Annotated in this window: 55 protein-coding genes (1 of these 55 only partly in view); 23 read left to right on the plus strand and 32 right to left on the minus strand. The window is 71.0% G+C overall.

The window, feature by feature from the left end:
* Positions 1-215 precede the first annotated feature (215 nt).
* Entirely contained in the window at positions 216-1,658 is a 1,443-nt protein-coding gene (locus tag ACIG47_RS18740) for a family 43 glycosylhydrolase (protein WP_397432542.1), read from the minus strand.
* An 83-nt stretch (positions 1,659-1,741) separates the two neighbouring features.
* Positions 1,742-2,614: a M23 family metallopeptidase gene (locus ACIG47_RS18745; RefSeq protein ID WP_397432543.1), complete on the minus strand. Its 873-nt coding sequence runs from the start codon at positions 2,612-2,614 to the stop codon at positions 1,742-1,744.
* A 225-nt stretch (positions 2,615-2,839) separates the two neighbouring features.
* Here ACIG47_RS18745 and ACIG47_RS18750 point away from each other — a divergent pair, with 225 nt between their 5' ends.
* Positions 2,840-3,301 (plus strand): hypothetical protein, encoded by a 462-nt coding sequence (locus ACIG47_RS18750; RefSeq protein WP_397432544.1) that lies wholly within the window; start codon positions 2,840-2,842, stop codon positions 3,299-3,301.
* A gap of 19 nt (positions 3,302-3,320) precedes the next feature.
* On the opposite strand, the gene ACIG47_RS18755 is transcribed toward ACIG47_RS18750, so the two are convergent.
* A complete protein-coding gene (locus ACIG47_RS18755; protein ID WP_397432545.1) occupies positions 3,321-3,728 on the minus strand; it encodes a hypothetical protein in 408 nt (135 codons plus the stop codon).
* On the opposite strand from ACIG47_RS18755, the gene ACIG47_RS18760 reads away from it, so the two are divergent.
* A complete protein-coding gene (locus ACIG47_RS18760; protein ID WP_397432546.1) occupies positions 3,727-4,035 on the plus strand; it encodes an FAD-dependent oxidoreductase in 309 nt (102 codons plus the stop codon). The genes ACIG47_RS18755 and ACIG47_RS18760 overlap by 2 nt on opposite strands.
* A gap of 43 nt (positions 4,036-4,078) precedes the next feature.
* Positions 4,079-4,765 carry a phosphonatase-like hydrolase gene (locus ACIG47_RS18765; protein WP_397432547.1) on the plus strand — a complete coding sequence of 229 codons (687 nt, stop codon included), beginning with the start codon at positions 4,079-4,081 and terminating at the stop codon, positions 4,763-4,765.
* Between the two features lie 89 nt (positions 4,766-4,854).
* Here ACIG47_RS18765 and ACIG47_RS18770 read toward each other — a convergent pair whose 3' ends face one another.
* The 3 genes from ACIG47_RS18770 to ACIG47_RS18780 all read right to left on the minus strand — a co-directional run bounded on the left by ACIG47_RS18770 (position 4,855) and on the right by ACIG47_RS18780 (position 6,838).
* On the minus strand, positions 4,855-5,343 hold the full coding sequence (locus ACIG47_RS18770; protein WP_397415956.1) for a MarR family winged helix-turn-helix transcriptional regulator: 489 nt from the start codon (positions 5,341-5,343) through the stop codon (positions 4,855-4,857).
* Positions 5,340-5,627 carry an antibiotic biosynthesis monooxygenase family protein gene (locus tag ACIG47_RS18775; RefSeq protein ID WP_397415626.1) on the minus strand — a complete coding sequence of 96 codons (288 nt, stop codon included), beginning with the start codon at positions 5,625-5,627 and terminating at the stop codon, positions 5,340-5,342. The genes ACIG47_RS18770 and ACIG47_RS18775 overlap by 4 nt, the downstream gene beginning before the upstream one ends.
* A 191-nt stretch (positions 5,628-5,818) precedes the next feature.
* Positions 5,819-6,838 carry a LacI family DNA-binding transcriptional regulator gene (locus tag ACIG47_RS18780; protein WP_397432548.1) on the minus strand — a complete coding sequence of 340 codons (1,020 nt, stop codon included), beginning with the start codon at positions 6,836-6,838 and terminating at the stop codon, positions 5,819-5,821.
* A gap of 238 nt (positions 6,839-7,076) precedes the next feature.
* Here ACIG47_RS18780 and ACIG47_RS18785 point away from each other — a divergent pair, with 238 nt between their 5' ends.
* The 4 genes from ACIG47_RS18785 (at position 7,077) to ACIG47_RS18800 (ending at position 11,180) form a co-directional block, all read left to right on the plus strand.
* Entirely contained in the window at positions 7,077-8,036 is a 960-nt protein-coding gene (locus ACIG47_RS18785; protein ID WP_397432550.1) for a carbohydrate ABC transporter permease, read from the plus strand.
* Positions 8,026-8,925 carry a carbohydrate ABC transporter permease gene (locus tag ACIG47_RS18790; protein WP_397432552.1) on the plus strand — a complete coding sequence of 300 codons (900 nt, stop codon included), beginning with the start codon at positions 8,026-8,028 and terminating at the stop codon, positions 8,923-8,925. Before ACIG47_RS18785 ends, ACIG47_RS18790 begins: the two co-directional genes overlap by 11 nt.
* Before the next feature lie 35 nt (positions 8,926-8,960).
* Positions 8,961-10,277 (plus strand): ABC transporter substrate-binding protein, encoded by a 1,317-nt coding sequence (locus ACIG47_RS18795; RefSeq protein WP_397432554.1) that lies wholly within the window; start codon positions 8,961-8,963, stop codon positions 10,275-10,277.
* 75 nt (positions 10,278-10,352) lie between these two features.
* Positions 10,353-11,180 carry a nucleotidyltransferase domain-containing protein gene (locus ACIG47_RS18800; RefSeq protein ID WP_397432555.1) on the plus strand — a complete coding sequence of 276 codons (828 nt, stop codon included), beginning with the start codon at positions 10,353-10,355 and terminating at the stop codon, positions 11,178-11,180.
* A gap of 24 nt (positions 11,181-11,204) precedes the next feature.
* Here the strand turns inward: ACIG47_RS18800 and ACIG47_RS18805 are convergent, their stop codons facing one another.
* The 6 genes from ACIG47_RS18805 to ACIG47_RS18830 form a co-directional block, all read right to left on the minus strand.
* Complete coding sequence (locus tag ACIG47_RS18805; protein WP_397432556.1) at positions 11,205-12,728, minus strand: alpha-N-arabinofuranosidase; 1,524 nt, start codon at positions 12,726-12,728, stop codon at positions 11,205-11,207.
* A gap of 115 nt (positions 12,729-12,843) precedes the next feature.
* Complete coding sequence (locus ACIG47_RS18810; protein WP_397432557.1) at positions 12,844-14,922, minus strand: TIM-barrel domain-containing protein; 2,079 nt, start codon at positions 14,920-14,922, stop codon at positions 12,844-12,846.
* Positions 14,919-15,593, minus strand: a complete 675-nt coding sequence (locus ACIG47_RS18815; RefSeq protein WP_397432558.1) for a YesL family protein — start codon at positions 15,591-15,593, stop codon at positions 14,919-14,921. Before ACIG47_RS18815 ends, ACIG47_RS18810 begins: the two co-directional genes overlap by 4 nt.
* Complete coding sequence (locus ACIG47_RS18820) at positions 15,590-16,498, minus strand: carbohydrate ABC transporter permease (RefSeq protein ID WP_397432559.1); 909 nt, start codon at positions 16,496-16,498, stop codon at positions 15,590-15,592. The genes ACIG47_RS18815 and ACIG47_RS18820 overlap by 4 nt, the downstream gene beginning before the upstream one ends.
* Before the next feature lie 5 nt (positions 16,499-16,503).
* Complete coding sequence (locus ACIG47_RS18825) at positions 16,504-17,478, minus strand: ABC transporter permease (RefSeq protein ID WP_397432560.1); 975 nt, start codon at positions 17,476-17,478, stop codon at positions 16,504-16,506.
* The gene (locus tag ACIG47_RS18830; protein WP_397415650.1) at positions 17,475-19,070 is read right to left on the minus strand and encodes an extracellular solute-binding protein; all 1,596 of its coding nucleotides are present in this window, start codon (positions 19,068-19,070) and stop codon (positions 17,475-17,477) included. The genes ACIG47_RS18825 and ACIG47_RS18830 overlap by 4 nt, the downstream gene beginning before the upstream one ends.
* A 227-nt stretch (positions 19,071-19,297) precedes the next feature.
* Here ACIG47_RS18830 and ACIG47_RS18835 point away from each other — a divergent pair, with 227 nt between their 5' ends.
* Positions 19,298-21,589 (plus strand): alpha-L-arabinofuranosidase C-terminal domain-containing protein, encoded by a 2,292-nt coding sequence (locus tag ACIG47_RS18835; RefSeq protein ID WP_397432562.1) that lies wholly within the window; start codon positions 19,298-19,300, stop codon positions 21,587-21,589.
* A gap of 4 nt (positions 21,590-21,593) precedes the next feature.
* On the opposite strand, the gene ACIG47_RS18840 is transcribed toward ACIG47_RS18835, so the two are convergent.
* The 3 genes from ACIG47_RS18840 to ACIG47_RS18850 form a co-directional block, all read right to left on the minus strand.
* Positions 21,594-22,595, minus strand: coding sequence for a LacI family DNA-binding transcriptional regulator (locus ACIG47_RS18840; protein WP_397432563.1), 1,002 nt, complete (start codon positions 22,593-22,595; stop codon positions 21,594-21,596).
* Positions 22,592-23,602, minus strand: coding sequence for a LacI family DNA-binding transcriptional regulator (locus ACIG47_RS18845; protein WP_397432564.1), 1,011 nt, complete (start codon positions 23,600-23,602; stop codon positions 22,592-22,594). Before ACIG47_RS18845 ends, ACIG47_RS18840 begins: the two co-directional genes overlap by 4 nt.
* Before the next feature lie 96 nt (positions 23,603-23,698).
* Positions 23,699-24,589 carry an NmrA/HSCARG family protein gene (locus ACIG47_RS18850; protein ID WP_397432565.1) on the minus strand — a complete coding sequence of 297 codons (891 nt, stop codon included), beginning with the start codon at positions 24,587-24,589 and terminating at the stop codon, positions 23,699-23,701.
* 86 nt (positions 24,590-24,675) lie between these two features.
* Here ACIG47_RS18850 and ACIG47_RS18855 point away from each other — a divergent pair, with 86 nt between their 5' ends.
* Together ACIG47_RS18855 and ACIG47_RS18860 are read left to right on the plus strand one after the other, a co-directional pair.
* The gene (locus ACIG47_RS18855) at positions 24,676-25,215 is read left to right on the plus strand and encodes a TetR/AcrR family transcriptional regulator (RefSeq protein WP_397432566.1); all 540 of its coding nucleotides are present in this window, start codon (positions 24,676-24,678) and stop codon (positions 25,213-25,215) included.
* A 363-nt stretch (positions 25,216-25,578) separates the two neighbouring features.
* A complete protein-coding gene (locus tag ACIG47_RS18860; RefSeq protein WP_397432568.1) occupies positions 25,579-26,274 on the plus strand; it encodes an SRPBCC family protein in 696 nt (231 codons plus the stop codon).
* 336 nt (positions 26,275-26,610) lie between these two features.
* On the opposite strand, the gene ACIG47_RS18865 is transcribed toward ACIG47_RS18860, so the two are convergent.
* On the minus strand, positions 26,611-27,435 hold the full coding sequence (locus ACIG47_RS18865; protein ID WP_397432569.1) for a class I SAM-dependent methyltransferase: 825 nt from the start codon (positions 27,433-27,435) through the stop codon (positions 26,611-26,613).
* A gap of 7 nt (positions 27,436-27,442) precedes the next feature.
* Positions 27,443-27,916, minus strand: a complete 474-nt coding sequence (locus tag ACIG47_RS18870; protein ID WP_397432570.1) for a GbsR/MarR family transcriptional regulator — start codon at positions 27,914-27,916, stop codon at positions 27,443-27,445.
* 129 nt (positions 27,917-28,045) lie between these two features.
* Here ACIG47_RS18870 and ACIG47_RS18875 point away from each other — a divergent pair, with 129 nt between their 5' ends.
* Complete coding sequence (locus ACIG47_RS18875; protein ID WP_397432571.1) at positions 28,046-28,705, plus strand: DUF998 domain-containing protein; 660 nt, start codon at positions 28,046-28,048, stop codon at positions 28,703-28,705.
* The gene (locus tag ACIG47_RS18880) at positions 28,689-29,567 is read left to right on the plus strand and encodes a hypothetical protein (RefSeq protein ID WP_397432573.1); all 879 of its coding nucleotides are present in this window, start codon (positions 28,689-28,691) and stop codon (positions 29,565-29,567) included. The genes ACIG47_RS18875 and ACIG47_RS18880 overlap by 17 nt, the downstream gene beginning before the upstream one ends.
* A gap of 46 nt (positions 29,568-29,613) precedes the next feature.
* Here the strand turns inward: ACIG47_RS18880 and ACIG47_RS18885 are convergent, their stop codons facing one another.
* The gene (locus ACIG47_RS18885) at positions 29,614-30,165 is read right to left on the minus strand and encodes a GNAT family N-acetyltransferase (protein ID WP_397432574.1); all 552 of its coding nucleotides are present in this window, start codon (positions 30,163-30,165) and stop codon (positions 29,614-29,616) included.
* 51 nt (positions 30,166-30,216) lie between these two features.
* On the opposite strand from ACIG47_RS18885, the gene ACIG47_RS18890 reads away from it, so the two are divergent.
* The gene (locus ACIG47_RS18890) at positions 30,217-30,825 is read left to right on the plus strand and encodes a TetR/AcrR family transcriptional regulator (protein WP_397432575.1); all 609 of its coding nucleotides are present in this window, start codon (positions 30,217-30,219) and stop codon (positions 30,823-30,825) included.
* 151 nt (positions 30,826-30,976) lie between these two features.
* Here ACIG47_RS18890 and ACIG47_RS18895 read toward each other — a convergent pair whose 3' ends face one another.
* Complete coding sequence (locus tag ACIG47_RS18895; protein ID WP_397432577.1) at positions 30,977-31,621, minus strand: MarR family winged helix-turn-helix transcriptional regulator; 645 nt, start codon at positions 31,619-31,621, stop codon at positions 30,977-30,979.
* 146 nt (positions 31,622-31,767) lie between these two features.
* On the opposite strand from ACIG47_RS18895, the gene ACIG47_RS18900 reads away from it, so the two are divergent.
* Entirely contained in the window at positions 31,768-32,739 is a 972-nt protein-coding gene (locus ACIG47_RS18900; protein WP_397432578.1) for an aldo/keto reductase, read from the plus strand.
* A gap of 90 nt (positions 32,740-32,829) precedes the next feature.
* A complete protein-coding gene (locus ACIG47_RS18905; protein ID WP_397432579.1) occupies positions 32,830-33,921 on the plus strand; it encodes a Gfo/Idh/MocA family protein in 1,092 nt (363 codons plus the stop codon).
* Between the two features lie 158 nt (positions 33,922-34,079).
* Here the strand turns inward: ACIG47_RS18905 and ACIG47_RS18910 are convergent, their stop codons facing one another.
* Together ACIG47_RS18910 and ACIG47_RS18915 are read right to left on the minus strand one after the other, a co-directional pair.
* The gene (locus tag ACIG47_RS18910; protein WP_397432581.1) at positions 34,080-34,430 is read right to left on the minus strand and encodes a winged helix-turn-helix transcriptional regulator; all 351 of its coding nucleotides are present in this window, start codon (positions 34,428-34,430) and stop codon (positions 34,080-34,082) included.
* A 96-nt stretch (positions 34,431-34,526) separates the two neighbouring features.
* On the minus strand, positions 34,527-35,378 hold the full coding sequence (locus ACIG47_RS18915) for an LLM class F420-dependent oxidoreductase (RefSeq protein WP_397432582.1): 852 nt from the start codon (positions 35,376-35,378) through the stop codon (positions 34,527-34,529).
* A 367-nt stretch (positions 35,379-35,745) separates the two neighbouring features.
* Here ACIG47_RS18915 and ACIG47_RS18920 point away from each other — a divergent pair, with 367 nt between their 5' ends.
* Positions 35,746-36,885, plus strand: coding sequence for a LacI family DNA-binding transcriptional regulator (locus ACIG47_RS18920; protein WP_397432583.1), 1,140 nt, complete (start codon positions 35,746-35,748; stop codon positions 36,883-36,885).
* 126 nt (positions 36,886-37,011) lie between these two features.
* On the opposite strand, the gene ACIG47_RS18925 is transcribed toward ACIG47_RS18920, so the two are convergent.
* From ACIG47_RS18925 to ACIG47_RS18940, 4 genes are all read right to left on the minus strand, one after another.
* The gene (locus ACIG47_RS18925; RefSeq protein WP_397432584.1) at positions 37,012-37,593 is read right to left on the minus strand and encodes a GNAT family N-acetyltransferase; all 582 of its coding nucleotides are present in this window, start codon (positions 37,591-37,593) and stop codon (positions 37,012-37,014) included.
* Between the two features lie 255 nt (positions 37,594-37,848).
* Complete coding sequence (locus ACIG47_RS18930; protein ID WP_397432806.1) at positions 37,849-38,643, minus strand: ABC transporter ATP-binding protein; 795 nt, start codon at positions 38,641-38,643, stop codon at positions 37,849-37,851.
* Positions 38,644-38,693: 50 nt separating this feature from the next.
* On the minus strand, positions 38,694-39,713 hold the full coding sequence (locus ACIG47_RS18935) for a FecCD family ABC transporter permease (protein ID WP_397432585.1): 1,020 nt from the start codon (positions 39,711-39,713) through the stop codon (positions 38,694-38,696).
* Complete coding sequence (locus tag ACIG47_RS18940) at positions 39,710-40,732, minus strand: FecCD family ABC transporter permease (RefSeq protein WP_397432587.1); 1,023 nt, start codon at positions 40,730-40,732, stop codon at positions 39,710-39,712. The genes ACIG47_RS18935 and ACIG47_RS18940 overlap by 4 nt, the downstream gene beginning before the upstream one ends.
* A gap of 89 nt (positions 40,733-40,821) precedes the next feature.
* On the opposite strand from ACIG47_RS18940, the gene ACIG47_RS18945 reads away from it, so the two are divergent.
* Together ACIG47_RS18945 and ACIG47_RS18950 are read left to right on the plus strand one after the other, a co-directional pair.
* Entirely contained in the window at positions 40,822-41,805 is a 984-nt protein-coding gene (locus ACIG47_RS18945; protein ID WP_397432589.1) for an iron-siderophore ABC transporter substrate-binding protein, read from the plus strand.
* The gene (locus tag ACIG47_RS18950) at positions 41,805-42,656 is read left to right on the plus strand and encodes a siderophore-interacting protein (protein WP_397432591.1); all 852 of its coding nucleotides are present in this window, start codon (positions 41,805-41,807) and stop codon (positions 42,654-42,656) included. The genes ACIG47_RS18945 and ACIG47_RS18950 overlap by 1 nt, the downstream gene beginning before the upstream one ends.
* 103 nt (positions 42,657-42,759) lie before the next feature.
* On the opposite strand, the gene ACIG47_RS18955 is transcribed toward ACIG47_RS18950, so the two are convergent.
* From ACIG47_RS18955 to ACIG47_RS18970, 4 genes are all read right to left on the minus strand, one after another.
* Positions 42,760-43,539: an SDR family oxidoreductase gene (locus tag ACIG47_RS18955; RefSeq protein ID WP_397432592.1), complete on the minus strand. Its 780-nt coding sequence runs from the start codon at positions 43,537-43,539 to the stop codon at positions 42,760-42,762.
* 172 nt (positions 43,540-43,711) lie between these two features.
* On the minus strand, positions 43,712-44,308 hold the full coding sequence (locus tag ACIG47_RS18960; protein ID WP_397432593.1) for a TetR/AcrR family transcriptional regulator: 597 nt from the start codon (positions 44,306-44,308) through the stop codon (positions 43,712-43,714).
* A 442-nt stretch (positions 44,309-44,750) separates the two neighbouring features.
* Positions 44,751-45,590, minus strand: a complete 840-nt coding sequence (locus ACIG47_RS18965) for a helix-turn-helix transcriptional regulator (RefSeq protein ID WP_397432808.1) — start codon at positions 45,588-45,590, stop codon at positions 44,751-44,753.
* Between the two features lie 103 nt (positions 45,591-45,693).
* A complete protein-coding gene (locus ACIG47_RS18970) occupies positions 45,694-45,846 on the minus strand; it encodes a hypothetical protein (RefSeq protein ID WP_397432594.1) in 153 nt (50 codons plus the stop codon).
* Positions 45,847-45,970: 124 nt separating this feature from the next.
* Here ACIG47_RS18970 and ACIG47_RS18975 point away from each other — a divergent pair, with 124 nt between their 5' ends.
* Together ACIG47_RS18975 and ACIG47_RS18980 are read left to right on the plus strand one after the other, a co-directional pair.
* Complete coding sequence (locus tag ACIG47_RS18975; protein WP_397432596.1) at positions 45,971-46,165, plus strand: ester cyclase; 195 nt, start codon at positions 45,971-45,973, stop codon at positions 46,163-46,165.
* Positions 46,166-46,286: 121 nt separating this feature from the next.
* Positions 46,287-47,231, plus strand: coding sequence for an SDR family oxidoreductase (locus tag ACIG47_RS18980; RefSeq protein ID WP_397415713.1), 945 nt, complete (start codon positions 46,287-46,289; stop codon positions 47,229-47,231).
* A 66-nt stretch (positions 47,232-47,297) separates the two neighbouring features.
* Here ACIG47_RS18980 and ACIG47_RS18985 read toward each other — a convergent pair whose 3' ends face one another.
* Both ACIG47_RS18985 and ACIG47_RS18990 read right to left on the minus strand, forming a co-directional pair.
* Complete coding sequence (locus ACIG47_RS18985; protein ID WP_397432597.1) at positions 47,298-49,022, minus strand: acetolactate synthase large subunit; 1,725 nt, start codon at positions 49,020-49,022, stop codon at positions 47,298-47,300.
* A gap of 81 nt (positions 49,023-49,103) precedes the next feature.
* Positions 49,104-49,943: a helix-turn-helix transcriptional regulator gene (locus tag ACIG47_RS18990; protein WP_397432598.1), complete on the minus strand. Its 840-nt coding sequence runs from the start codon at positions 49,941-49,943 to the stop codon at positions 49,104-49,106.
* Positions 49,944-50,107: 164 nt separating this feature from the next.
* Between ACIG47_RS18990 and ACIG47_RS18995 the strand changes: the two genes are divergently transcribed.
* Positions 50,108-51,064, plus strand: a complete 957-nt coding sequence (locus ACIG47_RS18995) for an NAD(P)-dependent alcohol dehydrogenase (protein ID WP_397432599.1) — start codon at positions 50,108-50,110, stop codon at positions 51,062-51,064.
* Positions 51,065-51,084: 20 nt separating this feature from the next.
* Here the strand turns inward: ACIG47_RS18995 and ACIG47_RS19000 are convergent, their stop codons facing one another.
* The gene (locus tag ACIG47_RS19000; protein ID WP_397432600.1) at positions 51,085-53,289 is read right to left on the minus strand and encodes an LLM class flavin-dependent oxidoreductase; all 2,205 of its coding nucleotides are present in this window, start codon (positions 53,287-53,289) and stop codon (positions 51,085-51,087) included.
* Positions 53,290-53,353: 64 nt separating this feature from the next.
* Between ACIG47_RS19000 and ACIG47_RS19005 the strand changes: the two genes are divergently transcribed.
* Both ACIG47_RS19005 and ACIG47_RS19010 read left to right on the plus strand, forming a co-directional pair.
* Positions 53,354-53,734 carry a winged helix-turn-helix transcriptional regulator gene (locus tag ACIG47_RS19005; RefSeq protein WP_397432602.1) on the plus strand — a complete coding sequence of 127 codons (381 nt, stop codon included), beginning with the start codon at positions 53,354-53,356 and terminating at the stop codon, positions 53,732-53,734.
* A 164-nt stretch (positions 53,735-53,898) separates the two neighbouring features.
* A protein-coding gene (locus tag ACIG47_RS19010; RefSeq protein WP_397432603.1) for an Atu4866 domain-containing protein crosses the window boundary here: on the plus strand, positions 53,899-54,336 show its 5' portion. 387 nt of this gene lie beyond the right edge of the window; 438 of the gene's 825 nt are visible here — the first part of the coding sequence; its start codon is at positions 53,899-53,901; the stop codon falls past the right edge of the window.

A 54,336-nucleotide genomic window follows, 5' to 3' on the forward strand; every position in this document is an offset into this window, starting at 1 on the left:
TGCCCGGGTAGACGCGCGTCGCGTGGTCGAAAGTGACCGTAGCCATGAGAAAACATCCCTCCACCGGCAGGTACGTGCCGGACGATCCGTTGTGGCCCTCACCGAGCACGGCGAGGGAGCGGGTGCAAGCTCGAAACTCGGCCTTGCAGAGTGCCTCAACACCAGGTGGTAGGTCTTTCATCCAGCTACGGGCCCTACCCCGACGACCGCCGCGCTCAGCCGACGCCGTAGACCTCGATCCGGTCCATGCTGACGACCGAGGCCGTCGACGCAGGGTTGCGCTCGCCCGTCACCCGGACCCGCAGCGTGTGCTCGCCGGGCGACAGCACCGGGCTGAGGTAGTTCAGCTGCTCCCCGACACGGATGCCGCTGTAGAGGTCGACGCGCTGCTCGGCGCCCCCGTCGATCGATATCGCGGCGATGCCGTTGCCGCTGTCCCGAACGCTCAGCAGTGCGACCTGGGTGCCGTTGAACCTGATGGTCGCGGTGGCGTTCGTGGCGCCGCTCCAGTGGTCGTCGCTCCAGAAGCACTGCACGCCGCAACCCGAGCCGGACTGCCAGGAGCCCGCGTACTGGACCTGCCACAGGCCGGTGCCGGTGTCGACGTCGTTGATCGCCCGGGTGGCCGCGCCGGGGTCACCGGACGGCAGGGTCTGGGTCGCGCCGGCGGCCAGGGGACGGCCGAAGTTCGGCGTGCCGTCCGCGTTCCAGGTGAAGCGCTGGACCCGCGTCGTCCGGAACGAGTAGGTGTTGGTGCTGGTGTTCTTGCCGTGGTACGCGATCCAGTCCTCCGTGCCGTCGGGAGACCGGAAGAACGAGTGGTGCCCGGGCCCCCAGACGCCGGTCGCGTCGTTCCGGGAGAAGACCGGCCCGGCGTGCTGCACCCAGTTGCCCGCCACCATCGGGTCGGCGCCGTTCGCGATGCTCTTCATCCACAGCTGGTAGTCCGGCTTGCCGGTGTCGCAGGTGGAGTAGGTGAGGAACGTGCGACCGTTGCGGTAGAGAGGTGTCGGGCCCTCCCGGACCTCGGTGCAGCCGCCGTCCGCGGGGATCGCGACCCTGCCGCCGGTCGTCGTCCAGGGATTGCTCATCCGCGCGATGTAGAGCTGAGCGGGCCCACCCTGGCCGCGGCCCGGGCCGGTCCAGACGAAGTAGTCCTGGCCGTTGTGGGTGATGGGCTCGCCGTCGATCGCGTACTCGCCGAAGTCGGCGATCTTGGCCTTGAACGAGTACGGGCCCATGGGGCTGTTCCCGGCCGACTCCAGCACGTACATCCGGTGGTTGCTGTCCACGCCGTCCGACGCCGTGTAGTAGATGTACCAGCGGTCACCGACATGCCGGAACGCCGGCGCCCACATCTGGGTGTTGCGGGTCGGGTCGGAGTCGCGCCAGACGACCTCCTCCGGAGCTGCCAGCAGAGTGGCGATGCTCGGCGAGCGCCAGATGCTGATGCGATCGCCCCGGGTCGTGGCGGCGTAGTAGGTGCCCTCGTGGAAGATCACCGACGGGTCGGCGCTCGGGTTCACGGGGTTGCGGAAGGTGTTCACCACGGCTGCGGCTCGTACGGGGTCCTCCGGTAGCACGGCGGCACTGCTCGTGAACGGGGTGGCGGCGATCAGCACTGCGACCGCGAGAGCCATCCGACGGAAACGGGACATAGCGGGTCCTCTCACCGTTGAGGTGCCCGAGTATTGCATCGCGGCAAAACCCTGTCCATCACCGCTGCCGTCGACCACCGTCGTCAGAGGCACTCCGAGTCTCGGCTCAGGTTCCTGTCCCCGTAGTAGACCGGGTCCGCGTTGACGAACCTGACCCGCACGTCGTTGCCGTTCAGCCGCTGCTCGTAGTGCAGGTGCGGCCCCGACGAGCCGCCCGTGCTACCCACCCGGCCGATCGGCGTCCGCACCGTGACCGCGTCGCCCACCGACACCGCGAAGCTCTCCAGGTGGGCGTACAGGGTCTGGTAACCACCGTTGTGCGTGATGACGACATACCTGCCGTAGGACACCCCGCCCAGGTCACGCACGGTCGTCACCGTGCCGCCGGCCGACGCGTACACCTGCTGCCCCTCGTCGGGGTTCCGGTTGAAGTCCACGGCGTTGGCCGGGCTGTGCCCGGAGCGGGTGCTCCCGGTCCAGGTCTCGCTGCACGGGAACGGGACCTGGAACGCGCCGGCACAGATCGGGACGACGTCGGTCGTCAGCCATTGCTCGCCCGAGTCCGGCCCGGACCACTGGAAGAACGCCCGCGCCCGGAAGCTGTGCCCGCCGCTGGTGCACGAGTGCGAGCCCGTGTCACCCTCGTCGCGCGTCGCGGCCCACCCGTCGAAGTTGCCGTTCTCCTTGACCGTCACCCACGTGCTCCCGTTGTGCCGCTGCAGCTGGATGCTGTTCACGGCCACGTCGTACGCGCCGTTCTCGTCCTCGATCCCGGCGTGCGCGTAGTACGACGTGCCGACCTGAAGCACCCTGATGCACCGCTTGACCTGCGTCCCGGGGCACTTGTCCCCCAGCGCCTGCGCCGGTACCGCCGTCGACGCCACGACCAGGAAGCTCGCCACCATGGCCAGGACCACCCCGAGGGCCACGCCGACGCGCCGTCTCACCAGTTCCATGCTCGTTCCTCACTCGATGCGGGACATGACAGAGGCGAGCCTGGCGCCGCGTCCTACGGCCGACCTCACCCGGATCTGTGCCGGATGGCTCCGCGGCCCGGCACCCGCACGTAGACCGCGCACAGACCGCGCATAGGCACGATGCCCAGACTCGGCCGGGTCCGGTGCCGCCGGACGGGCCGCACCACGGGGCCGACGACGGACGAGTGATCGAGGACGACGGACATGAACATCAAGAGGACCATCGCCGCGGGGATCGGGCTGGCGCTGGGGTGCACGCTGCTGACCGCTGCCCCGGCGTCCGCGAGCCAGCTCCTGGGGCGGAGCTGCTGGGGCGAGCAGGTGACCCGCTGCGTCGCCGTGTACCGGGACGACAACGGGTGGACGAGCTCGACCGCCACGGTGTCCGACGTCTCCGGTGGCGGCGACTACGAGGTCGCGGCGAACCGCTACGGGCTGCAGGCCTGGGACGGCAGCACGTGGGTGAACTGGACCTCCGTCTACAACCAGTACGACGGCTGGTGGCCCCGCACCGACTACGGCCTCAACCCGCAGGGGATCAACTGCGGCAACGGCGGTGCGGGATTCTGGGTGCGCGCCCGCGCGTACATGACGTGGCGCAACGCCGCCACGAACGAGGTGCTGGGCGGTGCCTGGTACTACTCGGACAGCGTCTGGTGCGGATGAGTCCGGGCCACCGCTGATCTCACGCTCGGGCCGCCCGCGCGGTGGCGGCCACGGCCGGCCACCGCCCGGACCACCGCACCAGGACGACGTCGGCGCGCGCCCCGACGGTCAGCGACCCGCGGTCGGTGGGACCTGCCACGCGCGCGGGCCCGGAGGTGACGAGACCGACCGCACGCGGCAGGTCCGCCAGCCTCTCGTCCACCAGCAGCGCGACGGCGGCCATCATCGTGGCGGGCACGTAGTCGGACGCGAGCGCGTCCACCAGCCCCAGCGCGACCAGCTCGCGCGCCGAGACGTTCGCCGTGTGCGAGCTCCCCCGCACCGCGTTGGGCGCCCCCGCCACCACGGCCAGGCCGTGCTCCCGGGCGGCCCGGGCCGCCACGACGGTCGTGGGGAACTCGGCCGCCGCGTGGGACGTCAACCTCATGCTGACGCCCCAGGCCGACGGCACGCTGATCGTCGGCGACACGCACGTCCGCGCCGTCGACGCGCCCGTGTTCCAGGACGAGGCCGGCAACGCCGTCCTGATGCGTCTCCTGACGGACCTGCTGGGCACCGGCCTCGACGTCGTCGAGCGCTGGCAGGGCACCTACGCGACCGCACCGGGCCGCGAGTTCCTGGTGGCCGAACCCGAACCCGGCGTGCACGTCGCGACCGTGACCACCGGAATCGGCATGACGACCGGCCTGGGCCTGGCCGGCGACGTGCTCGACCGCGCCGGCCTCACCGGCTGACCCCTGAACCAAGCATGGCGCACCACCCGAGAGGAAACGACTCATGATCGCTCTGGCCGCACTGGACATCGCGGGAACCACCGTCGAGGAGGGCGGAGCCGTCTACCGCGCCCTGCACGACGCCGTGCGCGGGCACGGCAGCACCGCAGAGGTCGCCGACGTCGCCCGCTGGATGGGCGCCGACAAGCGCACCGCCATCCGGTCCCTGCTCACGATCGGTCGCACAACCGACGTAGACACCGTCGAGGCGGCGTTCGCCGACTTCGAGCGCCTGCTCCGCACCGCCTACGACGAGACGCCGCCCGTGGCGATGCCCGGGGTGCTGGATGCCTTCGAGGCGCTGCGGGCCCACTGCGCGAAGATCGCCCTGACCACCGGGTTCTCCGCCGAGGTGACCGGACTGCTCCTCGACCGCCTCGGATGGCGTGAGGGCGATACGGTCGACGCCGTCGTGTGCACCGACGACGTGCCCACAGGTCGGCCCGCTCCGTACATGGTGCACCGGGCGATGGAGCGCACCGGCGTGTGGCGAGCGACCGACGTGCTCACCGTGGGTGACACGGTGCTCGACCTCGAGGCAGGCAGCAACGCAGGCGCCGGTCTCGTGATCGGCGTGCTGAGCGGCGGCGTCCCGCGCGCCACGCTCGCCGCAGCACCGCACACCCACCTCATCGACTCCGTCGGCAGCTTGCCGGCCCTGCTGGCTGAGGCGCACTCCGGCGCCGCCTGATCCCGGCGCCGCCCGGCGTCGGTCCGGGCGGCGCCGGGCTGGTCCAGCCGGCGGACGTCACGTCCCGGTGAAGAAGAGCAGCGTGGCACCTACGGCTCGCGGTCCTCCCGCACAGCCTGGACCGCCCGCGCAGCCCGGACCAGGTGGTCCATGAGCGTCGCCAGGCCGTCCTCGCCCAGCTCGTCCGCCACGCGCGCCTCCAGGTCGGCGATGATGTTCCGCGAAGCCTCCAGCTCGGCGAGCCCCCGCTCGGTCGGGGCAAGCAGCTTGGCCCGACCGTCGGAGGGGTCCGGCCGCCGCACCACGTAGCCCGCTGCCTCCAGCTCGTCGGCGATGGTGCCGATGATCTGCTTGGGCTGACCGGACAGCTCCGCATACTCGGACAGGCGCCGCCCCTCGGGCGTGAGGTAGGCCAGCACGGCGCCCTGACGCGGACGCACGTCCGTGTACCCCTCCTCGGCGATCCGGCGGAACATCTCGCCCTGCAGCAGGAGCAGCAGCCGCGTCGTCGCCATCGGCAGGTCGGTCCGCGGCCGGACCTGCCGGCCAGTACCGTCGTCCCGGGCGGCGCGCGTCATGCTTGCCACACCTGCCCCTCCTCACCGGAGACGACGGCGTCGATCGCGGCAAAGAACGTCGCCACGGCCGCAGAGTCCGCGCCACGGCGCCGCGACTCCGCGAAGTCCGCCGAGCTCTCCCACACGATCAGGTCGAGCCACTCGTTCTCCGACACCCGCACCAGGTCGGCGCGGACGAACCCGGGCCGCTCGCTGAACGCCGCCAGCATCGCGGGCCGCGCCTCGCTCAGCGCGGCCGCCTTGTCCGACGCGACCCGCAGTCGCGTCACCTCCATCACCGGCATGACCCCTCCTTGAGATTAGTCAACAATCTTGACCAGTTGAGAATAGTCAAGAATCTTGTCCAATGACAAGGGCTTCCCCGTCAGGGAGCGCGGCGGCTGCGGGACGGCGCCCGGGCCCGCGTCCCGCGGCGAGAGCTCGCGGACCAGGAGGTCCGTGACCGGGACCCGCACCACCACCGCCGGGCGGGTCCCTAGCCCAGCACCGGCGCCGGCCCGGTGGACTCCCGCAGCACCAGCCGGTTCAGCGGCAGCCGCGTGCGCTCGGGTTCCGGCTCGCCGCGGACCAGCGCGATCAGCCGCTCCATGGCCACCCGCCCCTGCTCCTCGCGGTCGACGACCACGCTGGAGAGCGACGGCGTGGCGAACCGGCCCAGCTCGAGGTCGTCCCACCCCACGACGCTCAGCCGCTCCGGCACGCCCCAGCCCCGGTCCAGGGCGGCCCGGACAGCACCGGTCGCCATCGGGTCGTTGGCCGCGACCACCGCGGTGACGGGGCTGGTTCCGGGGAGGGCGCGCACCGCCGCGTACCCGCACTCCGCGGACCAGTCGCCGTCGACGACGCCGTGGGAGACGAGCCCGAGGCGCTCGATCACCTCGGCGTAGACCTGCCGGCGGGCCCGAGCCGACGGCCAGGCGTCCGGCCCCGCGACGTGCAGGAAGTGCCGGTGCCCGAGGTCCGCGAGGTGCTCCACGATCTCGGCGACCACCGAGGCGTCCGCGAGCTCGCCGATGCCGTGCAGCTCGTCGTCGTACTCCCCCACCACCGCGAACGCGGCGCGCGACGGCGTCGCGGGCCGGTCGGTCAGCCCGGGCAGCGAGCTGAGGGAGAGCACTCCCTCGACCTGGCCGGACGTGATCAGCTCCAGTGCCCGGCCCGCACGTTCCCGCGGGCCCCCCTCGACGCTGACGACCTCGATGAGGAAACCCGCGTCGTGGGCCACGACCGCGGCGGCGCTGAGCAGGCGCGTGGGCAGCAGCAACGCGGGGGCGGGCAGCAGCACGGCCAGCCGGCCGGTGCGCCGGGTACGCATGGAGCGGGCCACCAGGTTGGGGCGGTAGCCGAGCTCCTCGATGGCGGCCTCGACGCGCCGGACCGTCTCGGGCTTGAGGCCGCCGTTGTGCCGCAGGTACCGCGAGACGGTCTGGTGGGAGACCTGTGCGAGGCGCGCGACCTGGACGATCGTCGGCCGCCGCCCGGCGTGGTCGGACATTCCGCCATCCTCTCGCTCGGGGCGTCCGGCGAGGCACCGACACCAGCGTTGACAGCATAGTGAACGTTCACTATGTTGACGCCCGGGTGGAAAAGTGAACGATCACTATTTCCCGCCCGCCTGTGCGACGACGCACGACACGATCCGAAGGAGTATCGGTGTCCTCAGCTCCCACCATCCCCCGCGGAGGGTCCGGCGCCGGCAGGCGCGCCCGTCCGGCCAGCACGGAGTGCACGTCGTGAGTGCGATCGGCGAGCTGCGGACCCTGAGCCGCGGCGGCCGGGGCAGTCTGACCGCCGACCAGAAGCAGGCACTGGCCAAGGAACGACGCCGGGACTCGAAGGCCGCCGCGGTCTTCCTGGCGCCCTGGCTCCTGGGCCTGGTCGGCATCACGATCGGCCCGATGGTCGCCTCCCTGTACCTGGCGTTCACGGACTACAACCTGCTGCAGGACCCGAACTTCACCGGGCTGGAGAACATCCAGCGCATGGTCGGCGACGAGCGGCTGGGCAAGTCGCTGGTCGCGACACTCACCTACGTGGTGGTCTCGGTGCCCGTCCAGCTCGCCGTCGCCCTCGGGCTGGCGCTCCTCCTGGACCGCGGCATCCGCGGCCTCGCCCTGTACCGGTCGGTGCTCTACCTGCCCTCCCTGCTCGGGGCGAGCGTCGCCATCGCGGTGCTGTGGCGCCTCGTGTTCGGCGGGGAGGGCCTGGTCAACGCGTTCCTCGGCCTGTTCGGCGTCCAGGGCCCCGCCTGGGTGGCCGAGCCGGACACCGCACTGGGCACCCTGATCGTGCTGCACGTGTGGACCTTCGGCGCGCCGATGGTCATCTTCCTCGCCGGCCTGCGGCAGATCCCCCGGCAGTACTACGACGCGGCGTCGACCGACGGCGCGAACACGTGGCAGCAGCTGCGCAAGATCACGCTGCCGCTGCTGAGCCCGATCATCTTCTTCAACCTGGTGCTCGGGCTGATCGGCAGCTTCCAGTCCTTCACGCAGGCCTTTATCGTCTCCAACGGCAGCGGCGGACCGGCCGACTCGACGCTCTTCTTCTCGCTGTACCTCTACCAGGAAGGCTTCGCCGGCTTCCGCATGGGGTACGCGTCGGCCCTGGCCTGGCTGCTGCTCATCATCATCGGCGCGTTCACTGCCCTGAACTTCTGGGCCTCGAAGTACTGGGTGTTCTATGACGACTGAGACTCTCGCGACCACCGCACCGACCACGGAGCCGGGCCGGCGCTCCCTCGTCATCACGCAGCGCCGACGCCGCCCGCGGATCCTGGCCCACGTGGGTCTGATCCTCGTGGCGATCGTGATGCTGTACCCGCTGCTGTGGATGGTGACCAGCTCGCTGCGCCCGAACGACGAGATCTTCACCAGCCCCGGGCTGCTGATCGACACGTTCGACCTGAGCCACTACCCCGACGGCTGGAACGCGCTGAGCCAACCGTTCGGCAGCTACCTGCTCAACTCGGCACTGGTCGTGCTGGGCTCCGTGGTGGGCAACCTCGTGTCCTGCTCGATGGCCGCCTACGCGTTCGCCCGGCTGCAGTTCCGCGCCAAGACCGTCGCGTTCGCCGCGATGCTCCTGACCATCATGCTGCCGGTGCACGTGCTGATCATCCCGCAGTACGTGATGTTCGCCCAGATCGGCTGGATCAACACCTACCTGCCGCTGATCGTGCCCAAGCTGCTGGCCACCGACGCGTTCTTCGTGTTCCTCATGGTGCAGTTCGTGCGCGGCATCCCCCGCGAGCTCGACGAGGCGGCTCGGATCGACGGCGCCGGGCACGCCCGGATCTTCCTCCAGGTGATCCTGCCGCTCATGGTGCCGGCGCTCGCGACCACCACGATCTTCACGTTCATCTGGACCTGGAACGACTTCTTCTCGCAGCTCATCTTCGTGACCGACCCCGACCTCTACACGGTCCCGGTGGCCCTGCGGCAGTTCATCGACGCCCAGTCGCAGTCCGACTTCGGCGCCCTGTTCGCGATGAGCGTCGTCTCCCTGATCCCGGTGTTCCTGGTGTTCCTGTTCGGGCAGCGCTTCCTGCTGCGTGGCATCGCGACGACGGGCGGCAAGTGATGAGCCCACGACTTTCGACCGGAGGACGAACCACGATGGAACGACGGGCGCGACGGGGCGTGCTGACCGCCTCCGCCCTCGCCCTGAGCCTCGGCGTGGCCGGGTGCGGCATCGCGCCCGACCCCGCCGACGCGGAGCTCAGCGAGGATCCGGTGACCCTGACGATGACCTGGTGGGGCGCGGACGCGCGCCACCAGTCGACCCTCGACGCGATCGAGCTGTTCGAGGAGAAGTACCCGCGGATCACCGTGGAACCCACCTACGCGGACTGGGCCGGGTACTGGGACCGGTTGGCGACCACCGCGGCGGCGGGTGACATGCCCGACGTCATCCAGTTCGACCAGCTCTACCTCTCCTCGTACGCGGGCCGTGGCGCGCTGCTCGATCTCGACGCACTGTCGGAGTTCGTGGACGCGAGCTCGCTGCCCGAGAACGTGCTCGGGTCCGGCCGGGTGGACGGCACCCTGTACGCCGTCCCGATCGGCGTGGCCGGGAACGGGGCGGTGATGAACACGAGCCTGTTCGAGAAGTACGACGTGCCGATCCCCGACACGGACACCTGGACGTGGGACGACTTCGACGCCGCCGCCGAGGCGATCACCGAGGCCTCCGGCGGGGAGGTCCACGGCGTGTCCCCGTTCGGCGCGGACTCCTTCAGCCTGGAGGTCTTCGCCCGCCAGCAGGGCGACACGCTGTTCGACGCCGAGGGCGACGTGGCGATCGATCCCGCGGTCCTCGCCGCCTACTGGCAGCGCCGTCTCGACTGGATCGACTCCGGCGCCTCCCCCTCGGCCGCGGCCCTGAGCGAGAAGCAAGGGGTTCCCCTGGACCAGGGAAACCTGGTGGTGGGCGGGACGGCGATGGAGTTCCAGCCGGGCGGCCTCTTCACGGCGATCGCCGCCGCCGCGCCCGACTTCAACTACGAGATCGTGAACTGGCCCGCCGATCCCGACGCCGAGGAGGGCTACCAGTACCCCAAGCCGTCGATGTACTGGGCCGGCTCGTCCCAGTCGGAGCACCCTGCCGAGGCGGCGCTCCTCATCGACTTCCTCTCCAACGACCCCGAGGTCGCCGAGGCGTTCGGCACGGAGCGCGGGATCCCCGCGAGCGAGGAGTTCCAGGCGGCGGTCGAGCCCTCGCTCGACGAGGCGGGCCGCAAGGCCCTGACGTTCACGGAGCTGGTGACGAAGGAGGCGGGCGACGCCCCGCCCATCACCCCGAACGGCGCCAGCGAGGTCGACACGATGCTGTCCCGCTACAACCAGCAGGTCCAGTTCGGCGAGCTCACGCCGCAGGACGCGGCCGAGCGGTTCATCGAGGAGCTCCAGTCCGCGATCGACGCCACCGGCTGACGTGGTCGACGGCTTGATCCGCGTCTGACCAGGATGTTACGTTGCTCGACTTTGCCTCGACAGGAAAGAAGAGCGATGCCCCTCCCCGATGTGCACGAACGTTTCCTCGACGGTCTTCTCCCCCGCGTTCGATCGGACTCGCGCATCGTCGGCGTCGCTGCCGGCGGATCCGTCGCCAACGGCGTCCCCGACGAGTACTCCGACGTCGACCTGGTGCTCGCGGTCGAGGACGACGCGTTCGACCAGGTGATGCGTGAGCGGCTCGCACTCATCGAGGCATGGTCGCCGCTCGTCGCCGGGTTCACGGGAGAGCACGTCGGGGAACCCCGGTTGATCATCACTCTCATGGGCCCCGAGGCGCTGCACGTCGATTTCAAGTTCGTCCGGTACACGGACTTCACGTCGCGAGTCGACGAGCTTCAGGTGCTGTGGGAGCGAGACGGACGCCTCTCGACCGCGCTCGCAGCGACTTCTCCCTCTCCTCCCCGGCTGGACCTTCAGTGGATCGACGATCGGTTCTGGGTGTGGATTCACTACGGCGCCACAAAGCTGGCCAGGGGCGAGCTGTTCGAGGCCATCGGTTTCATCTCGTATCTCCGGGAGACCGTGTTCGGACCTCTGATCCAGTACCGACACGGAAAGCTGCTCCAGGGAGTGCGGCGCCTGGAGACGACAGACCCCGACGCCGCACGGGCGCTCGAAGCGACCGTGTGCGGACGTGACACCGGCGAGATCGGGCGAGCGCTGCTCGCCTGCGTCGACCTCTACGACCAGTGGACCGACGGCATCGACATCGCCTTCCATCGCAACGACGCCGCAGCGAGGCTCGCGACGCAGTACCTGGACCAGGTCGTCGGCCGGCTCGGCTCAGGGCCTGCTTCGGACTCCCGCGCGGCCGGATGACCGCACGGGAGACAGGGCCCGTGCTCAGGCACGCATGGCGAGCTCGAGGGTCACGTACGAGTGGGCCGGCAGGTCGACCTCCAGCCCGCCGTCGCGCACCCGGACGCCGTCGTGCTCGCGCGGGACGACCGTCTCGGGAGCGGACGCCGTGTTGTGCGCCGCGAGCTCCGGCGAGGTGAGGACCCGGACCCGGTGACCCGTGACGTCCCGGCCCCGGAGGTCGAGCGTCACGGTGTGCGCGCTCTCCGCGTCGAGGTTCGACAGCGAAACCAGTGCGGAGTCTCCCCGGGTGGACGCCGACGACGAGACAAGCGTGAGCGACCGGCCGTCGGCCTCCCGCTCCGGCGCCCCCTTGAGGTGCACGGCCAGCGCGGCGGCGTCGTGATGCCCGCGGTTCATCTCGAAGACGTGGTACGTGGGCGTGAGCACGAGCGCGCCCGACCCGGGGTCCGTGAGGATCATCGCCTGCAGCACGTTCACGGTCTGCGCGATGTTCGCCATGACGACCCGGTCGGCGTGGCGGTGGAAGGCGTCGAGGTGCACGGCGGCCACCAGGGCGTCGCGCAGCGTGTTCTGCTGGTACAGGAACCCCGGGTTCGTGCCCTGCTCGACGTCCCACCAGGTGCCCCACTCGTCCACGACGAGGCCCACCTTCTTGCCCGGGTCGTACCGGTCCATCACCGTGGAGTGCCGCGAGACGAGCTCTTCCATCCAGGACGCGCGGCTCAGGGCGAGATACCACTCGTCGCTGCTGAACTCCGTCGCCCTCCCCTTCTCCGCCCACGTGCCGGTCCGCGTGTAGTAGTGCAGGGACACCGCCTGGAACGGGGTGGCCGGCCGGTCGTCCTGGTCGAGCGGGTCGAAGGACCGCATCAGGGTCTCCGTCCAGGAGTAGTCGTCCTCGTGCGCACCGGCGGCGATCCGGTACACGCGGTTGTCGGCGTGGTCCCGCGTGTACGTGGCGTACTGGCGGGCGAGCGACGCGAACTGCTCGACGCGGAGGTTGCCCCCGCAGCCCCACGCCTCGTTCCCGAGTCCCCAGAACGGCACCTTCCAGGGTTCGTCACGGCCGTTGGCCCGGCGGAGCGTTGCCATGGGCGAGTCGTCCGCCCGCGTCAGGTACTCGATCCAGTCGCTCATCTCGCGCACCGAGCCCGACCCGATGTTGCCGCTGATGTAGGCGTCGGCGCCGAGCAGCTCGCACAGGTCCATGAACTCGTGGGTGCCGAAGGAGTTGTCCTCGACCACGTCGCCCCAGTGCGAGTTGACCATGCGGGGCCGCGCCTCACGCGGCCCGATCCCGTCCTGCCAGTGGTAGTCGTCGGCGAAGCACCCACCGGGCCACCGCAGGTTCGGGATGCCGAGCGCGCGCAGCGCGTCGACGACGTCGCGCCGGATGCCGCGCACGTTCGGGACGTCGGAGTTCTCACCGACCCAGAAGCCGCCGTAGATGCAGCGTCCGAGGTGCTCCGCGAAGTGTCCGTAGACATGGCGGGAGATGGTGGGGCCGGGCAGGTCGAGGTCGATGACGGCGGTGATCGTGGCCATGGGTTCTCCTGGTGGTCGGTGGTCGGTGGTCGCGGCCGGACGGCGGGCAGGGCGGCGGCGCGGGGAGGCGGCGCAGGACAGCGGCGCGGGGAGGCGGCGCGGGGCGGGCGGTTGCTCAGGGCACGAGGTACCCGCGCAGGCCGGACAGGGCGCCGTCGCGCGTGAAGACGGGGACGAGGTGACGCGGGGCGTCCGCCTCGACCCACTGCCCGCCGGCGTGCGTGGCACCCGTGTGCAGGTCGGTCCAGCGCGCCCCCGCGGGCAGGTACACGGCTCGGGACGTCGCCCCGGGCTGGAGGACCGGTGCGACCAGCACGTCCGGGCCGTGCATGAACTGGTCCCCCACCTCCCACGCCTCGGGGTCGTCCGGGAAGTTGTGGAAGAGACCGCGCATCACGGGCTGACCGTCCTCGTGCGCGGCGCGCATGACGTCGCGGGTGTAGTCACGCAGGCGCTCGCGGAGCCGCACGTACCGCGCGAGGATCTCGTAGTTCTCCTGGCCGAAGCTCCACAGCTCGTTCCCCGAGCCGGAGGGCAGGCGGCGGCTGCCGTCCGCCGCCACGACGGGCACCTGCGGGGCCCGGTCCCCGTGCAGGCGCATCACCGGCAGGAACGCCCCCATCTGGAACCACCGGACCAGGAGCTCCTGGAACGCCGGGTCGTCGGTGCGGCCGCCGCCGAACCCGCCGATGTCCGTCGTGAACCACGGGACGCCCGCCGCGCCTACGTGGATGCCCGCGGTGATCTGGCGCCGCATGGCCGTCCACGAGGAGTGGATGTCCCCGGACCACAGGAGCGCACCGTAGCGCTGGCTGCCCGCCCAGGCGCACCGCACCAGGTTGACGATCTCGGACTCCCCATCGCTCTGCTGCCCCTCGAACACGGCGCGGGAGAACGCCTGCGGGTAGATGTTGGTCACCGCGAGCGCCTGCCCGGCGTCGTACCGGTAGGCGCCGAAGTCGTACTGGCCGAACTCCGGCTCGGCCTCGTCGAGCCAGAACGTCCGGATGCCGTGCCGCCCGTACCCGGCGCGGAGCTTGTCCCAGAGGTAGGCGCGGGCCCGGGGGTTGGTCGTGTCGACGAACCGGCTGGGCCCCTCGAACCACATCTGTACGTCGATGCCGCGGTTGGTGGCCACGAGCAGGCCCTGGCGGGACATCTCGTCGAAGTTCTCCGACGTGAGCGCGACCTGGGGCCAGACGCTGACCATGAGCTCCACGCCCAGCTCGCGCAGTTCGTCGACCATCCCGCTCGGGTCGGGCCAGAACTCGTCGTCGAACCGGAAGTCGCCCATGGCGGGCCAGTGGAAGAAGTCGGCCACGATCACGTCCAGCGGCAGGTCGCGGCGCCGGTGCTCGCGGGCGACCTCCAGCAGCTCCTCCTGGGAGGAGTAGCGCAGCTTGCACTGCCAGTAGCCGAGCCCGCGCTCGGGCATCGGCGGGGCGTGGCCGGTGGCGTCGGCGTACGCCCGGGTGATCTGCGCCGGCGTCGTGCCCGCCGTGACCCAGTAGTCGATCTGGGGCGCGGACTCGGCGGACCACTCGGTGCCGTTGCGGCCGAAGGTCGCTCGTCCGACGGCGGGTGTGTGCCAGAGCATGCCGTACCCGGCGCTGGAGATGACGAAGGGGACGCTGGCCTGGGAGTTGCGGTGGGCGAGCTCGAGCGAGCAGCCCTTGAGGTCGATGTGGTCCTGCTGGTACAGGCCCATCCCGACCAGCTTCTCGTCGGCCGGGCTCTCCAGGAAGAGCGCGGTCCGCCAGCCGCCCGCGGGGAGCGCGTCGTACTGGCGGGCGCGCAGGGCGAGCGCGCCGCCGGACTCGCGTTCGGCCAGCAGCTCGCGGCCGTCGGCGTCCTGGAAGCTGACGTGACACCGGAAGCGGCGCTGGCCGCCCTGCCAGTGGTAGTGGTCGTGCGCGGTCAGGACCACCCGCAGACCGCCGTTGACCAGGGTGGCGACGGGGCCGTCGAGCTCGATGCGGGCGTCCTTCGCCTCCGGGGCCGGGAGCAGCGCCCAGTCGGTGTCGACGACCTCCCCCTGCGCCGACCGGACGCGCGCGCTGTCGGCCCCCCAGGGTTCGACGACGAGCGTCTCCCCGCCCCCGCGCCAGGTCAGCCGGGCGCCGTCGACGTGCCACGGGGTGGCGGCGTCCGGCTGCGGTCCGGTGGTCGCGGACGGCGGTGTCGTCGTGCTCATACCGTGCTCTCCTTCGTGAGGTCGTGCGGTGCGGCCGTGCGGCCGTGCGGTGTGGCGGGCGTCGGCAGGATGCCGCTGCGCCGCAGGCAGAACGTGGTCGCGAGCGCGGGCGCGGCCACTCCCAGCACCGGGACCAGACCGGGCACGAGGTAGTAGGCGGCGAGGATCACGCCGCCGGCCGAGGCGGTGCCGAGGGCGATCACCGGACGTGCCAGGACGAGCGTGGCGGCGCGGCGCAGGTGCAGCACGGCCGCCTCGTCGTAGTGCGCGGCCAGCGGCCAGACCTGCGCGGAGACCACCGCGAGAAAGACGGCCGCGAACCACAGCAGGCTCCCGGCGGCGCCGGCGAGGCCGCTGCCCGCGCCGGCGAGCAGCTGACGTTCGACCAGGAGCACCGCCCAGAGCAGGGTCAGCGCGTAGCCGAGCACGTTCGCCGTGCGCAGGTTCGCTCGCCAGGCGGCGTCGAACTCCGCCCGGAGCCCACGCCGCTCCGCGATGTCGTCGCTCATCAGGTCGTGCCGCAGCACCTCGTGCACCGCCGCGGTGGCGGGGAAGACGCCGAGGACGACGCCGCCACGCACCGTGTGCAGCAGCCAGAGCAGGTGCAGCGTCAGCAGGCGCCAGCCCCAGGTGCCGACGTGGGTGTGCAGGGTGACGAGCCGGTCGATCATCCCTTCACCGACCCGATCATGACGCCCTTCTCGAAGTACTTCTGCAGAAAGGGGTACAGCAGGAGCACCGGCAGCGTGGAGACGATGATCACGCCGTACTTGATCTGGTCGGCGAAGTCCTGGCCGTAGGCACCGCCGGAGCCGCCCGCACCGCCGGCCCCGCCGGCGAAGGCCTGGTTGGAGAGCAGGATGTCGCGCAGCACGATCTGCAGCGGCTGCAGCTCGTAGTCACGCACGAAGATCAGGCCCGTGAAGAAGTCGTTCCAGTGCTGCACCAGGTAGTAGAGCGCGATGACGGAGACGATCGCCTTGGACAGCGGGAGGGCGATGTTCAGGAAGTACCGGAAGTAGTCGACCCCGTCGAGGGTGGCGGCCTCGAAGAGCTCCTCCGGCAGCGCGTTCTCGAAGAAGGCTCTCGCGATGATGAGGTTGTACACGTTCAGGGCCGTCGGGAGGATGAACACCAGCCAGTTGTCCAGCAGCCCGATGTCGCGGTACAGCAGGTACTGCGGGATCAGGCCCCCGCTGAAGAACATCGTGAACGCGAAGAACAGCATGAGCACGCGCCGGGGCCGGAACTCGCGACGCGAGAGGGCGAACGCCGCCGGCAGCGTCACGACCATGTTGAGCGCGGTGCCGACCACCGTGTAGACCACGGTGTTGCGATAGCCCGTCCAGATCCGTTCGTCGGCGAAGATCTGCTCGTAGCCGAACAGGCTCACGTTCTGCGGCAGGAAGGTCACCTGGCCGGTGGCGACGAGCCGGGGCTCGCTGATCGAGGCGATCGCCACGAACCAGAGGGGATAGATCGTCGCGAACAGGATCGCGGCGCAGACGACGGCGAGGACCACCGAGAAGGCGATGTCGCCGGGCGTGCGGGCGCGGAGCGCGGACAGTCGTGTCATGTGCCTCACCACAGGCTCGTGTCGGCGAACTTCTTGGCCAGCCAGTTCGTGACGACCAGGAAGAGGAAGTTGATGACCGTGTTGAACAGCCCGATCGCCGTCCCGAGGCTGAACTGGTTGCCGAGGATGCCGATCCGGTAGGTGTAGGTCGCGATGACCTCGCTCACGGGGAGGTTCAGCGCGTTCTGCATCAGCCAGATCTTCTCGAAGCCGGTCGAGAGCACCCCGCCCATCGTGAGGATGAACAGGATGATCATCGTCGGCACGAGCGCCGGGATGTCGACGTGGCGGATCAGGTGCAGGCGGTTCGCCCCGTCGATCCGGGCCGCCTCGTAGAGCTGGGTGTCCACCGAGGCGAGGGCGGCGAGGTAGATGATCGAGTTCCACCCGCAGTGCTGCCACACCTCGGAGATCACGTAGACCGGGACGAAGAGATCCGGGTCGCCCAGGAGGTCGAGGTCGAGCCCGACTCCGCTGAACAGGCGTGTGACGGTGCCGTTCGAGGGGTTCAGGAGCACCTGGATCATGCCGACCACGACGACGACCGAGATGAAGTGCGGCAGGTAGGTCGCCGTCTGCATGAAGCGCTTGCGCGTCGCGTTCACGATCTGGTTGATGATCAGCGCCAGGGCGATCGGCGCCAGGAACCCCACGACGAGGGTCGCGATGCTGATGGTCAGCGTGTTGCGCAGCACCGTGGCGAACATCGGGCTGTCGAAGAAGATCTCGAAGTACTTCAGCCCGACCCACTCGCCCCCGGTCAGGCCCGCCTGGAAGTCGAACTCGCGGAAGGCGAGCTGGATCCCGTACATCGGCACGTACGCGAAGACCACCGTGAAGGCGATCGCCGGCAGCAGCAGCACCCACAGCTGCCAGTAGCGACCCAGGTGCCGCCGGGCGCGCTCGGCCCGGCCCGGCGGCGCGCCCCGGCCGGCGGCCGCGGCTCCCGGCAGGTCCGCCCGTTCTCGGAGCAGGGTCATGACCGGCTCGCCACGTACTCGTCGTAGTAGCGCTGGTAGATCTCGACGTTCTGCGGGAGGCCCGCGGACTCCAGCTGCGCGACGTAGTCGTCCCACTCCTCCTCGACGCCGCCCTCGGTCACCCAGCGCCCGAAGGCCGTCATGGCGAGGTTCATCACGGTGGTGTCGTTCAGGGTGATGGTGCTCTGGTCCTCGGTGGAGATGTTCACGTACTTGAAGGGGTAGATGTCCGTGACCGGGTCCACGGTCGCGAGCGCCTCCCGCAGCGGCTCCGACTGCTCGGTGGCCTCGGCGAGGTCTGCGGGCGGTTCGACGTCGACGTCGTCGCGGATCCAGTGGGGGCCGGCATCGGCCAGCGTCGTGGTCCACTTCCAGGTCGACGGGTCGCTGTTCTCGTCGGCGGGCGGCAGCACCCGGTATCCGTCACCGTCAGGTTCCACGTTCTCGCCCAGGTCACCCCAGAGCACCTGGACCGAGATCTCGGGGTCGTAGAAGGCGTCGATCACGGCGAGCGCACCGTCCCGGTCCGCGGTGCCCGCGGACATCACGACGTGGTTGGGGCTGAAGTTCTCGGTGTCGTAGTTCCAGGTGACCGGCGTCGACTGCCCCGCCTCCGCCTCGAGCGGCGCCATCGACGTGTACTGGTCGGCGAGCCGGGCGCCGAACCGGTCCGACGCCGTCCAGCCCCAGCTGAAGCCGACCTTCGCGACGTCGCCGTCGCCGCGGCCGACGGACTGGAAGGCCGAGTAGTCCTGGGTCATCACCTGCTTGCTCACCAGCCCGGCCGCGTAGGCGCGGTGCGTGAACTCGATGACCTCGCGGTACCGCTCGTCCACGAGGAAGTTGAGGACCTTGCCGTCCTCGACCACGTACCCCTGACCGCCGCCGTAGGTGGTGGCCAGGCCGAGCCCGCTCAGCAGCATGGTGGGCTGGCCGGCCGCGAACCCCGCCGGGTCCACCGGGTTCCAGTCCCAGGGGATCTCGTCGTCCGGGTCGCCGTTGCCGTTCGCGTCCTGCTCCTTGAAGGCGACGAGCACGTCGAAGAGCTCGTCCCAGGTGGTCGGCACGTCGAGGCCGAGGTTGTCCAGCCACTCCTGGTTGATGTACTGCCGCGAGATCGTCTCCGGCCAGTAACGCTTGTAGCTCGGCAGGGCGTAGATCTCGCCCGAGGATCGCGTGGCCATCGCCGCCAGCTCGGCGTGCGAGTCGAGCATTCCCTGCACGTTGGGCAGCGCGTCCATGTCGTCGGAGAGGTCCTCGAACAGGGACGAGTAGGTGGCGAGGTCCGCGTTGGTGACCGCGTTGCCGCCGACGATGAGGTCCGGCACCTCGCCCGCGGCGAGCATCGTGGCCTTCTTCTGGCTCCAGTCGGCCGAGACCTCCTCCCAGCGGATCGTCACGCCGGCCTTCTTCTCGAGGTCCTTCACCCAGGCCATGTCGGCCATCGGGCCGGTCAGCCCGTGCTTGACGACGAGGATGTCGATCGTGCCGTCCGCGGAGCCCTGGTCGTCGCCGCCGCCACCGGTGCAGCCGGCGAGGAGGAGCGCTCCGGTCGCCAGCACGGAGCCGGCCAGGCGTGTTCTGCTCTTCATTGAGTCCTCCGGATGTCGTGCGCGTGCACCACTGGGCCGGTCGGGTCGTCGGTGACCCGCCGTCGTCGTGCCCGAGCGGCACGATGATCGCGAAGATGGTTCAGCGTTGTCAATGGTTGTCGACGAGTTCGTGACAACGCTGTACGTTGGCCTGCGACAACCCGGCGACCGCGCGACGCAGCGCGGAGCCGGGGCCGCCCGAGGCCCCCGAGAGAGGGTGCGAACCGATGACCACCGGCCGGAACGACGTCACGATCCACGTGCAGGAACCCACCGGCACCCGGGTGAGCCCGGACCTCTGGGGCCTGTTCCTGGAGGACATCAACTACGCGCTGGACGGCGGGCTCAACGCCGACCTCGTCCGCAACGGCGACTTCGAGGCGACCGGCGCCGACCGCCCCGGCTGGGGCCCGCTGACCGGCTGGGACCCCGAGGCCGACGCGGACGGCGTCCGGGTGCGCAGCGACCGCCCCGTCTCCGCCGCCAACGCGACCTACGTCCGGATCGGCGCGGGGTCCCGGCTGACCAACCGGGGCTACGACCCCGAGGGCATGCTGGTGCGCGAGGGCGCCTACCGGCTCCGGCTCGCCGTGCGCCGCGCCGCGCCGTCGGCGAGCGCGCACGCGTCCCTGACCACTGCGGACGGCGGCGCGCTCGCCCGGGTCGAGATCCCGGCCGCCGCGGACGCCTGGAGCTGGGTCGAGGTAGACCTGACCTGCACCGCGACCACCCGCGCCGCCCTGAGCATCGACGTCGGCGAGGGCGCCGTCGACGTCGACCTGGTCGAGCTGCGCCCCGTCGACTCCCAGGGCCGCGCCCGCCTGTTCCGCCCCGACCTGGTCGAGACGCTGCGGGCGCTGCGCCCGGCCTTCGTCCGGTTCCCCGGCGGCTGCGTGGCCCACGGCTACGGCCTCGACAACATGTACCACTGGAAGCGCACCATCGGTCCCCGCGAGGACCGCGTGCCCATGCCCAACACCTGGGGCTACCACCAGTCGATGGCGATCGGGTACCACGAGTACTTCCTGCTCTGCGAGGAGCTCGGCGCCACGCCCATGCCGGTCGTGGCGGCGGGCGTGTGCTGCCAGAACGTGCCCGGCGGGCCGCAGGCGATCCCGCAGCAGCGGATGCCCCAGTACGTGCAGGACGTGCTGGACCTGGTCGAGTACGCCAACGGCGGGCCGGAGACGCGCTGGGGCGCCGTCCGGGCGGCGGCGGGTCACCCCGAGCCGTTCGGCCTGCGCTACCTGGGCATCGGCAACGAGGACGTCGTCGACGCGCAGTTCGCCGACCGCTTCGGGCAGCTCTTCGACGCCGTGCGGGAGCGGTGCCCGGACGTCACCGTCATCGGCACGCTCGGGCCCAAGCCCTACGGCCCGGACTACGACGCCGGCTGGGAGCTGGCCCGTCGTCTCGAGGTGCCGATGGTCGACGAGCACAGCTACCGCTCCCCGCGGTGGCTCCTGCAGCACCTGGACCGCTTCGACCACTACGACCGGTCCGGGCCCGCCGTCTACCTCGGCGAGTGGGCCGCCCACTCCTCCACCATGCGCTCGGCCCTCGCCGAGGCGGCCTACATGACCGCCGTCGAGCGCAACTCGGACGTGGTGCGCCTGTCGTCCTACGCGCCGCTGCTCGCCCGGGTCGGCAGCACGCAGTGGCTGCCCGACCTGGTCTACTTCACCGACGACGACGTGCGGCCGAGCCCGAGCTATCACGTGCAGCGGATGATGGCCGAGGTGCGTGGCGTCGAGGTGCTCGGCTGCGCGACCACGGGACACACCGACCGGCCGCAGTCGCCGCCCGCGATGCAGCGGGTCACGCTCCGCTCCCCCGGCTCGACCACCCGGTTCACCGCGATCCGGGTGGGCGGCACGGAACACCCGGACCAGGTGGTGGGAACCGAGGGCACGGCGTCCCTCACCACCGACGGGACCGAGCTCGAGCTCGTGGCCACCCGGACGGAGGGCGAGGAGGGCTTCGTCGTCGGGTTCGGCGGGGCGGACGGCGAGACGGTGCACGAGTTCCAGGTCGGAGGCTGGCGCAACGAGTCCCTGGTCCTCGCCCGGCGCGACGACGGCATCGGCAACGAGGTGGACGGGCCGCACCCGTTCGACGGCGTCCGCACGGAGGTACCGCTGCACGTCCGCGTCACCGTCGAGGGCGCCCGCATCCGGGTGTGGCTGGACGGCGCGCTCGTCCACGACCACGAGGACGACCTGCGCCCCTGGCCCGACCTCGTGGCGGGCGCCACGAGCGGGCCCGACGGCCGCACCCACGTCACGCTCGTCAGCCTCGCCGACGAGGACCGGACCGCGCACCTGGTCGTCGACGGCGTCCGCGGTGCGGCACCGGCCACGGTCACGACGCTGGCGGGCGGCTCCCCCGACGTCGGGCGGCCGTTCGAGGCCAGCCCGGTCGAGCCGGTCGCGACCGTGGCGGAGCTCGCCGACGGCCGGGCGGCGGTCCCGGTCCCGGCCTGGTCGCTGGTCACCGTCCAGGTGGGGCAGGCCACCTGACGCCTCACGACACCGGGTCGGACGACCTCCGGATCATCACCTCGGCGCCCGTGCGCACGGACCGCGCCGGTCCGTCGTACCCGTCGAGCCGCTCGACGAGCATGCGCACGGCCGCCGAGACCATCGCCTCCGGTTCAGGGCTCACCGAGGTCAGCGGCGGGCTGGCGAACTCGCTCTCGTCCGTGTTGTCGAAGCCGGTCACCGCGACGTCCTCGGGGACCCGGCGGCCCAGGAAGCGCAGGGCACGCACGACTCCGATGGCGGTCGCGTCGTTCGCGCACACCGCGGCGTCGAACTCGACGCCGGTCCGCAGCAGCCCGACCATCGCCTCGTAGCCGGACTCGCGGCGGTCCCAGTCCGACCCGACCGCGAACAGCGCCGGGTCGGGCTCGATCCCTCGCTCGGCGAGGGCGTCCACCACTCCGGTGTAGCGCCCGCTCTCGGTGCTCAGCCCGTTCCAGATGATCGCCAGGCGCCGCCGGCCCGTGTCCAGCAGGTGCCGCGTGACCGCAGCGGCCCCCTCGTACTCCCCCATGACCACGCAGTCCAGGGACGAGGTGGCCGGACCGCCCACCTGGACGACCGGGCGGTCAGGAGCCCGCCCGCCGAGCGCCGCCGCCCGGAAGTGGGCCGGGCAGATCATGACGGCGTCGGCATCGCGCGTGGTGGAGCCGATGACGGCCGCCAGCTCCGCGTGGACGTCACCCGCGATGCGCAACGTGGTGGTCAGGCCCTCGTCCTCCAGCGCGAGGATGAGGCGCTCCGCCATCTCGGCGAAGTACGGCTGGAAGAGGTTGGGCACCACCACCGCGATGCGGCCGGTGCGCCCCGACGCGAGGCCCCTGCCCGCGTGGTTCGGCCGGTACCCCGCGGTGGCGGCGGCAGCCCGCACCGCGGCCCGGGTGCTCTCCGAGACGTTCGGCCGGTCCAGCATCACGTTGGAGACCGTCTTCGCGGACACGCCGGCCATCCGCGCGACGTCCTCCAGGGTGGGGCGCCGGTTCATGACATCCCCATGGTCGACTCGCGGCGCACCAGCGTCACGGGCAGCGTGATCTGACGGGGCGCGGCCGGCGACCCGCCCCGCAGCCGGTCCGTGAGCAGCTCCAGGGCCGCGCGGGCCAGGCGCGCCGGGGACGGGTCGATCGTGGTGATCGTGGGCGTGGAGAACTGACCGTCGGCCAGGTTGTCGTAGCCGATGATCGCCACGTCGTCCGGCACGGCCACGCCCCGTTCGACCAGGCAGGACAGCGCGCCGATCGCCACCTCGTCGTTCACGCACAGCAGGGCGTCGAGATCCGGGCGCACCTCGAGCGCCCTCGCCGCCGCACGCGCACCAGCGCGCCGGTCGCCGACGCCGCCCAGCGAGACCCGGGGCACCGCGCCCGCCTCGATCCCCACGGCCGAGAAGGCTGCCCGGAGCGCCGCGGACGGGCTCTCCTGGTCCGAGTCCGACCGTGCACGGTCAGGCCCCAGCAGCACGGGCCGCATCCGTCCCATCACGCCCAGGTGCCGGGCCACGAGCCCCGCGGCCTCGACCACGTCCTCGTCGACGCGGTCGACCGGGGCTCGCCACCGGCCGCCCTGGACCACGACGACGGGCTGCGGAGCCTGGTCCCACGCGACAGGCTCCAGGTCCTCCGGGTCGATCAGGAGCACGCCGTCGTACAGGTGACCGCGCTCCCCCAGGACCTCCGCGACCCGCCCGGGACGACGGTGCGTCGGCTCGACCGTGGCCGTGAGGCCCAGCCGCTCGGCCTCGTGGACGAGGGCCTCCACGAGCATCGCGAGGTACGGCCGGCGCAGCTCGGCCACGACGATCCCGATGGTGCCCGTCCGTCCGGTCCGGAGGTTCCGGGCGCTCGGGTTGGGGATCCAGCCCAGCTCTGCGATGGCGGCCTCGACCCGCGCCATCGTCTCGGGGCGGATGTGGGGCTCCCGATTGACTACCCGTGAGACGGTCTTCAGCGACACCCCGGCCCGGGTCGCCACTTCCTTCATGGTGGCGGGCATGGTCCAACTGTAGGCTGCGCGCGGCACCGGGCGGCGGACACGCTCCGTGCGAGACGCGCTGACGGTCGGTTCGTCGACGTCCGGGAGCTGGGCACCTCAGACGAGCGTCCGCTGTGCCCACGTGCGGAAGTCCGTGGTGGGCAGGCCCAGAGCCCGGACGTGTTCCGGCCGGGCGGGCGTGCCGTTCTCGTTGATCCGCTCGACCTCGTTGACCACGGCGGGCAGCATGCCGCGCTCGACGGCCTGCTGCGGGGTGAGCACGGGCGCGCTGATCGTGCGGCCGGTGACCTCACTGAGGATCTCGGCGGTCTCGGTCATCGTCAGCATCTCGCCGGCGAGCTCCACGTCCATGCCGTCGAACCGGCCGGGTTCCGTGAACGCGACGGCCGCCGCCTCCCCGATGTCGTCGACCGCGATCCAGGGGATCTGGGTGTCCGCGGCGAACCCGGTGATGATCGTGCCGCTGGACCAGTCCCCGAACAGGTAGGACCGGTGGGTCAGGTTCTCCATGAAGGTCGCCGGCTTGAGCACGGTCCAGTGCTCGAAGCCGGCGACACGAACGGCCTCGTCCACAGCGGCCTTGCTCTCCCAGTAGTGCTCGTCCCAGCGCCCCTCGGACCAGCCAGGCTGGGTCCGGTGAAACTCGCCGGCGCCGTCGACGCTGCTGTGCACGACGTGCGAGACCCCCGCCTTGCGGGCGGCCTCGACCACGTTGCGGCCCCGCGCCACTTCCGCATCGCCCGCCGGGTCCGTGACGTCGGGGTGCGGGACGGAGAACAGGCCGTCCACGCCCTTGGCCGCTGCGAGCAGCGACCCGGCGTCGTCCAGGTCGCCGGTGACCAGCTCGGCCCCCCGTTCCCGCAGGGCCTGAGCCTTCGCCGAGTGCGGGTCGCGGACGAGGGCACGGACCTGGACCCCGCGGTCGAGCAGGGCCCTGGCCGTGGCCCCGCCCTGGTTGCCCGTCGCTCCGATGACCAGAACCTTCATGCTGCCTCCCAGATAAGTGGGGTGGTACCCCGGTTATCGCTCCGGCTAACATAAGGGCCACCATCCCGATGTGGCAACGGCGGAGCATGAGGGCTGACGCACAACGCAACTACGAGCGCATCGTGAGCGCGGCCTCCGAGGCGATCGCCTGGCACGGCGCCGAGGCGTCACTCGAGGCGATCGCGCGTTCGGCAGGCGTCGGTTCGGCCACGCTGCACCGGCACTTCCCGTCCCGGTGGTCGCTGCTGGAGGCCGTCTTCCGGGACCGCGTCCAGGCCCTGTGCACCCGTGCCGAAGAGCTGCGGGCAGCTCCGGACGCCCTCGAAGCCCTGGGGTCCTGGCTCCGGGAAGTGGCCGCGTACTCGACGACGACCCGCGGCCTTGCTGCGTCGATCCTGAACGCACCACCCGAGGACGGCACTTCCTGCGCGACGATGCTGGTCGCGGCGGGCGAGCCGCTGCGACGCCGAGCGGTCGACCAGGGATCGGTGCGAGCGGACGTCGCCACGGCAGACCTCTTGACCCTCGCCAACGCCATCTCGCTCGCCACGCAGGACGCCGGAGCGGCCGAGGCGGAACGACTGGTCACCCTGGCACTGGAGGGAGTCGGCCCGCGAAGCGAGTGAGCTCGCATCACCCAAGCCCTCGAGCAAGCCCGGCATCTCCTCGCGCTGCCGGCTGCGCGACCACGTCGGGCCGGTCACCGGCGCACCGCCCGGCGCCGGACGGCTCCCTGCCTACGTAGGTCTCACCGACGCGACCACCCGCGCCGACGCGAGAAGTTCCTCCCATGGAACGACGCACTGCCCGCTGCACGCTCGACGTCGGGGCGCGCCCCGGCACGCGCCTGCCCGCCGCCATGGACGTCGACGTCGTCGCCACACGGCACGACCACGCCTGACGCCCCAGCCGACCGGCTTCACACCGCTCGAAGCCCTGCCTCCGGACCGCCTCCACCGCGATCCGCCGGACCCGAACCAAGGACTGACATGACCATCTCCAGCATGCCCCGCCGCACCTCCCGCATCACCGTCGCGCTCGCCACCACGCTGACGACCGTGCTCGTCGCCGCCGGATGCTCCGGCGCGCAGGACCATGACGCCGACGCCTCCGCGAGCGCTTCGGCGGCGGACGTCCAAGCGCCGGAGGTCCAGGCGCCCTCCGTCGGCCAGCAGTGCGCCGGGCAGGGCATCGACGACTCGGCCGTCATCACCCGCGCCACCGAGATCCTGATCGACGCCCCGCTCGATCATGTCTGGGACGTGCAGACCGACGTCGAGTCCTGGGACGAGTGGCAGGACGCCGTCCTGACCGTCGACCGTCTCGACTCGGGCGACTTCGCGTCCGACTCACGGTTCCGATGGACCACGCCGGTTCCCGAGTCGGACTTCGCCCCTGCGGACACGCTGTCGATCACGTCCAGCGTGCAGGAGCTGGAGCCCGGCACGTGCATCCTCTGGGAGGGACCAGCCGTCGGGGAGTCGATCACGATCGACCGAGGTGTCCACCTGTGGACGTTCACCGAGACGGACGAGGGCACGCTCGTGCACACTGAGGAGTCCTGGGACGCCGAGATCCTGGACGCGCTCGAGGGACCGGACCACGAGACCGTCGCCGCCATGCTCGGAGGAGGCCTGGACATCTGGCTGCAGGCGCTCAAGGACGAGGCAGAGAGGCAGGCCTGACAGCCGGGCGCATGGGGAGGCACGCCTCCGACCGTGGAACCCAAGGAGCTGGGATCCCCGCCCCCAGGCCGAGGTCCCAGCTCCTGCCCGAGCGTGGGCCCAGACCACCTCGCTCGGGTCCCGACCCGAGACATCTCCCGGGCCTCTGCCCTGTGGGGAGCCTACGCGGGTCGCAGACCCTGAGGTCGATCCAGGACGGGTGAAAGCTGCGACCAGCGTCAGCAGTGCTGCAGACCTGGCAGCTCTGGACACGGACCACCCCGGACGCGATCACGTCGATCCGCGAGGCCGCCCGGGCAGGCGGCAGGGACGGCCGGCGTCGACCGCTGAGGCCGTTCAGAACCGGTAGTGGAGGATGCGCGCGCCTTGGCGGGACATCGCGGTGCTGTGCGCCATGAGGCGAGTCAGCGCACGTACGGGCTGCGGGAACGCCGCGACTTCCGGGGCGCGGGTGAGCAGCCGTTCAGAGACGAGGGTGAGGCCCGCATTCCAGCGTTCCGGCTCGCGGGGGTCGTCGAAGCCTTGGGCGGCATCGATGCCGAGGGCCTTGATGGAGGCGTCGTACCTCATCGCCCAGGCGGCGAAGCGGGTGTAGCCGTTGAGCGCGAGCTCGCCGGCCCGGAGCCGGGTGGTCAGCCGGCGGATCATGGCCTGGAAGGAGTCACCGGGCAGGAAGGGCAGCACGCCTTCGGCCACGATCACGGTGGGCCTGTCGTCCGGCAGGACCTCTGACCAGCTCTCCGCGGTGATGTCCGTGGCGACCAGGTGTGACCGACCCGGGAGATACCGCCGGCGCAGCTCCGTGACCTCGGGAAGATCGACGTCGTACCAGTCGACGCCGGCGGGTGGGGTGCAGCGGGCCATCCGGGTGTCGAGGCCGCAGCCCAGGTCGACGACGACCGCCTCGGGGTGCGTGGTGGTGAACTGGCGGACGACGTCGTCGAGCTTCTTGGCGCGGAGCGCGGTGCTGGCGACGAGGCTCGGTCTGACCTTGAGCCTGCCGAAGTCGTAGCCGGTGTCCTGGGCGATGCGGTCCGCGATCGCTGCAGCGAGGGTGTCGCCGAGGATCGGAGCCGGTGCCCTGCTGTCCTGTGCTCGTGCGTACAGGGTGAGCAGCAGCGTCTCCTGGACCGGGCTGAGGTCGAGCTGGAGGGACGGCATGGCTCTCCTAGCGCTTCAGGGGGTTGCGGGCCGCGATGTCGCGCAGCCAGGTCAGGGACTCCTGGGCCGCCTTGATGCGGCCGGCGCCTTCGCGGCCGACGAGGGCGAAGCCCTCCTCGGCGATGCCGCCGAACGCGCTCAGGCTGTCGAGCTTGCGTTCGACGACCTTGCGCCAGGCGTCGTCCTCGATGCGGTAGTAGGCCGTGCGGTCACCGGGACGGCGCACCTTGCGCACCAGTCCGATGGCGGTGAGCAGGCGCATGTTCGAGGTCAGAGACGCCCGGCTCGCCTGGATGGTGTCCGCGATCTCGCCGGCGGACTGCTCGGGCGGGTCGCAGATCATCAACCAGCCCAGGACTCGCCCGGTGATCGGCGGCAGCCCCCACTCCTCCACACAGAAGGTGGCCACCTGTTCCACCCATCGCATGAGCTGGTCCTGGCGCTCCTCGCTCATGGCGTCCTTGCTATGCGTTTCAGCCACGACTGAAATCTATAGCAGCGTCGCGCCCGCCGTCCAGACGTTCGGGCTGCACCGCGGAGGACAGCCCCACCGGAACGCGGCGGTGTGCACCATTCCGGGACATCAGGCCCGTTGCCTAGCTTCGGCCCCATGGAGACCACTTCGCCGCGCCCGCTCCCGCGCCAGGCGCTCTACCTGGCCACTGCCGCCCTCGCGACCCTGATCGGCGTGCACATGCTGCCCGGTTCCGGCGGTGTGGACCCGGTCCGCGACCTCATGTCGGAGTACCCGGTGCGCACCGCAGAGCCCGGCGTGGCCTACACGCTGGCCCTGCTGGGAGCGAATCTCGCCGTCGTCCTGCTGGGCGCCCACTGGGTCCGCGACGGGCTCCTGCGGTCCCGGCCCGTGGCGACGACGCTCCTCGGGCTGTGGTGCCTCAGCCTGCTGGGGCTGACCGTCGTCCTCAAGGACCCGGTCGGAGGCCCGGGCACCTGGTACGGCACGGTCCACATGGTCTGCACCGTCGTGAACTTCGTCAGCCTGCCCGCGCTCTGCGGACTGCTGTGGTGGCGGCATCGAGGCGATCCCCGATGGCGCTCGCACGCTCGGGCCGTCGGCGTCGTGGCCGGACTGACCATGGCCTGCGTGGTGCCGTTCGCCCTGGTCCTCCTGGCGGACAGCGGTCCGGGAGCGCTCAGCGACTCGGCACTCGGGCTCGTCGAGCGTTGCGTCGTGGTCCTCGACGTCGTGGCGATCGCGGCGCTGGCCCGCTGGTCGCGAGCAAGCGGAACCGTTGTCGTCGGGCGATAGCGAGATCGAGCGCTGGGCGATCAGCCCTTTCCAGCCACCCGGAGCGCACGAAGCCGACCACGTCGTCGCCGGCGATCTCGAGGTAGTGATAGGGCCGCGCACGGCAAGGAGGGATGCGCCGTTCGGGCTGGAGCAGACCGGCGTGACCCACGTCCCGGCGGGTGACGTGGGCCGCTACGCTCGCCAGGCGATGAGCTACCTCGATGAGAATGTGACCGCGGCGACTTCAAGGGAAACTACAAGAATGCGTTCTTGGACCACGACACGACGCGGCATGTCCGGCCTGGTCGCCGCGCTGTGCGCGGCTCCGTTCCTGTTGACCGCCTGCGGCGCCGGCTCGACATTGCTGGACACCGGCGCACTCCCCCGGGTCGAAGAGACCACCGATGGCGACATGGGAGCACCAGGGACCGGCTGGTGCGACGCGCTCGGCTACCTGGAGTCGAAGCTGTCGAACGCCGCCGACGGGACGACCGGCGAGCAGTACGCGCTCGAGAACGGTGACGTCGTCGGCGCCACCGCGTTCGTTCCCGGGGGCGGGTACTATCCCGATGCCGAATCGATGCTCGCGGCCATCCAGGCGGCTGTCGACGACTGCTCGGCCGACGCCGAGGAGGGCGACTACGGCGAGGCGACCTGGGAGCAGATCGGCGGTCTACCCGACGGGGCCCTGGGATTCACCTTCACGAGCGCGTCGTCGAACCCGGTGGAAGTCGGCAGCATCGCGTTCGCAGAGGCGGAGGACGGACGCCTTGTCGGCGTCGGGGTGACGCACAGCGGGAGTGGTGAGGCGTCGGTGGACGTGACGGATCTCCTCACCACGGCGCTCGAGCGAGCTGGCGAGGTGGAACCCACGAGCTGAGTCCGTCGCACGACACTGCGACGACCGCCGCCGACGAGCGGCTGCTTCACCGTCCCAAGGCCTGCCATTCGGGAGCGAGGACCGCCCAGACCTGCTTGTCGTAACGCCTGCCCTGGTACGGCCAGGCCTCGCGCCGAACACCCTCCAGCGTCATGCCGAGCCGCTTGGCCACCGCCGAGCTGCGGTCGTTGTCGGCACGGCAGTGCCATTCGGCCCGGTGCAGCCCCCGCGACGCGAAGGCCCAGTCCAGCAGGACACCCGACGCCTGGGTGATCAGACCGTGCCCCTCGGCGGACGGTTCCAGCCAGCATCCGATCTCGCACACGCCGGAACCGGCGTCGAGATCGGTGAACATCACGCCGCCGACCAGGACACCGGCACGCCAGATGCCGTACAGGCGGCCGCCGTCCTCAGCCTGGCGCGCCGCGTACCGCCTGAGCGTGCTCCGTGCCCCGTCCAGATCGTCGGTGACGAACGTGGGGCCGACCCACGGTCGGATGTGCTCACGAGCTCGGTCCATGTGGGCCGCGAACTCCTCGGCATGCCAGACCTCCAGCGGGGCGAGGTGAACACCGTCGCGCAGCACCAGCGAGAACATGAGGACTCCTCCATTCGCATAACAAGCGTTTGGACAATGTACCGTGGCAGCATGCCGCGTCCCAAGGGAGATCACGAGGCCCGTCGCCGTGAGGTGTCCGAAGCCGTCTGGCAGGTGATGGCCACGCGCGGCTTCGCCGGCCTCACGCTGCGCGCGGTGGCGACCGAGCTCGGCGCGACCACGGGTCTGCTCACGCACTACTTCCCCACCAAGCAGGCCCTCGTCGCGTACGCCCTCGATCTGCTCGAACGGCGGACCATCGCCCGCCCGCGCCGCCCCGCCGGCAAAGGACTGATCGCCCTGAGGCACGCTCTGATGGACATCCTGCCGCTGACCCCAGAAGCCATGGACAGCAACCGGATCTGGGTCTCCTCATGGGACGCCGCACTCTCCGACGGCGCCCTGCAGGCCGACTACGCCCGCAAGTACGCCCAGAGCCGCGACACGTTGCGCGAACGGGTGACCGCAGCCCAGGAGCTCGGCGAGCTTCCCCCAGGCAACCCGGCAGACATCGCGGCCGGCTCCCAGTCCTTCACTCTCGGCCTCGTGGTTCAAGCCCTGCTCGACCCTGCGACGTTCACACCACAGCGGCAGGTCGAGCTTCTGGACGACTACCTCGCCGCCCTGGCCACCTCGCGCCCGCCCGAGGATCGCCTCTGACCAGCTGCGTCGTCGGCGGGTTCGGTCTCGATGTCCCGGTCAAGCTGCTGGGCGGCGGAAGGCCAGGGGCGCCACGGCACTTCCCTGCACCTCTGGTGTTCGGCCGGGTCGGCGTCCAGGTCTCGTCAGGGCCGTGGCGTGCCCCGGTCTGCTACGGCTCGAGAACGCCGGTGTGAGCCGTCGTCGCAGGTGCGGGCGCGGTTCGTCCCTTGTTGATCGCGGCGTCCACTGCTGCGCCGATGCGCGTCAAGGCCATCAGGTCGCGCGGATCGAGCGAGTCGATCAGATATTCGCGGACTGCCGCGACATGCCCGGGCGCCGCCGCGACCACGACGTCGTACCCGGCCTGGGTCAGGGTGGTGTTGGTGCGGCGACCCGCGCCGGGTATCCGGGACCTGGCGAGGAGCCCTCGCTTCTCCAGTCGTCCGACGACGTGCGACAACCGCGACAACGACGCCGACGTGCGCACAGCGAGAGAGCTCATCTGCATGGTCCGGTCCGGCTCCTCGGAGAGGACCGACAGCACCATGTACTCGAAGAAGGTCATCCGGGACTCGCGCTGCATCCGCGCGTCCAGGGCGGCGGGCAGGCTGATCATGATCGCGGAGTTGGCCAGCCAAGCAGCCAGCTCATCACCGTTCAACCATCGCGGCTCGTCGTCCGACTCGACGAGCGGCTCCGCACCGGCCGCTGTGCCGTGAGGCTCTTCTGTGGCCGCCGTCGGTGTCACGCGGGACACGGAGCCGCCCTCCTCGACTCTCTCGTCGCGCACCTGAGCACCCGCTGCCTTGGCCATGCAACCAGCCTACGACGGCAGTTATTGACGCATCAAGTTCGAGAGGGTAGAACTTGACACGTCAAGTTCATCTTGATGCGTCAAGTTCTTGTCCGGTCGACGTGCCGGCTGTGGGCCTGGCGAATCGACCCCGAGAGGAACACTCGATGCAGACCACGTCACTAGGCGGGCTTGAGGTCTCGCGCCTCGGTCTAGGAGTCATGGGCATGTCCGCCTTCTACACGGGCAAGGACGAGTCCGAGGAGGACTCCGTCCGCACCATCCAGCGCGCTCTGGACCTCGGTGTCACCCACCTGGACACCGCCGAGGCGTACGGCGAAGGGGCCAACGAAACCCTGCTGGGTCGCGCAGTCAGGGGTCGTCGGGACGAGGTGGTGCTCGCCACCAAGTTCGGCCTGGTCTCGCACACCGGCCGGCCCGGGGCCGACAGCACGCCGGCGAACGTCCGGCTCGCTGTCGAGGGGTCGTTGCGGCGCCTGGGCACCGACCACATCGACCTGTACTACCAGCACCGAGTTGACCCGGACACCCCGATCGAGGACACCGTCGACGCCCTGGCCGACCTGGTCACCCAGGGCAAGGTCCGCTACATCGGCCTGTCCGAGGCCGGCCCCGCCACCATCCGCCGCGCGCACGCGGTCCACCCGGTGGCTGCGGTCCAGAGCGAGTACTCGCTCTGGACGCGCGACCCCGAGACGGCGGTGCTTCCGGTGCTGCGCGAGCTGGGGATCGGACTGGTGCCGTACTCCCCGCTGGGTCATGGCTTCCTGACCGGGCGCATCCGTTCCCTGGACGGTCTGGACGCCGGCGACTGGCGTCGTACCAACCCGCGCTTCACCGGCGGCAACCTCGAACGCAACCTGCGCATCGTCGACGAGGTCCGGGCCGTGGCGACCGAGACCGGAGCCACCCCCGCCCAGATCGCCCTGGCCTGGCTCCTGGCCAAGGGCGAGGACATCAACCCCATTCCCGGTACCCGACGCGTCGAGCGACTTGAGGAGAACATCGCTGCAGACGGGATCCGGCTCACCACGGACCAGGTGAGCCGGCTGGACGACCTGACGCCCGCGTCCGGCGACCGCCATGACCGCGACGGCATGGCCGCCATCGACCGGTGAAGGCGGCTCGACGACCGAGCCGAACCGCACGAGACGACCGCGTCTCAACCGCAGAAGAGTTGAGCAGCAGACCGAATGGAGCAGCAGATCATGGCAAGCAGTGTGATTCGTGTCGGGATCATCGGCGCGGATACGAAGGCGAGCTGGGCCGGCGCATCGCACGTCCCCGCGCTGGCGGCCCAACCGCAGCTCGTGCTGGCGGCGGTGGCGACCCGGCGTGAGGAGAGCGCACGAGAGGCCGCCGAGGTGTTCGGTGCCGAGCGTTGGTACGCCGACCCGTACGAGCTGATCAACGACCCGTCGATCGACCTCGTCACCGTCGCCGTCAAGGTTCCGGCACACCGCGAGCTCGTGCTCGCGGCCCTCGCGGCGGGCAAGGCCGTCTACTCGGAGTCCCCGCTGGGCGCGAGCGTTGCCCAGACGGAAGAGATGGCCGCGGCGGCCGGTACCCTGCACACCGCGATCGGGCTGCAAGGGAGCCTCAACCCGTCGGTACGCCGTGCGGCCGAGATCATCGCCCAGGGCCGGCTCGGGCGACTCTTGTCAGCCCGAGTGACCGCGACGACCTTCGGGAACGGCCCGGAGTCGGTGAGCGCCTATGAGTACTTCGACAAGGCGGACGCCGGCGCAGGCTTCATGACGATCGCGGTAGGCCATGTCCTGGACGTGATCGAGACGATCCTCGGTGACATCACCGAGATCGATGCGCGCACGGAGCTGCTCTGGCCCGAGGTGAAGCTGACCGACACCGGCACGACCACCACCCGCGAGGTCCCGGACCATCTCGACGCGATCCTCAAGACCTCGTCCGGAGCTGCCGTCGGAGTGCAGGTCCTCGCCGGTGTCCCGGTACCCGATGCCCGGTTCAGCCTCGAGGTCCGAGGCGCCGACGGCTGGCTCAGGCTGACCGGCAACCACCCCGCCGGCGTCCAGGTCGGCGACCTCACACTGACCTCGAACGTCGACTTCGAGGCGCCCGACAGCCCCGTCGCCACGGGTACCGGACCCGCCGCGGCCGAGATCTGGACCGGTGCCGCCATCAACGTGGGCGAGGTGTACGCGAGCCTCGCGCGCGACATCACCGACGGGACCCACCACACCCCCGGGTTCGCGCACGCCGCTCACAACAGCCGCCTGGTCGCCCGGGTCGAGCGGGCCGCACGAACCGGTGTCCGAGAGTAGGTGTGCCGGCAGGAACAAGTCCTGGTGTCCGCAGCAGTCTGCGCGGACACCAGGTCGCACCCGGCGCTGAAGCCATCGAGGTGGCCTCCACAGCGCCGCGCCCCGGTGTCCGCCGACCCGTCCCAGCCTGTGCGGACCAGGCTCGGCGTCGTCGACCGTCAGGATCGGCTGGGCAGGATCGTCAGCTGCCCGATCCGGTCCATGTTGGCGTATCCCCATTCGCACAGCGGGCGCAGCGTTTCGGCGAGACTCGCGCCGAACGGTGTCAGGGAGTATTCGACATGAGGCGGAAGCTCCTGGAAGTCCTTGCGGACGATGACGGACGCAGCTTCAAGGTCTTTGAGCGCGCCGATCAACACCTTCTCCGTCACGCCGTCGACCAGGCGGCGCAGCTGGCCGAACCTCTGCGGGCCGTGTGCGGCGAGCTGCCAGAGCACCAAGGACTTCCACCTGCCGCCGACGACGGACAGTGCGGCGTCCAGTCCGGAGTAGAACCCACGCTCGGTCATCTGGATCGACCTTTCCACCAGCCGCCACGGAAAAGCCTCGCCCGTGGGACGGAAACTCGCTGTTGATTCTCTCGGCCGAAGGGATGGATTCGGCGGTCAACGGTCCCGCCAGGCGAGCATCTTCTCCAGCTCGGAAAAGTTGAACCCGTTCTCGTCGGGATGGATCTCAGTGGTGAACAGGGTCACCCCCTCGGCGACAAGAGCGTCAGAGGTGGCCTCGTCGGTCCAATCAACTCCGCGTTCGATCGTCGCCTCATCTCGCCCGGCCTCCTCGACGAGGCCCTTGAGCAATTCGTTCTTGCGACGAAACTCCTCGATGGGCTCGAAGCTGTGCCAGATGTCGGCGTAGCGCGCCACGATCGGCAGGGTACGGCGTTCGCCGCCACCACCGATGAGGATGGGGATGTCGCGCACCGGAGCCGGAGTGAGCTGCTGCAGCCGGTTCGTGATGCGCTCGAGGCTTTCCTCGAAGTGGTCGAAGCGCGACTTCGTCGTGCCGAAGTCGTACTGGTAGACCTCGAAGTCCTTCTGGTACCAGCCGGTCCCCAGACCGAGGATGAGCCGACCGTTGCTGATGTGATCGACCGTGCGCGCCATGTCGGCGAGCAGGTCCGGGTTGCGGAAGGCGACGGCCGACACGAGGAGCCCGATCTCCGCCCTGCTGGTGATCTCGCCCCATGTCGCCAGTGCGGTCCACCCTTCGAAGTTGTTGACGTCTTCTTGCACCTCGTGCAGCTTCGGGACGCCGTCGACGATGTCGACGAACGGCTTGTGGAGGTGGTCGTAGCCGAAGACTGCGTCGGCGCCCAGCTCCTCGGCGTGCTGCACCGCTCGGCGCCAGGTCGCGTAGTCCGGTGTGCCGCCGGGCCAGAGCTGGACGCCGATGCGCACGCGGTCGGGCCGGCTCTCGGCAGTGGCGATGTCGGTGGTGCTGGACGTGCCAGGCATAAATGTGCCTCTCGTGTATTCGTGTGGGCTGCATCCCCCACGCCGGCGCTCAGACGCCACGGCAGAGAATTTGACGGCTCGGTCTGTTCGCCTGCGCCGGAATCGAGTGAACATGCCGTCACTTCCCGTGGACAAGTACCTACTTTTTTGTAAGTACCCCCGGCGGTGGGTTTCCGGGACGGCCAGCTCGTCCAGATTCAGGTGCGGACCCAGCCCGTCCGCGGGGTGTTCGATGAGTGCTTGCCGTTGACGAAGACCCCGCGCTCTCGGGGGTCGCTCATCGTGGTTCGCCCCATCGTGACCAGGGCCGAGGATGGCAGCGGTTCCATGATGGGATCGCACCAGCTGACCGAGCGGAGGAGGAGCAATGAGAGGGCATGCCCCGACCCTGCGGGACGTCGCCGACCTGGCTGGCGTGTCATCCACGACGGTGTCGCGCTTCATCAGCCGCAGCGGCTTCGTCAGCGCAGGAGCGCGTGCGGCGATCAAGCAGGCGATCGACGAGCTCGGCTATGTCCCGTCGGCGTCTGCACGCGGACTCGCATCGCGGCACACGGGTATGGTCGGTCTGTGCCTGCCCGTCGTCGAGGCCGACGCCGACCTGGCGGATCGCCGGTCGTCCCGCCCGGCGCGCGGCGCTCCGGGTGGCGAGGCAGTGACCATGGTGGTCGACGCGGAGCCGGACTCCCTCGTCTCCTGGGGCGGCATGTACTTCGGCGAGGTGGTGCGTGGCGCCGAGTTCGCGGCCTGGGACGCGGGGCTCGCGATCACGGTCGCGATGACCCGGACCCCCGACCTCGAGGCGCGCGTGCTCAACATGGCCGGCCGGGTCGACGGCATGGTCGTCGTCAGCGGGACCCTCCCGGAGGACCTGCTCGACCACGTCGCCCGCCGCGTGCCGGTCGTGCTTCTTACCGGGCTGAGCCCGGCGAGCGCCCACGACCGCGTGACCGTGAGCAATGCGGAGGGCGTGGAGCGCCTTGTCGACCATCTCGTGGCGGACCACGGGATCACGACGTTCGAGTACGTGGGCGCGTGGGCCGGCACGCCCGACGACGACGAACGCTTCCGCGGATTCCGCCGCGCTCTGCTGCGGGCCGGCCTCGAAGCGCCCGAGGCTCCGCGGCTGCGGGGTGACTTGGGCCGGGGGCGCGGGCGGGAGATCGGAGAGGCACTCGTCGCAGGACGGAGCCACGGCGTGGCACTGCCTGGCGCGCTGGTCTGCTGCAACGACAACACGGCGCTCGGGCTCCTCGACGTCTTCGCGGCGTACGGCATCCGCGTCCCGGACGACGTGGTGGTCACCGGCTTCGACGGCATCGAGGCCACCCGCACGTCCACGCCGCCGCTGACCACAGTGGAGCAGCCGATGGCCGAGCTCGGGCGTGCGGCGGTGGAGGTCCTCACCGCTCGGATCGCGGAGCCCGCCCGCCGCACGGTGACCAGGAGCCTCCCCGTCACCGTGGCGCTCCGCGCCAGCTGCGGCACCCACCGGGCGAGTCCCTGACTCTCTCGTCGCCCGGTGCTACCGCGAGAAGGGTGGGACTGCCGCATGGACCGGCGCCGTCGAAGATCACCAGCCCGCCACCTCACCCGACCGCCGCCTACGGTGAGCGGGGCGGTTCACCGCGGGTCAGGCCGGCCATTCCTCGGCGAGCAGCCCGAACCGCAGGACGTCCATCCACACGCCTGAGCGGTGCAGCTTCGCCTTGCGGCTGTGCTCCTCGCGCCGCATCCCGATGCGCTCCATGAGCCGCCACGACGGCTCGTTCTCGGCAAAGCACCGCGCATGCACCCGCCGCAGTCCGAGAGCGCCGAAGCAGACCCCGACGATCGCCCGGACGGCCTCCGTCGCGTAGCCGCGACCACCGTAGACAGGGTTCAGCGTCCATCCGAGCTCCGCCTGCGAGCTGCGGGCGGCCTCGACGGTCTCGCGCTGCGCCGACCCGTCCTCGACGCGCACCATCATGTCACCGAGGACCGTGGCACCCTCGGCCGTCACGAGCTCGATGACCAGCAGGACCGCGAGACGTTCGGGCCGCACCAGCTCGGCGCGGAACGTGTCCAGGTCCTTCGGGTTGTTGGAGATCCACTGCGTGACCTCGGGTAGCCGCCGATGCCGCCACAAGGCCTCCGCATCGTTCGATGTCACCCGCCGGATACGAAGCCGTTCGGTGCGGACCGGCCACGGGACCACGTCGAGAAGATCAGGCACGCAGACACGATACGTGGCGGTCGACGCCCGGACGTCGACGGATCGCCGTCCTGATCACCCTTGCACTCCTCATCCTGGCAGTCTGCGCCAGGGCCGCCCCACCGGTGGACTCGGCCATCAGGTTCGGTCGGCGGCCGGGACATCTCGCTCGGCGCGGTCGCGGCGAGCGCGGTCGCCTCCGTGCTGCGACGGCCCGTGCGTCGGCCGGCACGACCGGTGCCCGTTCCATCCGCGGCGGGCACGCGTTCGCCCTCGTCAGCGGCGTGTCGCGGCGCTGTGCGGCACCACGAGCGGGCGGCCCGTGAGCGGGTCGTCGATCACCACGGCGGGCAGGCCGAACACATGCTCGACGAGGTCGGCCGTGACGATCTCCTGCGGAGCGCCGGAGGCGACCACGGCGCCGTCCTTCATCACCACCAGGTGGGTCGCGTAGCGGGCCGCGTGGTTGAGGTCGTGCAGCACCGCCACCAAGGTGGAACCCTCGTCGTTGAGCCGCGCGAACAGGTCGAGCAGCTCGATCTGGTGGGCGATGTCGAGGTAGGTGGTGGGCTCGTCGAGCAGGAGCAGCGGCGTCTGCTGGGCGAGCGCCATGGCCACCCAGACCCGCTGGCGCTGGCCGCCGGAGAGCTCGTCGACGAGCCTCTGGGCGAGCTCCTCGGTGCCGGTCGCCGCGAGCGCCGCGGCGACCGCGGCACGGTCGGTGGCGGCGTCGCGGTGGAACAGGTCCTGGTGGGGGTAGCGTCCTCGCGCAACGAGGTCGGCGACCGTGATGCCGTCGGGTGCGACGGCGGTCTGCGGCAAGAGCCCGACCTGGCGTGCCACCTCCTTGGTGCGCAGCTCGGCGACGGAGCGTCCGTCGAGGACCACCTGCCCCGCGGTGGGGCGCAGCAGGCGGGCGAGTCCGCGCAGCAACGTGGACTTGCCGCAGGCGTTCGGGCCGACGATCACGGTGAACGACCCGTCGGGTACGGCCAGGTCGAGGCCGTGGGAGACGACACGGCCGTCGTAGGCGAGCGTCACGTCGTCGGCGCGCAGCCGGGATCGTTCCATCGGTTCCTCCGGGTGGTTCGGGTGCGGCGTCGGGCGGGGTCCGGGGGTGGTCATGCACGCCTCGCCTCCCGGACCAGGACGCCGAGCAGGTAGAGGCCGCCGAGCACGACGGTGACGACGCCGACCGGCACGGGCTGGGCCGGGACGTACTGCGCCAGCAGGTCGGCGCCGAGCAGCAGGAAGGCGCCGGTCAGAGCGGAGTGCACCAGCGGGATGCCGGCGCCGGTCCGGAGCCGCCGGGCGACCTGCGGCGCGGCGAGCGCGATGAACGCGATGGGCCCGGTCGCGGCGGTGACCAGCGCGGTGAGCAGGATGCCGAGCCCGATGATCGCCAGCCGCGTCGGCTCCACCCGTACGCCGTGCGCGGCGGCCGCGTCGTCGCCCAGCTCGAGCTGCCGCAGCGGCCGGCTCGCCCGGACCACGAGCGGCGCGGTGATCAGCAGGACCCCGACGGCGGGGACGACGTCGGACCACGAGGTGAGGCTGAGCGACCCGGTGCCCCAGATCGCGGCGCCCATGGCGACCTCCTCCTGGGCGCGCAGGAGGAGCCAGGTGTTCAGGGCGTGCAGCATGGCGGTGACGCCGATGCCCACGACGATGAGCCGGAAGCCCTGGACGCCGCGCCGGTAGGCCAGCAGGTAGACCAGGATCGCGGTGCCGAGGCCGCCCAGGAGCGCGCCGGCCGTCGTCGTCACCACGCTGGTGCCGAGCACCACGGTGACGACGACGACCCCGGTGTAGGAGCCGGTGGCGAACCCGATCAGGTCGGGCGAGCCGAGCGGGTTGCGGGTCAGTGTCTGGAACAGCGCGCCGGAGACCGCGAGCGCCGCGCCGAACAGGACCGCCGCGGTGACGCGCGGCAGCCGCCACTCGAGCACCATCGTGGACTCGAAGCCGCTGGTCCCGGTCAGGGCGGTGAGCACCTGGGGCACGGTGAGCGGGTAGTCGCCGAGCATGAGCGCCACGACGGCCAGCACGAGGGTCGCGACCGCGAGCAGCAGGGCGATGGCCGTCGGGCCGAGCCGGGCCGGACGCGGCCCGGCGGCACGAGTCAGCCGGACGGCGCTCACAGCGCGAACGCCTTCTGCCGGCGGACCAGGGCGATGAGCACCGGGGCCCCGACGAACGCGGTGACGATGCCCACCGGCATCTCCCCCGGCCAGAGCACGACGCGGGCGAGGACGTCGGCGGTCAGCAGCAGCACGGGCGCGAACAGCACGGTGAGCGCGATGATCCAGCGCTGGTCGGGCCCGGCGACCCAGCGGGCGACGTGCGGCACCATCAGTCCGACGAACGAGACGGGTCCGACGATGGCCGTCGCGCCGCCGGCCAGGAGGGTCACCGCCAGGACGGCGCCCACGCGGGTGAGCCAGACGGTGGAGCCCAGCGCCGTGGCGACATCGTCGCCGAGAGCGAGGGCGTTCAGCGACCCGCCCAGCAGCAGGGCCGTGACCAGACCGATCGCGAGGAACGGCAGCACCGGTCCGGCGACCTGCCAGCCGCGGTCCACCAGGGACCCGGTCTCCCAGCTCAGGAGCGTGTTGAAGGTGCGCGGGGCCGCGATGCGCAGGCCGGAGACGATGCCGGCCAGCACTGCGGTGAGCGCCACGCCGGCGAGGGTGAGCCGCACGGGGTCGACGCGGGCACCGCCGGAGCCGCCGACCAGGGCGACCGCGACCGTCGCGACGAGCGCGCCGGCCAGCGCGAGCCAGACGTACTGCTCGGGACTGCCGAGGCCGAGCAGCACCACGCCGAGGGCGACGAAGAACGACGACCCGGCGGTGACGCCGAGGATCCCCGGGTCGGCGAGCGGGTTGCGGGTGACCGCCTGGACGAGTGCGCCCGCGACGCCCAGCGCGATCCCGACCGCGCAGCCGATGACGGTGCGCGGCACACGCAGCTCGACCACCGCGTGCCGGTCCCCCGCGGGGACGTCCTGGCCGAGCAGGGCGGCGACGACGACGTCGGGCGGGACGGGCCTGCTGCCGACGGCGAGGCTGGCGACGATCACGACGAGGAGCGCGACCGCACCAGCACCGAGTGCGAGGTAGCGGGCCGCGACGGGGTGCTGAACCGGCGAGTGGGACATAACGGAGGTTAGGCTAACCTAATTGCGACGCCGCTCCGGCACCGCGTCCGTCCCGCACGTACCGTTCCACGGAAGAGAGCTCCGCCCCGATGCGTTCCCCACGCCTGCTCACCGCAGTCCTGGCCCTCCCCGTCCTCGCGCTCGCCGCCTGCTCCGCCGCGGAAGGCTCCCCGTCCGCGGAGGGCTCCGCGGACGCCGGCGGGGCCTATCCGGTCACGATCGACACCACGTTCGAGCCGGTGACAATCGACGAGAAGCCGGAACGCGTGGTCGCGCTCGGCTGGGGCGACGCCGAGGTCGCACTCGAGCTCGGTGTGCAGCCCGTCGGCGCGTCGGACTGGCTCGCCTTCGGCGGCGAGGGCGTGGGCCCCTGGTCGGCGGGCCTGTACGACGAGGCGCCCGAGATCCTCGGCACCCTGGAGCTGTCCTACGAGGCCGTCGCGGCCCTCGAGCCCGACCTCATCCTGGACACGCACAGCTCCGGCGACGAGGAGCGCTACGAGCGGCTCTCCTCCATCGCCCCCACCGTCGGCGTCCCCGAGGGCGGCGAGTCGTACCACACGGACTACGACGTGCAGGTGACGATGATCGCCCAGGCGCTGGGCGTGCCGGAGCAGGGCGAGGAGCTGCTCGCCGAGGTCGACGAGGCGTTCGAGCAGGCCGCCGCCGACCACCCCGAGTGGGCCGGCACCACGTTCACCGCCGCGACCCGCACCAGCGAGGGCTGGGGCGCCTACGTCAACGACGGGCGCTCCCTGCTCATGGAGCGGCTCGGCTTCGAGGCGAGCCCCACCATCACCGACCTGCCCGTGGAGGAGAACGGCTGGAGCGTCCGGATCTCGCAGGAGCAGCTCGACCTGCTGGACTCCGACCTGATCGTCGCGTTCCCCATCTGGATCGACGCGAAGGAGATCACCGAGGACGCCGGCTGGCAGCAGATCCCGGCGGTCGCCGACGGGCGCGCCGTCGTCATCGGCGACGACCTCTCGGCCGCGTACTCGCTGGGCACGCCCGCCGCCCAGCTCTACGCCCTGCAGGAGCTCACGCCTCTGATCGAGGAGGCGCTGGGCTGATGGCGATGACGCTCACGGCACCGGCCGCGCCGGCGTCTGCGCTCGCGCCCGTACGGAGGCCGCTCAAGCCCGCCGCCGCGCAGGTCCGCACGTTCGAGGTGGTCGCGAGCCGAACCGTCTCCCCCGGCTTCCGCCGGGTCACGCTGCGCAGCACCGGGGACGGCTTCGAGGACGAGTTCGAGCACTTCGGCCACGACCACTGGTTCCGGCTGTTCTTCGCCGACGTCGGCCAGGAGCTGGACCTGCCGTTCGGCCCCGCGGACGGCTGGTACGCGCGGCTGCTCGCGATGCCGGAGGTGACCCGCCCTGCCGTCCGCAACTACACCGTGCGCCAGGCGCGCCGGGTGGGCAGCCGCTGGCAGCTCGACGTCGACGTCGTGGTGCACCGGGACGCGGCGGGCCAGGTCGACGGCGCCGGCGCCCGCTGGGCACAGCGGTGCCGGAACGGTGAACGCGTCGGCCTGCTCGACCAGGGCCGCATCTTCGACGCCGACGCGCACACCGGCCCGGTGCTCGTGATCGCCGACGAGTCCGGCCTGCCCGGAGTCGAAGGCATCGCGAACACCCTCGACGGCCGCGCAGCCACCTACCTGCTGGAGGTGCCGCACGCGGCCGACCGGCGAGCCCTGCCCGCCGCCGACGTCCGCTGGCTGGTGCGCGAGGATGGCCGGCCTGCCGGCTCCGCGGCGCTCGACGCACTGCGCACGACCCGCGTGGACCCGGCCGCCTACGTCTACGTCGTGGGCGAGGCGTCGTTCACGCTGGCGGCGCGGGCGCACTGCCTGAGCGCTGGCGTACCCAAGGCGCGGATCGACTTCTGCGCGTACTGGCGCCCGGGCCGGAGCCACTGAGCCACGGTGGCCGGCGGCGCGGTCAGGACACCGCGGTCGGGGCGATCGCGATGGCGCACGCTACCGCTGCGCGACAGCGGTGGTCGCCGGAGCCCCCGGCCTCTCAGAAGGTGGTCGTCATTCCGCCGTCCACCGTGAGGGTCTGGCCTGTGATGAACTCGGCGGACGGCCCTGCGAGGAAGACGACCGCACCGGCGATCTCGTGCGGGCGACCCCAGCGCCCCAGGCTCGTACGCCGCTGCAGCCACTGCTGCCACTTCGGGTCCTGGGCCAGTGGGGCGTTGGTCTCCGTGGCGAAGGTACCCGGGGCGACCGCGTTGACCCTGATCCGGTGCTCGCCCAGCTCGGCCGCGAGCGCCCTGGTCATCCCTTCGACCGCCGCCTTGGCCACCGGGTAGCCGACGTCGCCACGGCGACCGAGCTGTCCGATCACGGACGAGACGTTGACGATCGCGCCGGGTGCTGCCCGTTCGATCAGGCCGGTCGCGATCTGGCGGCTGAGGGCGTAGGCGGCCACGACGTGCACCTGGAGCAGCTGGTTCAGTGCCTCCGGCGTGATCTCGGCCAGGCCCCGGCGGTCTCGGTGCCCGACATTGTTCACCAGGACGTCTACGGGCGGATGCTGCTCCAGGACGGCAGCCGCCCGAGCCGGGTCGGTCGCATCGAAGCAGACCGCGTGGACGTCCAGTGCGTGCGCACGGAGCTCCTCGACGGCCCGGTCCAGGGTGGCCGGGTCGCGCCCGTTCATCAGGACGCGTGCTCCGGCCTGCGCCAGACCGCGAGCGATCTCGTACCCGAGCCCGCGCACCGAGCCCGTGACGAGCGCGACCCGTCCGCTCAACCCGTACATGGCCGTCAAGCCGTTGCCGTCTCGGGCTGACACGTCCACCTCCGCTGAAGCGCCCTCGTCATGGACTGTAGCGACCGGGTGCCTGAAATGTCGCCACCAACGATCCTGCGATCGCCGCCGGTGTCTCGGACGCCGCACGACGTCTGGCGGCGCCTGGTTGCTCAGGGCCGTGCACAGGCTCGGGTTGGCTGGGCCTGGCGGAGGCTCAGGCCCCCCGTGCACCCGAGGAGAGTGCGTGCTCCAGCAGGACCTCGGCCGCAGCGCGAGCGTGACGACCGTAGGCGGGTTCGTCGAGCACCATCGCTCGGCTGACCGCCCCGTCCGAGAGGGTGACGAGCTGCTCGGCGAGCGACTCCGGCTCGTCGACCCCGAGCTCGTCGAGCAGGGCGGTCACCAGCGTGAGCATCTCCAGCTTCTGCTCCCGCGCGAGGGCGTGCACACGGTCGGCGGGGTCCGGGTGCTCGGCCGCTGCCTGGATGAACGGGCAGCCCCGAACAGCGCCGTCCGACCTGGGTGGCACGACGAACAGTGCCAGGAGGCGGTCACGCGGCGGGAGATCGGCACGCCTCAGGGTGTCGAGCAGCGTGTACCCGGAGTGCAGCAGGCCGTCGAGCTGCGCCAGGACCAGCTCCTCCTTCGTCGGGAAGTGCGCGTACAGGGTCCGCTTGGAGACCGGGGCCGCTGCCGCGACATCCTCCATCGTGGTCGCCGTGATGCCCTGCCTCGCGAACAGGCTGCTCGCCGCGCTGAGCGCCCGCTCTCGTCCTCCGCGCCCGGCCCGGCGTACGGGTGTCTCGCTCATATCGTCAACTATACGCCAGCGTTTACTTCGGCGCGATGGTCAGTTACGGTGGCTCAGGTAAACGGAATCGTGTACTTAGGAGCATTCGTGGCAGTCGTGTCCAGCGACCTCACCCGTACGGCCGAGCGGCTCATCCGCGGCCGACACGCGACCAGGGCGTTCCTGCCCGACCCTGTCCCAGCGGAGACGATCGAGGCCCATGACGCGTCCCCTCCCAGGAAGGTTCAGCCGATACCCCGAACATCGTGGTCGACGACCCGGATCCTAGGCCGACGGCCAGTTCGCCGCGGAGCAGCCAGGTCCCGACCTGGAGCGAAGACCCCGAAGTCGGAAACGTGACCCGCGTGGCGCGGTATGGATCGGCGACATACCGGTCCTGACCTGGAAGTTTGTCGCCGGTTCCCTACGGCTGCCACCACGGGGCTCGCCCACCGTGACCGGCCTAGCGGCTCCCCGGGGACGGCACGAGAGCCATGAGCCGCTGCAGCCTCTCGGAGCTCTCCGTCCCGCGCACCGCGGTATACACCGACAGGCGATGGTGTCGCTCCGGGTCGGCCAGCGACTGGTAGTTCAGCTCCAGCGCACCGACCTCCGGATGCACCAAGCGCTTCACCAGTGGCGGGATCGCGACCTCATGCCTGTGCCATACCTGCCTGAACTCCTCGCTCTGGTCCAGGAGCAGCTCCACGAAGTACGCCGCCCGGGACCCCGGGCCGCGCAGCGTCGCGACCTGACGCAGCCCGGACACGAAGACCCGGGTCAGGAACACGTGGTCCTCGCGCGCATACAGCTGCCGCGTGGCCGGATCGACGAACCACCGGTAACCGACACTACGCGCCGGCCCACGATACGACGTGCGGTCCCCGGTGAGCGCGACGTGCAGCGGACTCTGGTAGAGGGTCTCACCCAGCTCCGTGCTGATCTCGGCGGGCACGTCACCGATACGGTCCACGACGTGCCGCAGACCGGGGCTGAGCTGCGAGCCGTCCGGACCACGGAGAGGTGCGTTCAGCCCAGCCAACCGGAACAGGTGGGCCCGCTCGTCCACGGACAGCCGCAGACCTCGCGCGATCGAGGCGACCATCTGTTCCGACGGCCGAGGCCCACGCCCCCGTTCGAGCTTCGTGTAGTAGTCCACCGACATGGTGCACAGCTGGGCCACCTCCTCGCGCCGCAGCCCACTGGTCCGACGTCGTGCACCACGCACGATCCCGAAGTCCTCCGGCTGGAGCGCCGCTCGTCGCCGTCGAAGGAAATCGGCCAGCCCAGCCCGGTCGATCATCATCCGTGGTCCCCCGTGTCGTCTCGTGCCAGCACCGGTCCGTCTGTACCGTCTCCGCCCGTGCCGTGTCAGCACGATCGATCTCGCACACCCTGCCCGGGCTCTAGGCGCGGCCGGCCCCGGCCTCGATCGTGACGTGCGGGAACGCCTCGAACCGCACTCCCCATACCCCGCCGGCCCGCAGCGCCGGACAGACCACGGTACGAGGCCGGAGCAGCCCGATCGCGTCCGCGACCGGATCGCTCACCTGCAGCACGGGCAGGAAAGTAGACGATGCGTAAGGAACGGCAGACGGCACGTTATGGATCCTAGCCGTGCACGCGCTCAGGCTTGCCCTGCACCCGCACCTCGATCGCCACCGGCGACACGAGGCGACCTGCGTGACACAGCACCACGAGATCGGCGCACGCCTGACCAACACCGGCACCCCGGTCAAGGAATGGCTCGGCGTCACTCCCACCGGCGCCTCCTTCGAGATCACCGAGTACGCCCTCTACCGGGTCCACGACGGGCGGTTCGTCAACATGACCAACCTCCAGGACACCGACACCGCCAGGGAACAGCTGAGCGACTGACCACGAAAGCGGCACACCGGTCTAGGCAGGTACGTGCCAAGGGCGGATCGTCAGGCCCTGAATAACGCGGTCCACGTCAATCACAGTGGGAGCTGACAGCCTGACTTCTAGGAGTGGACCAATGTCACGCAAGACCATCGATATCGTGATCCCCGATCTGTCGGGAAAGCTTGCCGTCGTCACGGGCGCGAGTGACGGCATGGGCCTCGGCATGGCCGCACGCCTCGCGGCGGCGGGCGCCGAGGTGATCATGCCCGTGCGCAACCCCCGCAAGGGAGAGGCTGCGATCACGACCATACGGAAGTCCGTGCCCGGTGCGAGAGTCTCGCTGCGGGACCTCGACCTGTCCTCGCTCGCGTCCGTCGCCGCACTCGGTGACACGTTGCGCGCGGAAGGCCGCCCGATTCATCTCCTGATCAACAACGCGGGTGTCATGACCCCACCGGAACGGCAGACCACGGCCGACGGGTTCGAGCTCCAGTTCGGCACGAACCACCTGGGTCACTTCTCCCTGGTCGCGCACCTGATGCCGCTCCTGCGGGCCGGCCGCGCGCGGGTGACCTCGCAGGTGAGCATCGCCGCCAACCGGGGCTCGATCAACTGGGACGACCTGAACTGGGAACGCAGCTACGACGGAACGCACGCCTACAGCCAGTCCAAGATCGCGGTCGGCCTGTTCGGCCTGGAGCTCGACCGGCGCAGCCGGGCGAGCGGCTGGGGTATCACGAGCAATCTCTCACAGCCTGGGGTCGCTCCCACGAACCTTCTCGCGGCACGTCCCGAGCTCGGCCGTGGCGAAGAGGTTCCCTCCCGGAGGATGATCCGCTTCCTGTCCGAGAGGGGCATCCTGCTCGGGACGGTCGAGACGGCCAAGCTGCCCGCGCTGATGGCCGCCACGGACCCCGCCGCCAAGCCCGGGGGTTTCTACGGCCCGAGCTGGCCTGGTCGCGTCGGAGGGCCGCCCGCCGAGCAGAAGCTCTACTCGCGGCTGCGCAGCACGGACGAGGCTGCACGCGTCTGGGACGTCTCCGAACAGCTGACGAAGAACACCATCGGCGCCGTCTGAAGGAAGGCCCGGACGCCGTGGGCAGGCGATGCCTCGGCACTGCCTGCCCACCGTCCGCGTGCGAGGTCAGGCGGGAGCGAGAACCGCCTCGATCAGGTGCGGGCCAGGCGTGGCGACGGCGTCCCGGAACTGGTCGTACAGCTCCTCGACGGTCGTCGCCCGGCTTGCGGGGACGCCCATTCCCGTGGCGAGCGCCACGAAGTCCAGTGCCGGGTCGTCGAGGTTCATCAGCCGTGCGGCCGCGCCGTTGTGCGGTGCCCCGACCCGTTCCAGCTCGGTGCGCAGGATCGCGTAGGAGCGATTGCTGAGGATGACGGTGGTGACGTCGAGGCGTTCGCGCGCCTGAGTCCACAGTGCCTGGATCGTGTACATGGCGCTGCCGTCCGCCTGCAGGCAGATCACGGGCCGGTCAGGGCAGGCCACCGCGGCACCGGTGGCGACAGGCAGCCCCTGGCCGATCGCGAGGCCGGTCAGCCCGAGGATGTCGTGCGCGGGTGCGCCTGACAGGGCCTCGTTCAGGTTCACCATGCCTGAGGTGACCGACTCGTCGCTGATCACGGCGTCGGGCGGAAGGAGCGCGCCGATGACGGGCGCCCAGTTCGACGGCGTCAGGACGCCGCTGCCGGTCTCCGGCCGCCTCGGCGCGGCGGGCTCGGGTTCGACGCCGTCCGCCACCAGGCCCGCGAGACGGACGAGGGCGTCCTCGACGTCGATGTCGGTGCGCCCACCCAGGACCATCCGGTCGGCGGCGTGCGGCGCGGGCCGGCTGTCGACGCCCGGGTAGGCGAAGGCCGGCACCGGGACGCCCGTACCGGCCAGCAGCAGCAGCTCGGTGCCGTGCAGCTGCCGCGCGATCGCCTCCGACCGGTAGGCGAGCGGTTCCACGGCAGGTACGCCGGCGCCCTGGCGGCGGCGTGCGGGCCACAGCTCACCCAGCAGGCGGGTGCCGGTGGCTCGTGCGATGCGGGACGCTGCGCGGAGCCCAGGTTCGCCGAGCGCCCCGCCGCCCAGGAGCAGCACCGCCCGCCGCCCCGACCGCAGCGCGACGGCCGCGTCCACGACGGACTCGTCCGACGCCACCGCGGTGGCCGGGACGTCCACCGCGGCGGCGTCCCGCGCTCCGGTCGACCAGGACACGTCGGCCGGGACGACGAGCGTGGACACCCGCCCCGAGGTTCCAGTCGTCACGTGCGTGGGATCGTCGTCGGCGGGAGCCCAGGCCGCGCGGCTGGCGGCCACCGCCGCGACCACCGCGGGTCCGACGTCGTCGACGTCGGCCACCCTGCGCACCGCCCGCGAACAGGTCGCGGCGAGGGCGATGATGTCGGACTCGAGCGGCGAGTCGAGCGCCTTGTGGTCGTCGGTGTGGTCGCCGACGACCACCACCTGCGGGCTGTGCGCACGCCGGGCGTTGTGCAGGTTGGCCACTCCGTTGGCCAGACCGGGCCCCAGATGGAGCAGGGACGCGGCCGGGCGCCCGGTCATCCTGGCGAAACCGTCGGCCGCGCCGGTGGCGACCCCTTCGAAGAGACACAGGATCCCCCGCATCTGCGGCACCGCGTCCAGAGCGGCCACCGTGTGCATCTCTGACGTGCCCGGGTTGGTGAAGCACACGTCGACCCCCGCCTGGCACAACGACCGCAGCAGCGCCTCGGCGCCGGTGACGGCGCCGGCCGCCGGACCAGGGGGCGGCGTGAGCGACGACGAGCTCACTGTCCTGGATCGCGACCGGGTGAGCAGCGACTCGGAGCGGGCGTCGTCGACCGACGCGTCATTCATACGACTGGGCATGGTGTCTCTCCCTGGTGGCGGGTAGGGCGTGCGCGACCGGCCGGCCCGCCGGGTCGCCGGCGAGCGCTCCGGGGCGCCGGGTCAACGGAGCGTCTGCGTACCGATGACGGACAGGACCTGCAGCTTCTCGTAGCTCTCGGAGCCGGGAACAGCGGTGTAGACCATCAGTGCGTGGGCCTGGTCGGGATCGACCAGCCGCTGGCAGGTGAGCTCAAGGGCACCGACCTCGGGGTGCACGAAGTGCTTGACCTCGTGCGGCCGGATCCCGATCTCGTGCTCGTCCCATACCCGGCGGAACTCCTCGCTGCTGCCCAGCAGCAGGTCAGCCAGATACGCCGCCCGGGAGTCAGGGCCGCGCAACGTGACCAGCCCTCGTAGACCCGCGGCGTACATCCGCGTCATGAAGGCGTGCTGCTCGGGCGCGTAGAGATCCCGCGCCCCCGGGTCGGTGAACCACCGGTATCCATTGCTTCGCGCAGGCCCCGTGAACCGGGTCGTGTCCCCGGTCAGCGCCACCCCCATCGGAGTCTGCCGCAAGGTCTCGCCCAGCTCCGTGACGATCTCCGCGGGAGTGTCCTCCAACCGGTCGAGGATGCGCAGCAGCCCCGGGCTGATGTGCTCGCTCGACGAGCCTCGGGCCGGCGGGTTGTGCCCGGCGAGCCGGAACAGGTGGTCACGCTCGTCGATCGACAGGTGCAGGCCCTGCGCGATCGACGCGAGCATCTGCAGCGACGGCTGCGGTCCACGCTCCCGCTCCAGGCGGGAGTAGTAGTCCGCCGACATGTTGCACAGTGTCGCGACCTCCTCCCGCCGCAGCCCGCTGGTGCGACGACGCTGCCCACGCGGCATACCCACGTCCTCCGGCTGCAACGCCTCCCGCCGACTCCGCAGAAACCCGGCCAACCCGGCACGATCGATCACGACACTCCCCCTTCTGAGAGTTCCGCCTCGTTCCTACCTTGTGCGGAGCACGGTAGCCACGGACTGACAAGCCCCCTCTACCGCGCGGAGCAGTCGCCCCGGAACCTGTTGGATGGACCTCTGTCGATCCGATGACCATTGAACGAGTGACGAAAGAGGACACGATGCGTGCTGTCCGGTACGAGGCTTATGGTCCGGCGGAGGTCCTCCGCACGGTTGAGGTCGAGGTGCCGCAGGTGGGCCGTACAGACGTAGAGGTCACCGTGGGTGGTGCGAGCGTCAGCGGCGCCGAGATACCTGTCCGCAGCGGGAACCTCAGGCGAGTTGTCCGCCAGCGGATGCCCGCCGGCACCGGTGTCGACTTCGCGGGCACGGTCACGTCGGTCGGACCAGCCGTGACACGGGTTTCGGCCGGCGACACCGTGTGGGGCGTCATGCCGCACCTGACGTTCGGCGCGGTCGCCGAACGAGTCGTCGTCCCGCAGCGGTGCGTGGCACCAGCACCCAGCAACGTCTCCGAGATCGAGGCGGCCGCTCTCGCCTCCTCCGGCACCACCGCACTGCATGCGCTCATCGCCAAGGCTGACCTCCGCCCAGGTCAACGGCTCCTCGTCCGAGGCGCGACCGGTGGTGTCGGTGTCGTCGCCGTTCAGCTCGGCGCGACGCTCGGAGCACATGTCACAGCCCTGGCCCGTGCCGACAGCCTCGACTGGATCCGCAGTCTCGGCGCGGACGAGGCCCTCGACTACCGGACCACGCGGCCGGAAGACCTCGCCACGTTCGACGTCATCGTCGACCTGGTCGGAACCCAGCTCCGCGCATTCCGCCGGCGCCTCGTCCCGAAGGGCGTCATGGTGGCGCTCGCCCTCGACTCACGGCGCCCCATCCGCTCCGCGCTGGCCGTCGCCGTCGACGGGCTCGACAGGAGGACACGGCTGACAGCGTTCAGCAACGACCCGACGCCCGCCGACCTCGTTCGCCTGCGCGGGTTCGTCGAGTCCGGTGCGATCCGCCCGGTCGTCCACGACGTGCTCCCGATGCATGAGATCGTTGCCGCGCACCACCACCTCGCGCAGGGTGGGGTGCGCGGCAAGATCGTCATCGACGCCAGGAGCCGCTAGGTCGGCGGGCCAGCTGCGGTTCAGGCCGGGTCGATGAAGAAGTTGTCCCGGAACAGACCGGCAGGGTCCCAGTGGGCCTTGAGGTCACGTAGCCGTTCCAGGTGAGCGGCCGGGAAGGCACGGGCAACCGCCTCGGGGCCGGTGTCGGTCTCGAAGCTGATGTACATCCCTTCCATGTGCTGCTGCAGCCGCGTCCACCGCTCCTCGAAGTCCGCGGTTCCTCCGCCGAGGGTGACCACGAGGAAGTTCGCATCACGCCAGGCGTAGGCGGTCGCATCCGACGGGACGTTCGCGGTGGCACCGCCCGCCGAGCGTACGGAGAGGATGAAGCCGGCGTCGGAGGCGAGCAGTTCCGCCAGGCCGTTGGCGACGTCGGTGTCCAGGTGGCGCGCCAGGGCGGAGTGTCCGTGGGGCTCGCCGTGGCCGTGCTGGGTCTCGGTCCCGAGTGGCGGGACGAGCAGGTCGCTGTACGGGACGAGCTGGACGGACTGGTTCGCGAGAGGAGCCAGCTCGGCGAAGGGCCGGAGTCGTTCGACGATCGTGTCTGGGTCGTCGGAATCGACGACGATGACCGCCTGCACCGCGGTCTGGCGTCCGCCGGGGCCGATCATGAGCGTTCCGGTGACGCTGGGATGCGCATGCTCGATCGCGGTGCCCCAGTCCTGGAGGAAGACAGCGATGTCCTCGGGGACGTAGAGAAGGAGCGCGAAGCCGACCTGAGGGCCGACGGGGTCGGTGTCGAACTCGAAGGACACCGCGATCCCGAAGTTCGCGCCGGCTCCGCGCATCCCCCAGAACAGGTCGGGGTTCTCGTCCACGCCGGCCCGCACGAGCTCACCGTCGGCCGTGACCACCTCGACCGAGCGGAGATGGTCGATGGTCAGCCCGTGCTCACGCACGAACCAACCGATGCCGCCCGCGGTGGCGAGCCCGCCGACCCCGACGGTGCCGGCATCCCCGGAGGTCAGTGCGAGGCCGCGCGGGGCGAGGGCACGCGCCACGTCGCCCCAGACGGCTCCGGGTCCCAGGCGGATGCGGTTGCCGTCGAGCAGCTCGATGGTGTCGAGCGCGTCGACGGCGATGACGATACCGCCGTCGTTCAGGGACCTGCCCGACAGGCCGTGCCCTCCGCTGAAGATGCCCAACGGCACCTCCCGGTGCTTCGCGGCGTAGCGCACGGCGTCCTGCACCTCGGCGGCCGACTGCGGCCGCAGCACGAGCGCGGGGCGCGCGCCCCGGAAGTAGCTGTGCGTGTAGCGGGCATACCCGCGCTCCTGCGGCGTGAGCGCACGGTCGGCGAGCGAGGCGGGAACAGGGTCGCCGCCGATCCCGGCACCGGCCGCTCGGGAGCTGGCCGAGGCCCCGGCCGCACCGGCGGTGTCACGGGCCTCCGCGACCCGTTCCCGGACCTCCTTGGCGGTGACCTCGGCGAAGCGGCGCAGCTCGTCGGGGTCGTCGCTCGCGAGGATGAACACGCTTGCGCCGTCCTCGATCGCGAGCCGGGCGAGCTCGTCCGCGCGGTCTCGTGCGCTGACGTTCAGCAGCCGCACGATCTGCTTCGGAGAGCGTCCGGCCTTCCGGGCGGACTCGTCGATCGTCCGGTTGCCACGGGCGAAGTCACCGGGTTGCAGCCACGGCAGGCTCGGCAGCCATCCGTCGGCCTTCCGTCCGATGATCCGCAGCATGCGGGGCCTGACCGCACCGACCCAGATCGGGATGTCGTGCGCAGGCCGGGGGCCACGGCGCGGGCCGTCGACATGGTGGATGCGACCAGCCACCCGCAACGGTGCCGGATCGTCGACGTCCCAGATGCCACGCACGATCTCCAGCGCCTCGTCCAGGCCCGACACGGCGTCGGGCGGGGTGAGCAGCGGGCCACCCATCTCGGCGATCGCCTCGTAGAAGCCGCCCGCCCCGATCCCCAGCTCGAACCGGCCGCCGCTGAGCAGGTCCAGGCTCGCCGCAGCGCGAGCGAGCACCGCGGGCTGCCGCAGCGGAAGATTCAGCACGTTCCCTGCGACATGGATGCGCTCGGTACGCGCAGCGACCCATGACAGCAACGTCCACGTGTCGTGGAACACCGCCTGATAGGGATGATCCTGGCACGTCACAAGATCCAGGCCGATGTCCTCGCTGACGACCGCCAGGTCGGCTGCGTGCCGAGCGGGTGCGGCGAGGGGCGAGATGAAGCTGCCGAACCGCAGCGGATGTCCGTAATCAGGCATGCAGTCAGTCTCGGCAGAGCGCACCCGGCCCGCAAAGCCAGAGTAACTGAGTTACTATTGGTAAGTGACTTCCTCGCCAACGTCCCCGCCCTCCACCTCCTGGCGCCACGCCGACGAGGCGCAGTGCCGGCACGCCAGCAAGGTCCTCGAGGTGGTGGGTCAGCGTTGGTCGCCGAGCATCCTGCTCGCGCTGGGGCGCGGCGTCGAGCGCTTCGGCGAGATCATCGCGATGACGGCCGGCCTCTCACCGCGGATGCTCACCCTCCGGCTCAAGCAGCTGGAAGCCGCTCACCTGGTCGAGCGCACCGTGATCCCCACGACGCCAGTCACGATCCGTTATCGGCTCACAGCACAGGGGCTGGATCTCATCGACGCGCTCCACTCCGTCGCCGGTTACGTGCAACGCTGGGAGGTCGACGCCGCCGCACCCCTCCCCTCGACCTGACGAAGCAGGGTACGGGGAGACCTGGCAGCACGGTCGGGAGAGCGTCAGGAGGGCCGGTCGTCGCGTCGGCTCGTGCCCGCGGTCCGACCCGGCGGTCCTGGGTGCGTCGCACCCAGGAACCCGGCAGCCTTCCTCGGCCGGCACCCGGCTGCCAGGGTGCCGCCATGACGACGAACACGCCCGCGCGCCGGCGGATGGCCCTGACGGCCGCCGCTGCTGTCGCCGTCGCGGCGCTCGGCGCTGCTTGCACGGACGACGGCGCAGCGCAGCGGTCACGCCCGCCCGCGGTCCAGGGCACGGAGCGACCTCCCGCCGGGCAGACCGACGAGCGGGGCACCGACGATCCGTTCGTCCTCCGGGGTGCGACGGTCATGAGGACTCCCACCACCTCGGTGCGCGAGGACCTGTATGTCGCTGACGGAGTGCTCGTGGAACCGACCCGGGACGAGCACACCGTGGTCGATGCCTCGGGCACGTACGCGGTCCCGCTCACGGTCGAGAGCGCAGTGTCCCGACGACCCGTGTCGCAGCGGAACATCCATGACCTGGTTCCCGGCAACCGGGCGACGTTCGCGCTCGTACGCCGCCCGGTCGGCGAGGTG

It is taken from the genome of Promicromonospora sp. NPDC052451, assembly GCF_044547525.1.
In the GTDB taxonomy this organism is placed as follows: Bacteria; Actinomycetota; Actinomycetes; order Actinomycetales; family Cellulomonadaceae; genus Promicromonospora.

Excerpts from the sequence above, each read along its gene's own strand:
- ACIG47_RS18765 (WP_397432547.1), top strand. The coding sequence starts at position 4,079 with ATGATCGCTCTGGCCGCACTGGACATCGCGGGAACCACCGTCGAGGAG.
- ACIG47_RS18960 (WP_397432593.1), bottom strand. The coding sequence starts at position 44,308 with ATGAGCGAGACACCCGTACGCCGGGCCGGGCGCGGAGGACGAGAGCGG.
- ACIG47_RS18740 (WP_397432542.1), bottom strand. The coding sequence starts at position 1,658 with ATGTCCCGTTTCCGTCGGATGGCTCTCGCGGTCGCAGTGCTGATCGCC.
- ACIG47_RS18945 (WP_397432589.1), top strand. The coding sequence starts at position 40,822 with ATGCGTTCCCCACGCCTGCTCACCGCAGTCCTGGCCCTCCCCGTCCTC.
- ACIG47_RS18905 (WP_397432579.1), top strand. The coding sequence starts at position 32,830 with ATGGCAAGCAGTGTGATTCGTGTCGGGATCATCGGCGCGGATACGAAG.
- ACIG47_RS18745 (WP_397432543.1), bottom strand. The coding sequence starts at position 2,614 with ATGGAACTGGTGAGACGGCGCGTCGGCGTGGCCCTCGGGGTGGTCCTG.
- ACIG47_RS18770 (WP_397415956.1), bottom strand. The coding sequence starts at position 5,343 with ATGACGCGCGCCGCCCGGGACGACGGTACTGGCCGGCAGGTCCGGCCG.
- ACIG47_RS18980 (WP_397415713.1), top strand. The coding sequence starts at position 46,287 with ATGTCACGCAAGACCATCGATATCGTGATCCCCGATCTGTCGGGAAAG.
- ACIG47_RS18780 (WP_397432548.1), bottom strand. The coding sequence starts at position 6,838 with ATGTCCGACCACGCCGGGCGGCGGCCGACGATCGTCCAGGTCGCGCGC.
- ACIG47_RS18915 (WP_397432582.1), bottom strand. The coding sequence starts at position 35,378 with ATGCCTGGCACGTCCAGCACCACCGACATCGCCACTGCCGAGAGCCGG.
- ACIG47_RS18835 (WP_397432562.1), top strand. The coding sequence starts at position 19,298 with ATGACCACCGGCCGGAACGACGTCACGATCCACGTGCAGGAACCCACC.
- ACIG47_RS18985 (WP_397432597.1), bottom strand. The coding sequence starts at position 49,022 with ATGCCCAGTCGTATGAATGACGCGTCGGTCGACGACGCCCGCTCCGAG.
- ACIG47_RS19000 (WP_397432600.1), bottom strand. The coding sequence starts at position 53,289 with ATGCCTGATTACGGACATCCGCTGCGGTTCGGCAGCTTCATCTCGCCC.
- ACIG47_RS18860 (WP_397432568.1), top strand. The coding sequence starts at position 25,579 with ATGACCATCTCCAGCATGCCCCGCCGCACCTCCCGCATCACCGTCGCG.
- ACIG47_RS18895 (WP_397432577.1), bottom strand. The coding sequence starts at position 31,621 with ATGGCCAAGGCAGCGGGTGCTCAGGTGCGCGACGAGAGAGTCGAGGAG.
- ACIG47_RS18840 (WP_397432563.1), bottom strand. The coding sequence starts at position 22,595 with ATGAACCGGCGCCCCACCCTGGAGGACGTCGCGCGGATGGCCGGCGTG.
- ACIG47_RS18875 (WP_397432571.1), top strand. The coding sequence starts at position 28,046 with ATGGAGACCACTTCGCCGCGCCCGCTCCCGCGCCAGGCGCTCTACCTG.
- ACIG47_RS18805 (WP_397432556.1), bottom strand. The coding sequence starts at position 12,728 with ATGGCCACGATCACCGCCGTCATCGACCTCGACCTGCCCGGCCCCACC.
- ACIG47_RS18950 (WP_397432591.1), top strand. The coding sequence starts at position 41,805 with ATGGCGATGACGCTCACGGCACCGGCCGCGCCGGCGTCTGCGCTCGCG.
- ACIG47_RS18855 (WP_397432566.1), top strand. The coding sequence starts at position 24,676 with ATGAGGGCTGACGCACAACGCAACTACGAGCGCATCGTGAGCGCGGCC.
- ACIG47_RS18965 (WP_397432808.1), bottom strand. The coding sequence starts at position 45,590 with ATGATCGACCGGGCTGGGCTGGCCGATTTCCTTCGACGGCGACGAGCG.
- ACIG47_RS18755 (WP_397432545.1), bottom strand. The coding sequence starts at position 3,728 with ATGAGGTTGACGTCCCACGCGGCGGCCGAGTTCCCCACGACCGTCGTG.
- ACIG47_RS18890 (WP_397432575.1), top strand. The coding sequence starts at position 30,217 with ATGCCGCGTCCCAAGGGAGATCACGAGGCCCGTCGCCGTGAGGTGTCC.
- ACIG47_RS18845 (WP_397432564.1), bottom strand. The coding sequence starts at position 23,602 with ATGCCCGCCACCATGAAGGAAGTGGCGACCCGGGCCGGGGTGTCGCTG.
- ACIG47_RS18775 (WP_397415626.1), bottom strand. The coding sequence starts at position 5,627 with ATGCCGGTGATGGAGGTGACGCGACTGCGGGTCGCGTCGGACAAGGCG.
- ACIG47_RS18885 (WP_397432574.1), bottom strand. The coding sequence starts at position 30,165 with ATGTTCTCGCTGGTGCTGCGCGACGGTGTTCACCTCGCCCCGCTGGAG.
- ACIG47_RS18865 (WP_397432569.1), bottom strand. The coding sequence starts at position 27,435 with ATGCCGTCCCTCCAGCTCGACCTCAGCCCGGTCCAGGAGACGCTGCTG.
- ACIG47_RS18850 (WP_397432565.1), bottom strand. The coding sequence starts at position 24,589 with ATGAAGGTTCTGGTCATCGGAGCGACGGGCAACCAGGGCGGGGCCACG.
- ACIG47_RS18810 (WP_397432557.1), bottom strand. The coding sequence starts at position 14,922 with ATGAGCACGACGACACCGCCGTCCGCGACCACCGGACCGCAGCCGGAC.
- ACIG47_RS18790 (WP_397432552.1), top strand. The coding sequence starts at position 8,026 with ATGACGACTGAGACTCTCGCGACCACCGCACCGACCACGGAGCCGGGC.
- ACIG47_RS18795 (WP_397432554.1), top strand. The coding sequence starts at position 8,961 with ATGGAACGACGGGCGCGACGGGGCGTGCTGACCGCCTCCGCCCTCGCC.
- ACIG47_RS18815 (WP_397432558.1), bottom strand. The coding sequence starts at position 15,593 with ATGATCGACCGGCTCGTCACCCTGCACACCCACGTCGGCACCTGGGGC.
- ACIG47_RS18825 (WP_397432560.1), bottom strand. The coding sequence starts at position 17,478 with ATGACCCTGCTCCGAGAACGGGCGGACCTGCCGGGAGCCGCGGCCGCC.
- ACIG47_RS18830 (WP_397415650.1), bottom strand. The coding sequence starts at position 19,070 with ATGAAGAGCAGAACACGCCTGGCCGGCTCCGTGCTGGCGACCGGAGCG.
- ACIG47_RS18995 (WP_397432599.1), top strand. The coding sequence starts at position 50,108 with ATGCGTGCTGTCCGGTACGAGGCTTATGGTCCGGCGGAGGTCCTCCGC.
- ACIG47_RS18920 (WP_397432583.1), top strand. The coding sequence starts at position 35,746 with ATGAGAGGGCATGCCCCGACCCTGCGGGACGTCGCCGACCTGGCTGGC.
- ACIG47_RS18800 (WP_397432555.1), top strand. The coding sequence starts at position 10,353 with ATGCCCCTCCCCGATGTGCACGAACGTTTCCTCGACGGTCTTCTCCCC.
- ACIG47_RS18820 (WP_397432559.1), bottom strand. The coding sequence starts at position 16,498 with ATGACACGACTGTCCGCGCTCCGCGCCCGCACGCCCGGCGACATCGCC.
- ACIG47_RS18930 (WP_397432806.1), bottom strand. The coding sequence starts at position 38,643 with ATGGAACGATCCCGGCTGCGCGCCGACGACGTGACGCTCGCCTACGAC.
- ACIG47_RS18750 (WP_397432544.1), top strand. The coding sequence starts at position 2,840 with ATGAACATCAAGAGGACCATCGCCGCGGGGATCGGGCTGGCGCTGGGG.
- ACIG47_RS18940 (WP_397432587.1), bottom strand. The coding sequence starts at position 40,732 with ATGTCCCACTCGCCGGTTCAGCACCCCGTCGCGGCCCGCTACCTCGCA.
- ACIG47_RS18910 (WP_397432581.1), bottom strand. The coding sequence starts at position 34,430 with ATGACCGAGCGTGGGTTCTACTCCGGACTGGACGCCGCACTGTCCGTC.
- ACIG47_RS18900 (WP_397432578.1), top strand. The coding sequence starts at position 31,768 with ATGCAGACCACGTCACTAGGCGGGCTTGAGGTCTCGCGCCTCGGTCTA.
- ACIG47_RS18760 (WP_397432546.1), top strand. The coding sequence starts at position 3,727 with ATGCTGACGCCCCAGGCCGACGGCACGCTGATCGTCGGCGACACGCAC.